We start from the raw sequence: 57,671 nt of genomic DNA on the forward strand, positions 1-57,671 counted from the left end.
CATTAACAAATGCTGAACAGCTTCACGGAAAAGAGCTTTCGTACAACAACATCAATGACGCTGATGCTGCACTTTCAATCGTAAAAGAGTTCGTTGACCCGGCTGTTGTTGCGGTTAAACATATGAATCCGTGTGGAGTGGGTACAGGTTCGACTGTGCTGGAAGCTTATACGCGTGCTTTCGAAGCGGACCCGGTTTCAATCTTTGGCGGAATTATCGCTTCAAATACAGAAGTTGATTTAGTGACGGCAGAGAAGTTGGCAGAAATTTTCCTGGAGATCATTATAGCTCCCTCATTTACAGACGAAGCTTTAGAAATTTTAACAAAGAAGAAGAATATCCGCTTGTTAAAGCTCGATTTTACTGAAGGTAAAGGAATTGCTAAAAAAGTAACGACTGTTTCTGGCGGGATGCTTGTTCAGGAAGAAGATGTTTATGGACTTGACGATGCGAACGTGACAATTCCTACAAAACGCCAGCCGACTGAACAGGAATGGAAAGACCTGAAATTAGCTTGGAAAGTTGTAAAACATGTTAAATCAAACGCGATCGTGCTTGCTAAGGATGAAATGACAGTTGGCGTCGGTGCGGGTCAGATGAACCGGGTTGGTGCAGCTAAGATTGCGATTGAACAAGCTGGAGATCGTGCACAAGGTTCCGCGCTTGGTTCAGATGCGTTCTTCCCGATGGATGACACAGTTGAAGCAGCAGCACGCGCTGGTGTAACGGCGATCATTCAGCCAGGAGGTTCTATCAAGGACGAGGATTCAATTAAAAAAGCTGACGAACACGGCATTACGATGGTGTTTACCGGGGTAAGACACTTTAAGCATTAAGTTGTTTTGTTGCTTATGGTTATTGTTTCATTCGCTTCATTGAATAGTTGATTGTAGTGCAAGGTGCGAGACTCCTACGGGATGAGTGGGACAGGTGAGTCCTCCTAACAGCGCAGAGCGCTAGGAGGCTCACCGCACACCCCGCGGAAAGCGAGCATCCTGGAACGGAAATCAACTTCCAAAAAGGAGGATTTGCTAATGAACGTTCTTGTCATCGGAAAAGGCGGACGTGAGCATGCGCTTGTTTGGAAGTTTGCTAACAGCCCAAGCGTGTCACGGGTGTATGCCGCACCAGGTAATCCTGGAATTGATAAAATTGCTGTAAATGTACCGATTAAGGAAAACGAGATTAATGAACTTGTATCTTTTGCAAAATCAAAAGAGATCGATTTGACGTTTGTCGGACCAGAAGTACCTCTTCTTAATGCTATTGTGGATCAGTTCCAAGAAGCGGGGCTTAGAATCTTCGGACCGTCTAAAGCAGCTGCACAGATTGAAGGAAGCAAGTCTTTCGCCAAAAACCTCATGCAAAAGTACGGAATCCCAACCGCCTCATCTGAAACGTTTACGAATTATGATCAAGCTCTCAGCTATGTCAGAGAGAAAGGTGCCCCTATCGTATTAAAAGCCGACGGTCTTGCAGCAGGCAAGGGAGTTATTGTTGCAGCGACACTTGAAGAAGCTGAAGAAGGCTTGTACGAACTTATGGTAGACAAACGGTTTGGCGAAGCAAGCGAAAAAGTCGTGGTAGAGGAATTTTTAGAAGGTGAAGAGTTTTCCTTAATGTCGTTCGTAAATGAGGAAATCGTACTTCCGATGGAAATTGCACAAGATCATAAACGTGCATATGACGGTGATGAAGGACCAAACACAGGAGGCATGGGAGCTTATTCGCCTGTTCCGCAAATCCCTGATACAGCGGTTCAAAAAGCAATTCAAGACATCGTGCTGCCGACTGTTTCCGCGATGAAACAGGAAGGTACACCATTTACAGGTATCCTTTATGCAGGGCTGATTTTAACACAAGAAGGGCCAAAAGTGATTGAGTTCAATGCGCGTTTTGGGGATCCGGAAACACAAGTGATTTTACCGAGGCTGGAAAATGATCTGGGAGAATTGCTGGTCACATTATTAGATGGCAATAAGCCTGAGCTTCAGTGGACTGAAGAGTCTGTTCTTGGTGTAGTCCTTGCATCAGCAGGGTATCCTGTTTCATCATCTGAACCACAGCTTATTAAAGGGCTTGAAGAAATTCATGAGGACACGAATGTGTTCCATGCTGGTACAAAAAGCTCCGGAGATGCATTGCAGACACATGGCGGCAGGGTGCTGCTGGCTGCCTCAAAAGGTAATTCGCTTGAAGACGCCCAAAGAAAAGTTTACGAAGAAATGAAAAAGATTACGTGCGAAGGATCTTTTTATCGCAAAGATATCGGATATAAAGCTATTTCACACGTCTCTTCTTAATAAAAACAAACGCGATGGCGATGATCCCGCCAATAAGCAAAATATAAAGAAAAGCAGTATCCATTAGGTATTCGTAGTTCATATTCAAAGGTAACCTCCTATTAGTTCTAATTAAGCGTTCTATTTAAGAGCTGACCAACATCGTATCATACGGCGTTTGGTCAGCTTTCTTTTATTGGATTTGGATGGGACCTTGTTGAATAGATTGCCTTTTAGAATCGAATGTGTCGGCATCATATGCCCCCTAGCATTTAAGAAGGATTAAATGGTGATCCTTCTTTTGCGATTGTTCCTAAATCCATATCGTTCATTTCTTTGCTTTTGTGCAGAAGGTCTGTCATAGGACAATAACGCACGATGCCTTCTGCCACCTTCATTGCAGCCATCATAATCATAAGAATATATGACTCTTTGTAAGGCTTTCTTGTTAATTTAGCCGTATAAACAGAGAGAAGAGTTAAGCCTGCAATAATACGGATCATGCTGTTAACTAAACCAATATTTTGTTTCATAGAGAGACTCCTTTCGATTTTTACCAATTTGTTTGATGAATATGGTATTCTTGAAAAAACGAAATTTTCAGAGAAGACAGGTGAATCCAACATGAACCAACACATAGCGTTTTGGAATAAATCACAAATGCGCAAACAAGTGGCCGTCATTCAAGGTGAAATGGCACCGTCTCTTGTCTTAAAAAACGCTGCTTACCTTAATACCGCCCTTAAAAAATGGACGAAGGCAAATATCTGGATTTTAGAAGACCGTATCATCTATGTCGGCGAAAAGCTGCCAGCTAAAGATACGGGTACCGAGTATGCTGATCTTGAAGGCCGATTTGTTGTGCCGGGATACATTGAACCACATTGTCATCCGTTTCAACTTTATAATCCCCAGACGCTCTCCCGATATGCATTGCAGCGCGGGACATCTGTATTTTTAGCCGATAACTTCATGCTTCTTTTTGAAATGAATATTTCGAAAGCGCTTTCTTTTATGGAAGACGTGAATGAAATGCCTGCTAATTTCTTTTGGTGGTGCCGTTATGACGCACAAACAGAGCTGGCAGAAGAGGAAAAATATTTTTCGGAAACTTCGATTAAAAAGCTGCTGGAAAGCCCGTATGTTTTGCAAGGCGGAGAACTGACGAGCTGGCCGAGGGTTCTGCAGGGCGATGACACACTTTTGCACTGGATGTTAAAGACGAAGAAAGCTGGCAAAAAGATTGAGGGACATCTGCCAGGAGCATCAGAGAAAACGTTAACGGCGATGACGCTGCTAGGTGTTGATTGCGATCATGAAGCGATGACAGGGACAGAAGTCATGGACCGCTTGAATGCAGGGCTTCAAGTGTCACTTCGATATTCCTCGATTCGTCCAGATCTTCCAAAGCTTTTGCGTCAGATGAAAGAAGAAGGAATCACAAACTTTGAACGGATTTTCTTTACGACTGATGGATCAACTCCTGCTTTTTATGAGGAAGGCGTTACCGATAAAATGCTCGAGATTGCACTAGAGGCAGGCATTGATCCAGTGGATGCCTACATGATGGTTTCGTATAACGTTGCGAGATATTACGGTATGGACCACCTTTTCGGAATGGTTGCACCAGGTCGTGTTGCACATTTAAATATTTTAGATGATATTCATAATCCTCTTCCTGTTTCGGTTTTGGCAAAAGGAAAATGGATGAAGCGGGATGGAATCGATATAAGTAAAGACGAAGATTTTGAGTTTGACTGGGAAGGCCACGGCATCTCACAAAGAAAGATTGATTGGGATCTGCATGATGATGATTTTCAGTTTTCTGGTCTTGTCGGTATAGAAATGTACAATAGTGTCATCACACGGCCATATAATGTATCGATCAATCCTTTTTCTGAAGAGATTAACGAAGAATCGGATGAGTGTTTCTTAATGCTGATCGATAAAGAAGGAAAGTGGCGGACCAACACGATCGTAAAAGGCTTTGCTAAAAATTTGTATGGTTTTGCAAGTTCGTACTCCAATACGGGAGACCTTCTCATAATCGGAAAAAGCAAAAAGGATATGTCTTTGGCGTTTGAACGATTAAAAGAAATAGGCGGGGGAATCGTACTTACCGAAAAAGGCAAAGTGATAGCTGAGATAAATCTTCCTTTAGCGGGAGGAATGTCGAATCTTGCTATAGAAGAACTAATGGAGGAAGAAAAAGCGCTAACGCGTGCGTTAAGAGACCGGGGCTATCAATATGAAGATCCGATTTATTCTCTTCTATTCTTTTCTTCAACACACTTGCCATATATCCGCATTACGCAAAGAGGCATTTACGATGTTAAAAAGAAAGGGTTACTCTTTCCTTCGATTATGCGTTAATATAGAAAAGGATTGGGCAAAATAATGATACAAAGGTAGTGAGCCCAATGAAAAAGTGGTACGTGATTTTGATGTCTATGATCCTGGTATTTACGCTGTCTGCATGTAAAGACGCAAAAGATAAGGTGTTAGAGGACGGCAAGGTGGATAAAGCCGAAGCTTCGGATTCTAAGAAAAAAGATAAGAAAAAAGAAGAGACATTCTCTTCTGTCTTTCCCCTTACCGGTATTGGGACGAACGACGAGATCGATCAGCGTGCTGTAGCGGTAATGGTGAACAACCACTGGAAGGCAAGACCTCAATCAGGACTTCATAAAGCCGATATTGTGTACGAAGTATTAGCTGAGGGAGAACTTACTCGTTTTCTGGCTATCTTCCAGAGCGAGATGCCAGAAACAGTCGGGCCAGTCCGCAGTGCGAGAGACTACTATATTGAACTTTCTCGTGGGTACAACGCACTTTATGTTGCGCATGGATACAGTCCTGAAGCAAAAGAGATGCTTTACAGCGGTACCGTAGATCATTTAAACGGCATGGACTACGATGGCAGCCTTTTTAACAGGGCTGATTTTAGAAAGGCGCCTCACAACTCTTACATCACCTCTGAAAATATTTTAAGAGGAATGGATAAAGTTGGAGCAGATCAGACAGACGATCTGGATATGCTTCGATTTCTGACAAAAACGAGTTCCGTAAACATTGAAGGCGAACCAGCGAAAGACGTTACGGTTGATTATGGCCGCGGAGAAACAGTAGGGTTTACGTACTCCGAGAAAAAGAAAACGTACGCTAGAAGCAGCAACAATGAACCGACAATAGATAGGGAAACTGAAACTCCAATCTCAGTGAGCAATGTATTTATCGTAGAGGCAGCTCACAGGGTTATCGATGATGCCGGCAGACGCCAGATCAATTTAACATCAGGCGGAGATGCGATTCTGATTCAAAATGGTGTTGCTCAGAATATCTCGTGGAGAAACGAGAATGGAAGAATCGTTCCGGACGGCGGAGCATTCATACCGGGTAAAACCTGGATCAACATCGTGCCTAGCGGTATGGAGAATTCAGTTAAGATGCAATAGAAAAAAGGAGTGCATGTTTCATGCAAATTGATAAACTACGTGGAAAAGCGCTGGATCAGCTTTTTGAATCCGTTCTTTCGCTTAAGGATATGGAAGAATGCTATCGTTTCTTTGACGACCTTTGTACGATGAACGAGATTCAGTCACTCGCACAAAGACTTGAAGTGGCACGCATGCTTCGTGAAGGCAAGACATATCACAAAATCGAGAACGAGACTGGTGCAAGCACTGCGACAATTTCTCGTGTAAAGCGCTGCCTGAACTTCGGGAACGACGCTTATGCAATGGTGCTCGACCGCGTCCATGAAGAGGAAGAAGCGAAATAAATAATGATGAGGAAAAACCTGCCGATTAGACTGGCCTAGTCAAATGAGACAATAATAAAACACCACCAGTTAGGCTGCCATACTACCAAATTCAATTGGGGTGTGGTAGCCTAATTTTTCTTGTATACGCTCTTCATTATAATACTTCATGTACTGATCTACTTTTTCCCTGATTTTATCTATCGGCATAGAATTAAACTTCACATATTGAAATTCTTCAGATTTTAGATTGGAATGGAAGGACTCAATAACCGCATTATCCCAACAATTTCCTCTTCTGGACATACTGCTGACCAATTTCCTATCCTTTATTAGTTGTTGATACCCATAGGATGTATACACACTTCCTTGATCTGAGTGGATTATAACCCCTTTGGGGTTCCCTCGTGATTCCAAAGCTGCTTTTAAGGTATCTGCCACAAGAGGAACTTGTTGATGGGTATAGAGCTTGTGAGCCACAATTTGATTATTAAATAAATCCATTATGGTCGATAGGTACAATGTAATAGAACCATATTGAACATATGTTATATCTGTTACCCACTTTTGATTAGGTCGAGCTGCTGAAAAATCTCGATTTAAAATGTTTGGTGCGACAATGATGGATTCCCCTTGAGATTTCCACTTGCGCTTTGGCTTTACACGGCACTGTAGATGATGCTTTTGCATAATACGTTGCACCGAATTTCGATTCAAACTAATTTGATATCGACGTTTAAGTAAATTCTTAATTTTACGATGTCCATACCGATAGTTAGTCTCTTCACAAAGTGAGATAATGACCTTCTCTGATTTAGACAAATCATTAGATGGAGTAGACACCCAACGATAGTATGTGGACCTTGGAACGTTTAGCGCGCTTAGAATAGCCGTAACCGTGTACTTTTTTCGTAATTTTTTTACCAAACGGAGAACTACTTCTTTTTCAACTCCTTTTCGATCTCCAAATACTTTTTTAAGATTTCATTCTCCTGTTTATAGTGATTGAATTGACGGTCCTTTTTTTCCTCTTCACTAGCTGAATCAGGTCCAAGACCGTAAGAGTATTGTTTGCCTATTGGCTGATTAAACCGGTGTACTTGATTTTCACGATACCATTTCACCCATGTTTTTATTTGCGAAACATTTTTAATGCCATACTTATTCATAATTTCTTCATTCGTAAATTGGCCACTCATTTTATCCTTAACAACAGCCCACTTTGTTTCTTTTGAATATACGTTTTTGCCCATGCAAAAACACCTCCGATTATCACTTAGAATAAGTGTATCATTTCGGAGGTGTTTTATTGTGTCTCATCTACCTAGGTTAGTCTAGAGTGCAGGTTTTTTTGTTTGGAAAACCTCATGCCGTGGTGTCGGAATTTGTTGCGGGTGTCGACTCGTGGTTATTATGAAATTAACGTGGGATTATTGCCGTTTTTCGTGGGATTTTTCAAATTAAGCCAGGAATAAATTTATTTAACGTGGGATTCCGAGAAGGAAAATAAAAAACGCCTCCGAAATATACATTTACATCACATAATTGTAATATATTAGGATGTTTGGATATTTATTTTCAGGAGGTAGAAGATGAAAGTATTGCGCTTAGGTCATGCCATGTATGTTTTAACGAGTAAAGAGGGTAAAAATTACTTGATTGATCCGTTTTTTTGACATGAATCCAGGCTGTCCCGCTCAATATCAGACAGAAGAATTCATGAAATCGATTGACGTGGTGTTTCTGACACATGGTCATTTTGATCATACGAGCGGTTTGCAAAAGCTTCTTAATTCCCACCCTGATTGTTTAGTAGTGGCACAATAATGAATTAGCCATGATCCTATTACAAAAGGGCGTAAAAAATGTATATCCGATTAACTTAGGCGGAAGCATACACCTAGAGGATGTTAAAGCTACTATGGTACAAGCAAAACATACATCCAGTTACGGTGAGACAGAGGGCACACCTATTTATGCTGGTGAAGCAGTAGGTTACATCTTTGACTTCCATAATGACCATACACTCTACCATTCAGGTGACACTGCAATCATGTCGGACATGAAACTTATTCAAGATGTCTATGAACCGACAATTGCGATCCTTTCATCTTCTGGTCACTTTACAATGGGGCCGAAAGAAGCAGCTTATGCGGTTAAGAACTTGCTGAATGTTCAATATGTCATTCCGAGTCATACCTTCCCGACAAAAAAACGGCTTCTTCGCCAGAGGTTTTAGAAGCATTGTTAAAAGCTTTTCCTATAATAGATACAATGATGGATAAAGACCATGATCTCGCTGCTGAACTAAAGAACTATCCGAAGACAGAAGTAGTTGTGATTGGATATGGAGAAGAAAAGGAATTTAATGTTCAAGATTCAAAGATAAAAATCTAAGCGGATTATGTAATAGAAATGAAAAAGGGCTATATCAAAAGGGGTTTAAACCCTTTAGATGATAGCCTTTTTTTATTAGTTAACACGTACCGGTCAGTATGATGAATAAAAAACAAAATACTAAACAAAATATCTTTAATGATAAAATGAAAGGAGGACACAACATGAAACTAAAGAAAATCGTACTTGGATCACTTTCGGCTGTACTTTCACTCAGTCTTCTATTCGGATGTTCAGATCCAAGCCAAGACGAGCAAGAACCAGATCCAAGTGAAGAACCTTCAGAACAGAACGATGAACTAGATCAAGATGATGATAAGAGTGAAATGCAGGAAGAAAAAAAGGATAAGTAATAAATAAAAAGCATTAACCAAAGAAATATGGTCGATGCTTTTTTGATTTTGCTTTTTCATAAGTAATAATTTTTTGAAATATCCTTTTTGATTTATTGAAACTCACTCTTCATCAAGCTCATCTGTACCTGATCTCGGCATTGTCCGCGGATCCATTCTGCTTGACGGACGATGCCTTCTGCCTGGAAGCCAAGACGGCGGGCGAGCTTGATGCTCTTTTCATTTTGAACAGCTGCCCTTAATTCCACACGGTTCAGCATGAGCGTATAGAATGCATACATTAGCATTCCTCTTACAGCCCGCTGAGCGATACCATGTCCTTCAAAACCTCCCCCAACCCAGTAACCGAGCATTCCCGACTGATTATGCCACTTTAAATCATACAGAGCCACTGAACCCGCAACCTGGCCCTGATACCAGATAAATAGAACAACGTCCGTCTGTTCTTTCATCTTTTTATTAACGGTTTTAATAAACTGCTTCATTTCTCCGTTTGATTGTGTATAATCCACCCAGCCGATCCATGGTCCGAGATGCTCGCGCGAATGCTCGAGCAGCATGAAAATAGATTCGGATTCTTTCAAGTCTGCTTGTTTCAGCATGATTTCGTCGTCAATTTGCCACATGAGCACAGGCAATCCTCCCCAAACTGAAGTATGAACTTCACAATCTTTCCACATGATGAATCATAGAGTGAGAACTTTATTTTTGATATAATGCAGAAGTACAGAAAACGGCCTGTTAAAAAAGCAGGCACGGGTTGTTTTATTTAAGCTGTTTTCGCAAACTTTGCTGTTTTGGAAGTGGTTGATTTCCGTTACAGGATGCTCGCTTTCCGCGGGGCGTGCGGTGAGCCACCTTGACGCTTTGCGCCGGTGGTGTCTCACCTGTCCCGCTGGTCCCGCAGGAGTCTCGCACCTTACACTCCAATCAACTTGTCAATGAAGAGAATGAACAAACAAATGTGCCAAAAGCAACAATCTTTTAGAGAAGAGCCTTAATTTATGAAAGGAAGAACACCATGTTTGATTATAGAGAATGGAATCATGTGTTTAAGCTTGACCCAGATAAAGAGATCAGCGACAGCGACCTTGAGATGATTTGCGAGAGTGGTACGGATGCAGTTATCGTCGGCGGATCTGAAGGGATAACGCTTGATAACACACTGGATCTTATGTCACGAATCCGCAGATTTGCGGTTCCTTGTGTACTTGAAGTTTCGAATATCGAATCCCTTACACCCGGATTTGATTTTTACTATATTCCAACCGTATTAAATGCGAAGGATGCGAACTTTATAACTGGATTGCATCACGAAGCTTTAAAAGAATACGGCGACATCATGAACTGGGAAGAGATCATTACGGAAGGCTATTGCATCTTAAATCCTGATTGTACGGCGGCTGAGCGTTCGAATGCCGACGCAGATCTAACGGCAGATGATGTTGTAGCATATGCCCGTATGGCGGAAAAAATGTTTAAGCTTCCTATCTTTTATTTGGAATATAGCGGGGCTTATGGCGATGTGAATGTCGTTAAACAGGTAAAGGGCGTGCTTGAGAATACGGTCTTTTATTATGGAGGCGGAATCACATCTGCCGCACAGGCAAGTGAAATGGCGGAATTTGCGGATACGGTTGTAGTTGGAAACATCGTATATGACGATTTGAAAGCTGCTATCGAAACCGTTAAAGCTGTTAAAGATAGAAGTTGAAAAATACGGCGAAATAAGCGAAAATAAAATGAGAATATGTGTTCGGGCGGTGGATGAATAATGAGTATGCATCAAATGATTGAAAAGCTGTTAACAGGGCTTAATCCTGAGCAAAAAGCAGCGGTAAAACATACAGACGGGCCATTGCTGTTAATGGCTGGAGCGGGGAGCGGAAAGACGCGTGTGCTGACACACCGCATCGCTTATTTAATGATGGAAAAAGAAGTGGCACCATGGAACATCCTGGCGATCACATTTACGAATAAAGCAGCAAGAGAAATGAAGGAAAGAGTTGCTAAGATTACGGGTCCTGTAGCGGAACAGATCTGGATATCGACATTCCACTCCATGTGCGTACGTATTTTGCGCCGTGACATCGACCGTATCGGAATAAACCGTAACTTTACGATTTTAGACGCGACAGATCAATTGTCTGTTGTAAAAGCGATCCTTAAAGACTTGAACTATGATCCGAAGAAATACGAACCACGCGGCATCTTAAGTTCGATTTCCTCTTTGAAAAATGAACTGAAGACTGCAGCTGACTTTGCGAAGATTGCGAATGGTCATTTTGAAGGTGTTGTTAAAGAGGTATATGAAAACTATGAAAAGCGCTTAAGAAAGAACCAGGCGCTTGATTTTGATGATCTGATCATGACGACGATCCAATTGTTTGCAAAAGTTCCTGAGGTGCTTGAGTTTTATCAGCGGAAGTTCCAATATATCCACGTGGATGAGTATCAGGATACGAACCGTGCTCAATACATGCTTGTCAAAATGCTTGCTGACCGTTTCCGCAACCTTTGTGTTGTCGGGGATTCTGATCAGTCAATCTATGGCTGGCGTGGAGCGGATATCGCAAACATCCTTTCTTTTGAAAAAGATTACAACGATGCAGAAGTTATTTTGCTCGAGCAAAACTATCGGTCTACCAAAAAGATTCTTCAAGCTGCGAACAAAGTCATCGAAAACAACATGAACCGTAAGCCGAAGAACCTTTGGACAGATAATACGGATGGAGCAAGCATCACCTATTATCAAGGTGACGACGAGCAGGGTGAAAGCTATTACGTGACAGGAAAAATCCGTGAAGCTGTTTCGTCAGGGAAACGTTCCTATAACGATATTGCGATTCTTTACAGAACAAATGCACAGTCCCGTGTAATAGAGGAAGTTTTGATAAAGTCTAACATTCCTTACAACATTGTCGGCGGCACAAAGTTCTATGACAGAAAAGAGATTAAGGACATCCTTGCTTATCTTCGTCTGATATCAAACCCTGACGATGATATTTCCCTGACTCGAATCGTGAACGTTCCGAAACGAGGAATTGGTGCGTCCTCATTAGATAAAGTCGCTCAGTATGCGGCTGCTAATGATTTGTCTATGTATCAGGCACTTTTAGAAGTAGAACAGATCGGACTTAGCGCTCGAGCAGCCAATAGCTTGAAAGAGTTCACAGACTTTATTACGAACTGGACACGCCAGCAGGAATTCCTATCTGTTACTGAACTTACAGAAGAAGTATTAAGTAAAACCGGCTACCGAGAAGCTTTGAAAGCTGAGAAAACAATCGAAGCACAAAGCCGTTTAGAGAACATCGATGAATTTATTTCCGTTACACAGGACTTTGAAAAAAGGCAGGATGACAAGTCGCTGATTGCTTTCCTTACTGATCTTGCTCTTGTTGCAGATATCGATAAGCTGGATGAAGATGCTGAGAAAGAAGATAAGCCAAAAGAAGCAGTTGTTCTTATGACGCTTCACTCAGCAAAAGGTCTGGAGTTCCCTGTCGTATTCTTAATGGGACTTGAAGAAGGTGTATTCCCGCACAGCCGTGCCCTTTTTGAAGAGAACGAGATGGAAGAAGAGCGCCGTCTGGCATACGTGGGAATTACACGTGCAGAAGAAGAGCTTTTCTTAACAAACGCAAGAATGCGTACACTTTACGGACGAACAACAACGAACCCGGAATCCCGGTTTATTGCTGAAATTCCTGCCGATCTAATTGAAGCAGAGGTTAAAGAAAAGCCGTCTGTTCCTTGGGGCGCTTCGGCTCATTCCGGTGGTGGATCGACTCCTTCTTTCATGAGTCCGAAAAAGAAAACCGTCACACCTGTCTATCAATCTTCTGGCGGGGAAAAACTGGATTGGAGAGTAGGCGACAAAGTCAAACACCGTAAATGGGAAACGGGAACGGTAGTAAGTATGCGCGGTGAAGGTGATTCACTGGAACTGGATATCGCATTCCCGCAGCCGGTTGGTGTAAAAAGACTGCTTGCTAAATTTGCCCCGATCGAAAAAGAGTAAGATAAGAAGGAGTGGAACAGGTTGAACGAAGAACACGCGAAGGAAAGAATCCTGGAGCTCCGGGAGCTTTTAGAAAAATACAATTACGAATATCATGTACTGGACAAACCGTCTGTACCTGATGCTGAATATGACCAGCTTATGAAAGAGCTGATCGAACTCGAGAATAATCATCCTGAACTCCATGACGATCATTCGCCTACATCACGTGTAGGCGGTGCCATTTTGGACTTTTTTGAAAAAGTTGAACACACTGTTCCGATGCTAAGCCTGGGAAATGCATTCAATGATCAGGACCTTCGTGATTTTGACCGCCGTGTACGCGATGGGGTCGGTGATAACGTGACATATGTTGCCGAGCTTAAAATCGATGGGCTTGCCGTTTCTCTTCTTTATGAGGATGGAAGGTTTGTAAGAGGTGCAACCCGTGGCGACGGTACAATTGGTGAGGACATTACGAACAATTTAAAGACAATTCGTTCCATTCCATTTAGGCTGAAAGATCCTGTTAGGCTCGAAGTGCGCGGAGAGGCGTTCATGCCAAAGAAATCATTCCAGAAGCTAAACGCTCACCGTGAAGAAGAAGGACAGGAGCTTTTTGCGAATCCAAGGAATGCCGCAGCAGGTTCATTGCGTCAGCTTGATCCGAAGATTGCAGCTAGCCGAAACCTTGATATTTTCGTTTATGGAGTAGGAAAACTTGAAGGTCACTCGGTAGATTCTCATGATGAGAGCTTAACTTATTTGAGTCACTTAGGTTTCAAAACGAATGCTGAGTGGAAAAAATGCGATAACATTGATGAAGTGATCGAGTACGTGAACGGCTGGCAGGAGAAGCGTCCTGATCTTCCGTACGAAATCGATGGCATCGTAATTAAAGTTAACTCGTTATATCAGCAAGAAGAATTAGGGTTCACTGCGAAAAATCCACGTTGGGCGATCGCGTACAAGTTTCCGGCTGAGGAAGTTGTTACAAAGCTTGAAGGAATCGAACTTAACGTCGGCCGTACAGGTGTGGTTACACCAACGGCATTGCTTCAGCCCGTTTTAGTAGCTGGAACGACAGTCAAACGCGCTTCATTACATAATGAAGATCTGATTCGCGAAAAAGACATTAAAATTGGTGACTATGTTGTTGTGAAAAAAGCGGGAGACATTATCCCTGAAGTAGTTAACGTTATAACAGAGCGCAGAACAGGAGACGAAACGGATTTCAATATGCCGACAGAATGCCCAGAGTGTGAAAGCAAGCTCGAGCGTTTGGACGGCGAAGTGGCACTTCGCTGCATAAATCCACAATGTCCGGCACAGATCCGTGAAGGTTTCATTCATTTTGTATCAAGAAACGCGATGAATATTGACGGGCTTGGGGAAAAAGTAGTCGCACAGCTTTTTAAAGAAAAACTCATTGATAATGTTGCAGATTTATATAAGCTTGAGCGTGAAAAACTGTTAGAATTAGAGCGTATGGGTGAAAAATCTGCAGACAATCTGCTTGCAGCGATCGAGAAATCAAAAGAAAACTCATTAGAGCGTCTTCTTTTCGGACTCGGAATCCGTCATGTAGGAGCAAAGGCGGCTAAGACGATTGCTCAGCGCTTTGAAACGATGGAAACATTGATGGCCGCAACGAAAGAAGAACTTTTAGAAGTAGAAGAAATCGGTGAAAAGATGGCTGATTCTATTCAATTATACTTCTCGAAGCCTGAAGTGAAAGAACTGATGGAAGAATTGCAGAGCCTTGGTGTGAACATGACATACAAAGGGCCAAAGCTCATTAAAGTTGAAGATCTGGACACGCCGTTTGCAGGGAAGACCGTTGTTCTTACTGGAAAGCTGTCCATTTTGACACGTAATGATGCAAAAGAAAAATTGGAGCGCCTAGGTGCAAAAGTGACCGGAAGCGTGAGTAAAAATACAGATATGCTGATCGCAGGGGAAGATGCAGGTTCTAAGCTTGATAAGGCAAAGAAGCTTGGCATTGATATCTGGGATGAACAGCAATTGGTTGATGAGCTCAACAAATAAAGATTGGCGAGAGCTAACCATCTATTAGAGGAGTGTCCGTAATGATTAAACGGGTTGGACTCCTTTTCTTAAGCCTTTTACTCGTTTTGACTGGCTGTCTGGGTGACGATGAGCTGGAAAAAGAAGAAAAGGTTGTACAGGAAAAGGGGAAGAAAGAAGAAAAAGCGATCATCACTGGGGAAATCAATACAGGGGAAAAGTATTACCGAAGCATTTTTCCATTTGAGCCAGGCGGAGCACGCGGTGTTATCCGTTATGGTGTAGATAACCGCCTGGATATTAACGAGTTCGAAATGGGCTTGATGCGAGTAGCTCAAGATACTTTTAATACAGATAAATACTTTTTCCAAGAAGGCCAGTTCTTAAACGAACCTACTGTTACAAATTGGCTGAGAAGAGAAGATGAAAAGTCGGGAAAGAGCAAAAGTGATTTGGATCAGACTGGTTTGAACCCGAAACTGGGTGCCAAAGTCGATGAAGGTGATCCGGACTACGTAAAAAAATTGCAAGAGGCCAATAAGAATAGTCCGAAATACCTTTCTTATGTTCTAGAGCATAACTATCTTGTTCAAAGCGGAGATGGCAAAGTAAAGCTTGGCGGCGTAGTAATCGGTCTATCTTTTAACTCCACATATTATTTTGACGTAAAGAAAGATAGCTTGATTTATCCAGGTGAAGTTAAGCTGGATCGCGGAAAAGTTCAAAAAGAAGCACAAAAGATAGGGGGGCAGGTCGCAAGCCGTTTGCGTCAAGATCCTAAACTTCAAGATGTTCCTATCGTAATTGCCCTTTATCAAGAAGAAGAACGTGATTCAGTAACGCCAGGGAACTTCATTTCTGCTGGAGTTGTGAAAAAAGGAAGCAACTCGATCAGTTCGTGGGAAGACATCGATGAGGATTATCTATTGTTCCCGTCAGACATAGCTTCCAAAAAGAAACGAAGTGATCATGAGAAGTTTACAGCTTTCAAAGCCAAAGTTCAGGAATACTTCCCGAATTTTATTGGTGTAATCGGAAAAGGGTTCTATAAAGATGGCAACTTAGAGCGAATGACGATCGAAATCCCTGTACAGTTCAGAGGGAAAGCTGAGATCATCTCCTTCACTCAGTTCGTCGCAACATCGGCTCTTGGGGACCTGCCGAATGTTCCGATTGAAGTATACATCGGTTCCGCAGTTGACCAGCCAGAAGCACTGATCATCAAAGACGATACAACACAAGAAGAACCATTTGTTCATATCTATCGAAAATAGTTCAATTAAGAGAAGAAGCTGACCCAAAAGGACTTCAAACTTACCCTTTTGGTGTCAGTTTTCTTTTTTTGTAATGAACTTTTGTATATCTGTAACCCATTTAAGGTGAATTATATGTAAAGACAACTTCACGGGGCGAAAATGGGTAGTCATCGGGTGAAACATAAAGGTGTTGGGGTGTAACTACACCCGGCAGGGGCGTAAAGAGTACTCGAACGGGCGAAAACCCAATGTCACTGGGCGAACGTGTAATAAATAAAAGAACACGTACCGTAAAACGTTAACAACTAACAACGAAAATAGGCGACTATTTACAAACCATCAGAAGTATATTTATTCGTGTTTTTACCAGAATTTCATAACTAAAAGTAACTTATATGGATTAATCATTCATCACAAAGAAAGAACATGCATAAACGCGGTCAATCCCTTGAAAAATAAAGAATTCTGACTATTTCTGTTTGTTTGAACAAAACGCTATGTTCATGTAGAATGAACGTTGGGAAAACCAATTTTGAAAACGCTTTATTAGGAGGGGAATTTATTATGACACGTGAATACCGTCATGAACCATTTATGGATTTTTCAGTTCCTGCAAACAAGGAAGCTTATGAAGCAGGCTTGAAGGTTATTAATTCCAAGCTTGGACAAGAGTTTCCACTTGTTATCGGCAGTGAGAAAATCACAACAGATGAAAAGATTGTTTCTATAAATCCAGCTAACAAAGAAGAAGTGATTGGATCTGTTTCAAAAGCGACTCAAGATCACGCTGAGCAAGCAATGCAAGCTGCACTAACTGCTTTCGAATCTTGGAAAAAGTGGGATCCTGAGCACCGTGCGAACATCTTGTTCCGTGCAGCAGCGATCATCCGCCGCCGTAAATATGAATTCTCCGCTATGCTTACAAAAGAAGCAGGTAAGCCATGGAAAGAAGCAGACGCTGATACAGCTGAAGCTATCGACTTTTTAGAATACTATGCACGCCAAGCGATCAAGCTTAAAGCTGGTCAGCCAGTTGTAAGCCGCGATGGTGAAATCAATAAATTTAACTACATTCCACTTGGAGTAGGTATCGTTATCTCTCCATTCAACTTCCCGTTTGCGATCATGGCGGGTACTGCAGCAGCTGCGTTCGTTTCTGGTAACACTGTATTGCTGAAGCCAGCGAACTCAACTCCAGTTATCGCAGCAATGTTCGTTCAAGTAATGGAAGAAGCAGGACTTCCTGCAGGCGTACTTAACTACGTTCCTGGAAGCGGAGCAGAAATCGGTGACTACCTAGTAGACCACCCGAAAACTCGTTTCGTATCATTCACAGGTTCTCGTGAAGTAGGCTGCCGTATCTATGAGCGCGCAGCAAAAGTACACCCTGGCCAAATCTGGCTTAAGCGTGTAATCGCTGAAATGGGCGGAAAAGACACAGTTGTTGTTGACCGTGACGCTGATCTTGAATTAGCAGCAAGCTCAATCGTTTACTCTGCATTCGGATTCTCTGGACAAAAATGTTCTGCTGGATCTCGTGCAGTAATCCACCAAGACGTTTACGATGAAGTTTTAGAAAAAGCAGTAGCTCTTACTAAAACATTAACGATGGGCAGCCCAGAAGAAGTTGGAACATACATGGGGCCGGTAATCGACCAAGCTTCATTCAACAAAATTATGAAGTACATCGAAATCGGAAAAGAAGAAGGCCGTCTGATGACTGGTGGAGAAGGCGACGATTCTAAAGGTTACTTCATCCAGCCAACGATCTTTGCTGATGTTGATGAAAAAGCTCGCTTGATGCAAGAAGAAATCTTCGGACCAGTTGTAGCGGTATGTAAAGCACGTGACTTCGATCACATGATGGAAATCGCAAACAATACAGAATACGGTTTGACAGGTGCACTTCTTTCTAACAACCGTGAGCACATCGAACGCGCGCGTGAAGAGTTCCACGTAGGAAACTTCTACATCAACCGCGGATGTACAGGTGCAATTGTTGGATACCAGCCGTTCGGCGGATTCAACATGTCTGGAACTGACTCAAAAGCAGGCGGACCAGACTACCTGATCCTTCACATGCAAGCAAAAACAACTTCAGAAACACTTTAATAGCAAACAAAAAGTCTTTTCTCATTAGAGAAAAGGCTCAGAACGTAGACAAACCCCATCTCAAATTGATTTGAGATGGGGTTTGTTCATTTTTTCTAGGTTTTCCAAAGGAATTCTAGCTTAACTTACACTGGACATGGACCTCGCCATGTCCAGTTTGCCAGTTTTTTAAGATTCATGGCAGCGAAAGTAAGCATCGCGTGCGCGGAAACTTTTTTAAGCCCTCTCAGCTTCGTCCAACGCATACCATGCTTTTCTTTTGCATCAGCGAAGACACGTTCAATCGTTTCTTTTCGCTGTGCATATATTTTTTTATTCTCCTCCGTATGACGAAGGTGATCGGCTTCCTCCAAGTACTCCTCCCAGATGTGCCGGTGGATCATCTTGATGTGCTGTTTACTCTGCGTACATTGAGAAAGCAAAGGACACTGTTTGCACTTCAAAGGATTGGAAGCGTATTGACGATAGCCCTCGCGGGTCGTCGTTCTATAGGGTAACGTTTCGCCTTGCGGACATATGTATTGATCGTAATGTTCATCGTAAACATATTCGTACTTCTTCATGTATCCATCTTTGGTTTTCGGTCGTGTGTAAGGCATTACTGGGCGAATTTCCTGGTCCATCAAAAACTTGGCAATCGGCGGTGTTTTATATCCTGCATCTACAGCTAAGGCGTTCGGTTTTCCTACGTTTTCTAACAACTGATTTACAAGTGGCTCGAGCATTCTACTGTCATGAACATTGGCTCCGGTGACGAGACTTCCAAGAATAAAACCTCTTGAATCACTGGCGGTGTGAAAAGAGTACGCAAACAGCTTTTCCCGTTCGTCCTTTACATAGTAGCCACTCTCCGGATCCGTAGTGCTCACTTTAACTTCTTTCGTATCTTCTTTTGTTTGAGGGGTTAGTGCTTTTTTCCGTGTGCCTCACGGTCGATATTGATTTCTTCTTCAAGTTTGTTTTGATAGCTGCGCGTTTCCACACGTACTATCTTCTTATCAAACTTCTTCTTATTGGCATTGGCTTTCACATGCGTGGAATCGATAAAAGCAATAGTGGGATCAACCAGACCATAATTCGTAGCTTCACGTAGAATCCGATAGAAGATCTGTTCGAAAAGATCACTATCATGGAAACGACGTGCGTAATTCTTCCCGAACGTTGAAAAATGAGGTATCTTCTCGCTGAAGTCATAGCCTAAAAACCAACGATAAGCGACATTCGTTTCAATCTCTTTTATCGTTTGGCGCATTGATCGAATACCAAATAAATATTGAAGGAGCACCATTTTGACTAAAACAACAGGGTCCACGCTCGGTCTGCCATTATCCAAAGAATATGTATGTTTTACGGCATCATAAATAAAGTCAAAATCCATGACTTGATCAATTTTTCGTACCAAATGATCCTGAGGTACAAGCTCGTCAAGAGCTGCTAGAGTAACTTGGTGACGTCCTTCAGTAGAATGCTTAGATAACATGTAAATTTCTCCCCTCAAACATTATCTAATTTAATTCTACAATAAAAAAAGCTTGTAGACATCTGACTTTGTCTACAAGCTGAGTCTTTTCTCATTAGAGAAAAGGCTTTTTATTTGCGGAGAATTTCATATATAAGCCTTTTTAAAAAATGATCTGTCTCCACCCAATCCTAAATAAAAATGGATTATCCACCCTGGTTCAGGAGAAGTTAATTGTATAACGATATGGAAGCAGGTGCAGTAGATGTCAAAGGATAAAGAGCAAAAGAAGAATCTGCCTGAAGTCGATTTGGATGAAACGATGCCGCATCAGATCAGTTCCCCAGACTTTAAAGAGACGGGTATGAAGATGCAGGCGCCATTCGTAAATGAACATGGTGTTGTGATCGGAGACAGCTTTTACGATTCAGAAAATTCCCCTCTTAACAATTGGAGTACTGACACAGACCCTGAAGTGATGGCAGGAGATGAGTGGGTGCATCCAACAAATGATATCGGATGGAACACGAACATGAACCGGGATCTCATTGAAAAGAAAGCACCGCCGAAAGAAGGCATGCTTCGCCATCCAACAAAAGATTCAAGCTACGGAAAAGATTGATGCATCCGGATAACTCCGGGTGTTTTTCTTTTGGTAACGATAAGGAGTATAGTAAGATATACGTATCAATAAGGAGGTTATTCAAATGGCATTCTTCGCTGCAATTTTACATATGGAAAAACCAGAATTAAACCAAGAGTACCGCCAGGCTCACCTGGATTACCTGCAAGGACTAGTTGAACAGGATAAAGTGCATCTTAAAGGGCCTTTCGTCGATGGTTCAGGGGGTATGGTTGTTTATAAAGCTGATTCTCTAGAGGAAGCACAAACATTAGCACAAGAAGATCCTTACGTGAAGGAAGGCGTACGCCGTTTAGAACTCCATGAGTGGGGTATCTAAGGATAAGACCGATTCAAAACATTTCGTTTTGAGTCGGTTTTTCATTTGTCGAGCTTTGTCAAAAGACCTATATTTTATAAAAAAGACTTAATGTACATCAATTTAGACTTAATTTTTTCAAATTAGACCTTATTGTACCCAAAAAAGACCTAATGCCTCCCTATTTAAACTTAATCACACGAATCTTCTCTTCTCAAGTTGCCTATACACCAAGCTTTTTGTTATCATCAGAATAATACTTTGGTATAAGAAGTCTTGGAGGTGTCAGGTTTGTCTCGAATTTCGAAAGATCAAGTGAAACACGTAGCGCATTTAGCCAGATTAGCCGTTACGGATGAAGAAGCCGAATTGCTGACTGAGCAGTTAGATAAAATTATCGGGTTTGCTGAAGAGTTAAATGAACTCGACACAGATAACGTGGAGCCTACTACACACGTACTGGAGCTGAAGAATATACTTCGTGAAGATGAGGTGCGAAATTCTGTTTCAGTTGATGAAGCAATGAAAAATGCACCAGCACAAAAGGATGGCCAGTTTAAAGTTCCGAACATTTTGGAGTAGGAGGAAAGACCACGTATGTCGATTTTAGATAAAAAAATCTCAGAACTGCATCAGTTATTACATACAAAAGAATTGAGTGTAACTGATATTGTGGATGCTACATTTGACCGCATTCATCAAGTTGACGATAAAGTAAGAGCATTTTTAACATTAAATGAAGAATACAGCCGCATTAAGGCAAAACAATTAGATGAGAAGTTAGTTTCCGGTGCTGACAGAGGACTGCTATTTGGCATGCCGATCGGGATTAAGGATAATATCGTCACAAAAGGAATCCGCACGACTTGTGCATCAAGAATTCTAGAGAGTTTCGAACCGATCTATGATGCGACAGTTGTTGAACGTTTAACTAATGCAGACACGATCACAATCGGTAAATTAAACATGGACGAGTTTGCGATGGGGTCATCAAATGAAAACTCAGGATTCCACCCGACGCATAACCCGTGGGATCTTTCCTGTGTACCAGGCGGATCATCAGGAGCGTCAGCTGCAGCCGTTTCTGCAGGGGAAGTCCTATTCTCGCTAGGCTCAGATACTGGCGGATCAATCAGACAGCCTGCTGCTTTCTGTGGTGTTGTAGGACTAAAACCTACATACGGTCTTGTATCACGCTACGGTCTGGTAGCATTTGCGTCATCTCTTGATCAGATTGGGCCAATTACTACAAGCGTTGAAGACAATGCATACTTGCTGCAGGCGATTGCCGGAAATGATCCAATGGATTCTACATCTGCAAAAGTAGATATCCCGGATTACCTGGCGTCACTCACAGGCGAAGTAAAAGGATTGAAAATTGGAGTTCCAAAAGAATACCTTGGAGAAGGCGTCCAGCCTGACGTTAAAGAGCGCGTAATGGAAGCTCTGAAGGTGCTTGAAGGATTAGGCGCAACGTGGGAAGAAGTATCTCTTCCGCATTCACGCTATGCACTCGCAACATACTACCTGCTGTCTTCATCTGAAGCATCAGCAAACCTGTCCCGTTTTGACGGGGTTCGTTACGGATTGCGTTCGGACAACAGCCACAACTTGATCGACATGTACAAGCAGTCCCGCAGTGAAGGGTTTGGTGAGGAAGTTAAACGCCGCATCATGCTTGGTACGTTTGCGTTAAGCTCAGGCTATTATGATGCTTATTATAAAAAAGCGCAAAAAGTCCGTACGCTGATTAAAGAAGACTTTACAAAAATCTTTGAAAAATATGATGTCATCATCGGGCCAACAACGCCATCTGCTTCATTTAAATGCGGAGCAATGACAAAAGATCCGTTAACGATGTACATGAATGATATTTTGACGATTCCTGTTAACTTGGCGGGAGTACCAGCAATCTCCGTTCCATGCGGATTCTCTGAAGGGCTGCCGATCGGACTTCAGATTATCGGAAAGCATTTTGACGAGAGCACGATCTATAAGGTTGCACATGCGTTTGAACAGGCAACAGAACATCATAAAGCGAAGCCGAAGCTGTAGGGGGTGCAGGAAATGAGCGAATTTGAAACGATTATTGGACTTGAAGTACACGTAGAATTAAAAACAAACTCAAAGATTTTCTGCGGCTGTTCTACAAACTTTGGTGCGCCGCCGAACACGAATGTATGTCCGATCTGTTTAGGACATCCAGGAGTACTGCCTGTAGTGAACCATCAAGCAGTAGATTTTGCGATGCGAGCTGCACTGGCACTGAATTGTGAAATCAACCGTGAAACGAAATTTGACCGCAAAAACTACTTTTATCCGGATAACCCGAAAGCCTATCAAGTTTCACAGTTTGATAAGCCGATCGGTGAACATGGCTGGATCGAAATCGAAGTTGGCGGAAACAAAAAGAAAATAGGAATTACACGCATTCATATGGAAGAGGATGCAGGAAAACTTACGCATACGGCAGATGGCTCACTTGTAGATCTTAACCGCCAAGGAACACCGCTTGTCGAGATCGTGTCTGAGCCCGATATCCGTACGCCAGAAGAAGCATATTCGTATCTTGAAAAATTAAAAGCGATCATTCAATACACAGGTGTCTCAGACTGTAAGATGGAAGAAGGTTCATTGCGCTGTGACGCTAACATTTCCATCCGCCCAGTCGGCCAAGAGGAGTTTGGAACAAAAGCAGAGTTGAAGAACTTAAACTCATTCGCTTTCGTTCAAAAAGGACTTGAACATGAAGAGAAGCGCCAGCGTGAAGTCGTATCAGGAGGAGGAGAAATCCTTCAAGAAACCCGCCGTTATGATGAAGCTTCAAAGACTACACTTCTTATGCGAGTAAAGGAAGGGTCTGATGACTACCGCTACTTCCCGGAACCTGATCTTGTTTCCATCTTTATTGATGACGAGTGGATGGACCGGGTGAAGTCAGAAATTCCAGAGCTTCCGGATGCGCGCCAAGAACGTTATGTTGGCGAATTCGGACTTCCTGAATATGATGCAAAAGTTCTTACGATGACAAAAGAGATGGCTGATTTCTTTGAAGGCACGATCACAGCTGGTGCCGATGCAAAACAAGCATCCAACTGGATCATGGGTGAAGTGAGCGCCTACTTGAACAACGAAGGAAGAGAACTGCATCAAACCGCTCTGACGGCAAAAGGTCTAGCTGGTATGATTAAACTTATTGGCAACGGAACGATTTCTAATAAAATCGCAAAGACCGTTTTCAAAGAGCTAATCGAAAACGGCGGCGATGCTGAAAAGATCGTAAAAGAAAAAGGTCTTGTGCAGATTTCTGACGAAAGTGCAATCCGTGAAATCGTAGTAAAGATTTTGGATGCCAACGAGCAATCTGTAGCTGACTATAAAGACGGAAAAGAAAAAGCGGTAGGTTTCTTAGTCGGGCAAGTCATGAAAGAAACAAAAGGAAAAGCGAATCCGCCGCTTGTAAACAAGCTGATTGTGGAAGAACTGAAAAAGAGATAAAACAAAAATCCTCCTATAACGGGAGGATTTTTTTACTTTAATACAAAAAGAGCATGAGCACACTTGTAACTATACCAACCCAAATGCAAAGGATAAAACAGTATCCCATGATGTCTTTTATCTTTAATCCAAGTACACCTAAAAGAGGGAGGGCCCAGAATGGTTGAATTAAATTTGTCCATGCATCTCCCCACCCTACAGCCATAGCAATTGTCGCCGGGTCTACGCCAAGTTTTAAACCTGCAGGAACTTGCAGAGGACCTTGAAGTGCCCATTGACCACCACCAGAAGGAGCGAGCAAGTTCACTAATCCAGCTGACCAATATGTGAAAATATCAAAGGTTTCTGTAGATGCTATGGATGCCATCCATTCAATAATACCTGCTCCTAAACCAGAACTACCGAGCACCGCAATTATCCCTGCATAAAAAGGGAACTGCAGTATAATTGGTGATATTGATTGGGTTGCTTCTTTAAACCCCTGTGCAAAATTGTTTAGTGAACCATGTAAAAGTAAACCAAGTGATAAAAAGAAAATATTAATTATATTTAAGTCCAGGCTGCTGCCATTAATAAATTCAAATACGCAATAGAAAGTGCCAATTGAACCAAGGATAATACCTAGAAAAGGGGTCCATTCAAGTTTTTCAGCAAGTGTTAAGTTTTGTCTAGAAGGTTTATCAATTGTTTGATTTGTAAATTGATTTGGATTTAAACTTACAATGTTATTCTTGGGAGCAATAAGTACGATAACAATAGGTAATGTGATTAGTAGTGATAGAAAAATAATGATGGTAGATGCACTGAATATTGTTTCAGAGGTAGGGATAACCCCCATAACATCAACAAGAAAATGATCTTCTGTAGCTATCGTTAATCCGATTGAACTCGAAAGACCAGCACTATATAGAGCGGTAGGAGCATAGGCAGCAGCTACTAGAAGAGGGAAATGAGCTTTAGGATTCTTCATTGCAACTTCTTTAGCCATAATAGCACCTACAACAACAGCTAAACCCCAATTTATATAATAAGCTAGTGCACTGATCAGGAACGTTAGGATATATGCCTTTTGTGGGGAATTTGCTAATTTAGCGATGGATTGTAAAGCTCTATTCATGAAAGGAACACTTGCCAGAGTCATACCCGTAACCATTAATAAAACCATCTGCATGGTAAAGGCTAAATAAGTCCAGAATCCATCTCCCCATGATTTAACAATCTCTTGAGGTTTGGTAGGATTCATGAAAAATGCTATAAGAAATACGAACAATGTAAGTAATACTGCAATAACAAAGGCGTCTGGTACATACTTATGAGACCAAGTAGATAAATAGTTAGCGCTTTTAGTAAGGAATGTTTCTCCTTGCCGAGACTTTTCTTTTTTAAAATTCAGTTCCGTGTTATTCATAATAAACAGTCTCCTTTCAAATTTATAATATATAATTCTTCTTTTTACAAAATTATCCTTTTGATTAAAAAAATCGCAGCGTTTTCGCTACGATTTAAATTTGATATTAACTGCGGCCGAAAGTTTATCCTATAACTCCAGATAACTCCGAAGCAAATAAGATATCTGCTTACATTTCGAATGGTCTTTGAGATTTGAAAGCAACCCCTTTACTATCACAGGACTGAGACTTGGTTCTAGAATGTGCTGTTTCAGCAGAACTAAGGATTCATTCTCAGTAGACTCATCGACTTCTTCTATTTTTTGTTCAATGATTTCGATGATCTGCTCTTTTGTAACTTTATCATCCAGCGTTTCGTTAAACGTTTGGTAAAGGGCTTCTGAAATAAAGGTGGTCTCAGAATGTTTGGCGAGCAAATAGGTTTTTTCTGCAAGTGACTGACTTAATAAATCCAGATCTAAAGGTACGTTAAAGAACAAAAATAGTTGTGAATAGGTATGCATGAAGCCTTTAACACAATAAATCAGATCATATTTTGTATGTCTGACTTCCTCACCATATAAACGTTCCAGCATCCCTAAAATGATCTTATCGATTAGTTTGTCATAATGATGCATTTTAGAAATGAGATCTTCGTTAACTGTTTGCGATTGCTCTTTTATAAAAATTTTGGCGAAATCAGAATGCTTTTGAAAGGAATGAAACGCTGCTTTATAAAATTCGTTTAATAGATTTTTATCATCAATATGATTCTTGACTACGTGGTCAATATCTGAGATGAATTCCAGCATAAAATGATCGATCAGCCCAATGATCAATTCGTCTTTTGACTTGAAAGATAAGTAAAAAGCACCTTTGGAAATACCGGCGTGTTCGGTTATCTGCTGTACAGAAGTGGCTTCAAAACCTTGTTTTGCAAAAAGTTCTAAAGCACTTTCCATAATTAATTGTTTTTTACTCATTTCATCTCTCCTAATATATTTCGTTGACAAATGACCAATCAGTCATTAGTATAAGTAATTGAGTTTGATAAGTCAATTAGGGGTTGGTGGACTAATGAAAAGTTTAGTTAATTTTGTCCTGATGAATAAATTAGCCGTATGGCTGCTTACCATTATTATAACAGTTTCAGGTATTTATTCAGGGACACGAATGAATATGGAAACGATTCCGGATGTATCGATTCCTTACTTAATGGTTATGGATGTTTATCCTGGAGCGACTCCAGAGAAAGTTATGGAAGATGTGTCCATGCCAATAGAAAAAGCAGTGGAAGGCCTTGAAGATATAAAAGCCGTTTATTCGAATTCATATTCTAATATGTCAAACATCCAAGTGGAATATGAATACGGTATAGACATGGATGAGGCAAAACGTGAATTGCAATCTGCACTGGATACGGTAAACCTGCCAGAAGCAGCACAAGAGCCGACAATTACAGCGATTAGCATGAACATGATGCCAGTTGCTGCACTTAGTGTCAGCAGTACGAAAGAAGATATCGTTGAATTAACTTCAACAGTAGAAGAGATTATTCTTCCAAAGATCGAAAAGATCGATGGTGTTGCATCAGCCAAAATTACAGGTCAGCATGTTGAAGAAGTAGACCTTACTTATAACAAAGCCAAAATGTCTGAGTTTGGTTTAACCGAAGAAAAAGTAAAAGAAATGATCCAGGCCAGCAACATTGCAGTCTCATTAGGACTTTATGAGTTTGAAGAGGGTGAAGAAGCAGTCGCAGTAGATGGTAAGTTCATGACAGCAGATGAACTGAAGAATATGATGATTCCTGTAACACCATCTGCGCAAAACCCAACCCCTTTTGTAAAGCTTAGTGAAATTGCTGAAATCAAAACGGTCGGGAAAGTAGAATCAGTCTCCCGTACAAATGGAGATGAAGCGATTGCGATCCAGATTGTCAAAGAACAGCAGGCAAACACAGTTGATGTTGTGGATAGTGTCAAAAAACTAATTAAAGAAGAAAAATCAAAAATCGATGGTCTTGTGATTGATGTATCTCTGGACCAAGGAAAACCAATTGAAGAATCAGTAACAACAATGATTGAAAAAGCAGTTTTCGGCGGATTGATCGCGGTAATGATTATCCTGTTATTCTTGCGTGATTTTAAATCAACGATTATTTCGATCATTTCTATTCCAGTTTCGATTTTCATGGCTTTATTGTTGCTTAACTGGATGGATATTACCTTAAATATCATGACGCTTGGTGCGATCACGGTAGCGATCGGCCGTGTAATTGATGATTCCATCGTTGTAGTGGAAAATATTTATCGACGTTTGCATTTAAAAGATGAAAAATTAAATGGGCGTGCATTAATTCGCGAAGCAACAATCGAAATGTTTAAGCCAATTCTGTCATCCACACTGGTAACCGTTGCAGTATTCGCACCGCTTATCTTTGTAGGGGGAATGGTTGGAGAGCTATTTGCGCCATTCGCATTAACGATGACATTTGCACTAGGAGCTTCACTGATTGTTGCCATTACAATCGTACCTGCATTATCTCACTTCTTATTCAAAAAGAAATTATATGGCGAGAAGACAGAAGGAAGCCATAAAGAGGCTGGTAAATTATCAAATTGGTACAAAGGAATCCTTAACAAATCTCTTAACCATAAAATTATCACTTCACTATTTGCCGTAATTTTATTAGCAGGAAGCTTGGCATTAACGCCGATAATAGGCTTCAGCTTCATGGGCAGTGAAGAAGACAAAGTAATGTATTTAACGTACACACCAGAAGCTGGCGAGCTTAAGGAAGAAACACTGGCTAACGTTGAAGAATTAGAAGAAGAAATGCTTAAGCGCGATTATATCGATATCGTTCAGATCTCTGTTACGGAAAACGCTGATCCGATGATGGCTATGGCGGGCAGCGGAGCAGGCGGTGCATTAATGTACCTGATCTTTGACCCGGAAATGGATAACTTCCCTGAAGTACGTGAAGATATAGAAGATTATGTAGCAGATATTGGCCAATCCGGTGAGTGGAAGAGCCAAAACTTCTCGGCATCGTCAGGTCCTGCAAATGAAGTCAGCTATACGTTTTACAGTGAAGATTTAAATAAGCTCAATAAAGCGGTAAAAATGGCTGAAGACGTTATGGAGAAGAATGACCATTTAGAAGACGTTTCATCAAGTGCTAAGGATGCGTTTGTAGAGCACACATTTAATGTTGATCAAAATGAACTGCTGAAATACGGACTGACAACGGGTCAAATCGTTATGATGCTTAATCCTGCGAAAACGGATGATGTATTAACGACGATTGAAAAAGACGGTGATACGCTAGATGTTATTGTTCAGCAGGAGCAAACGAAACAGCCTAAATCAGTTGATGATATTTTAGCAAGACAAGTACCTACAGCGCTTGGTACGACAATGCCATTATCTGAGCTTGTAACGGTTGAAGAAGGAACAACACTTAATACACTTGCCCGAAGCAAAGGGGAATACTACGCAACCGTTTCAGGTAAGGCAATAGGTGATGATATTTCAAAAGCAACATCAGAAGTCCAAAAAGATATCGATAAGCTGGATATGCCAAAAGGCGTAACCGTTGGAGTAGCTGGTGTACAGGCAGATATGACGGAAACATTTACACAGCTTGGAGCAGCAATGCTTGCGGCAATTGCGATCGTATACTTCATTCTTGTTGTAACTTTCCGTGAAGGTGTCGCGCCATTTGCGATTCTGTTCTCACTCCCATTTGCAGTAATTGGTTCATTTGTCGGATTATTAATTGCGGGTGAAACAATCTCTGTATCTGTCATGATGGGACTGTTAATGTTGATCGGTATCGTTGTTACGAACGCAATCGTTTTAGTAGACCGCATTATTCATATGGAACGTGAAGGTATGAGTATGCGTGAAGCGATTCTGGAGGCGGGAGCAACGCGTCTTCGTCCGATCCTTATGACAGCAATCGCAACAATCGGAGCTTTAATTCCGTTAGCAGTTGGCTCAGGCGGAGGCGGTCTAATCTCGAAAGGTCTTGGTATCACTGTAATTGGAGGATTAACAAGCTCAACGTTATTGACGCTGATTATCGTACCAATTGTGTATGAAGTATTGTCCAAGATCTTTAAGAAAAACCGTAAAGAAGTAGAAGAAAATTAAATGGTTAAGCCCTGCAAGGTGATGTGTGTGTCATCCTGCAGGGCTTTTTATAGGAAAAAAGGCTTTATAAGCTATAATTTTAATTTATAGGCTGTAATTTATGTTTCTAAGCCGTAACATTGCCTTTATATGCTTTTCGACATTGCGACAAAACCAACAAAAAGAAAAGACTGGTGATGAGCCAGTCCTCCGATTTTAAATATAACTTACTTGTTTTTTTGTACTTTCAATCTCAAAATCTTTTATATTGATCATATTGGCCGATACATAATGTTCGTTTCCGACATGCACCAGCTGTGGCGGATATAGCGGCTTTTCAGGAAGGATGATCGGCTCCCAATATGGATTACGCCGCTCTGGATCTGGGACAGGGATGGAAGATAACAGTGATTTTGTATATGGGTGTATCGGGTTGCGATACAGCTCTTCTTTTGGGGCTAATTCGATTAAATGTCCCAGATACATAACCGCTACACGGTCACTCATGTAATGAACGACGCTTAAGTCATGCGATATAAACAGACATGTTAGATTCATCTCGGCCTGAAGATCTTTTAATAGATTCAACACTTGAGCTTGAACGGAAACATCGAGCGCGGAAACGGGTTCATCTGCGATAACAAACTTCGGTTCTAGAATTAATGCACGTGCAATACCTATCCTTTGCCGCTGACCGCCCGAAAACTCGTGAATCTTTCTTTGATAAGAGTTTCGAGGGAGGCCGACCTTTTCAAGCATACCTAGTGCTTTATCCATCCGTTCTTTTTTCGTCCCTATTTTTTGAATATACAGCGGTTCTTCAAGAATTTCCCCAACAGTTAAACGCGGACTTAACGATTCATACGGATTTTGAAAAATCATTTGGATTTCTCTTCTATATGGTCTAAGTTTTCCGTCATTTAGCTTCGTTATTTCTTTTCCGTCAAACCAGATCTGTCCGTGTTCTGGCTTATATAAACGCATGATGGTACGTCCGAGAGTTGTTTTTCCTGACCCTGACTCCCCAACAACTCCAAGTGTTTCCCCCTTGTGAATATTTAGGGATACACCATCAACTGCTTTATGAACACCAGAGCTGTCTGTAAAATATTTTGATAGATTCTGCGCTCTTACAAGCAGGTTATCCAATTGCAATCACCTTCCTTTCGTCATCATAGAATCGTACATAATGCATCGGTTCTACTTCAACTAATGAAGAAGGAGCATGAAAAGCACTGCTTTCGTATGTGTACGTTTCTGGCGCGAATTTTCTGCCGTCATATCCGGTATCTTCAAACGTATAATCCTGAATGCTCTTTAAGCGCTCCTGTCCGTTTTCGGGATTAGGGATACTGCCGATCAAAGCTTTCGTATAAGGATGTACAGGATTTTTAAAGATCGTATAAACATCTGCCGACTCCACAATATGGCCGCCTAACATCACATAAACCCAGTCAGCATACTCCGCAACCACGCCAAAATCGTGTGTAATGAGAAGAACAGAGGCATCGAGATCAGATTTATAATGATCGATTAAATCGAGTACTTGCCTCTGAATCGTAACATCTAATGCAGTAGTAGGTTCGTCAGCGATCAGGAGCTTTGGTTTGCACGAGATTGCCATAGCAATTAAGATTCGCTGCTTCATCCCGCCTGAAAGCTGATCAGGATATTGATTATAGATATGCGCAGGATTTTTAAAACCCACCTGTTCCAACAATTGAAGTGCTTCTGCTTTAAGTTCTTCTTTTGGGATTAACTTATGGTATTTAAGTCCTTCTGTAATCTGTACGCCGACTTTCATGCCGGGATTAAGCGAGGCAATGGCGTCCTGAAAAATCATTGAGATTTCATTGCCTCTGATTTCACGCATCTCTTTTTCAGGCTTCTTAATAAGTTCTTTTCCATTAAAGGTGATAGAACCTTTCTCCACCTGGCCGTTTGAAGGGAGAAGCTGCAGGACAGAAAGAGAAGTAATACTTTTGCCTGAACCAGATTCTCCAATCAGAGCAACGGTTTGTCCTTTTTCAATTTGAAGACTTACATCATTAACTGCTGTAGTCTTTTGTTTATTTTTATTAAAAGAAACTCTTAAGTTTTTAATCTGTAAAATATGCTGATCCATCTTCTTGCACCTCCCTTTACGACTTGTTTGTTTCTAAACAGTTTTGGATTCCTTGGATAATTAAATTTAATGCAAAAATTAACACTGCAAAGAAACTCAGAGGAGTTAAAATAGCCCAAGGAGCAGCTTTTATTTTTGCGAAATTCATCCCAATAATACCGGCCCATTCACCTGCTAATGGAATTGCTACTGGCATTGGAGTGAAAATATCTCCCAAAACGACTATAGCTGAACCTCCAATGAAAATGGCAAGAACACCAAGGTGTGCCATGAGTATTAATGTCTGTACAACTTGCTGGGCAAACAAAAGTACTAATTTTGTAGAAAGTTCAGGCAGTACATGTTTGTAATACACATAAACTTTCTTTGAACCTAATGCAAATGAATTTGTGATGTAATCTTTATTTAAGATTGCTTTAATTTCACTTGAGAACGTTGAAATTAATGGCGGCACACCAACACCAATTAGTATAAGGCACTGGAGTACAATTAATTTTATAGTACTCATGGGTTCCATAGATTGTTTCACTATTAATGAATTCATAAAAATAAACGTCAATATAGCTGTTGGGATATAAAGGGTTGCTTGAACAATATCGTTTAAGAAGGAAAAGCTGGATTTAGGGTTGATCAGAGTAATGCCAACCGAAAACAGAATTCTGAACAAAGCGATCCCCAGTGCGATCAGAATCGTATATTTTGCCCCATCAATTACCTGATAAAAAATGTGTTTGCCAAACATATCCGACCCTAAAGGCGGAACTTGTGATGGAGAATAGGGAGGAGCATCTATTATTCTTCCATCATCATCATATAGAAAATCTTGCAGTTTTAGTGCTTCTGTTTTATTAACATCCAGCATGCTAGGCCAATAAAAACTAAAAACAAGTAAACATGTAATAAAAAGAAACCCTATTACAGCCTGCGGCTGCTTTAATAGTTTTATAATCATGCGGCTTCCTCCCCTTCTTGTTTATTTACCTTAATGGTATTGCTTTCCGCAATTTCAAACAAAAGAGAAAAAGGGATTGCTATCATAAGTGCTGTTACCATAAAGGCTACACCCTTCGTATTCAGCAAAACATTCATTATTCCATTCAAATTGAACACATATTCTACAATAAACAGATTAGAAAGCATAAATACAAAGATCGTTTTGTAATACTGGACAAGACTCGTAATGATGTTTCTGAAAACGTGTACGATCGTGATGTAAAATCGGCTGAGCCCCATCGCTCTGGCAACTGTTACATAAGGTTTATGCTGTTCATCTTTCATCAGCAGTAAAGCAATCTTAAACAACTGAATCGTAGGCAATACTGCGAGAGTAAGGATCGGCAGAAGATAGATCGGATTGTTGTAGACGTTCGAGATATTGGCTATTAGAACTCCCGTAGATTGATAGATGTAAATAACAGTAAACTGCAGGACAACTACAATAAATAAATCGGGCAGTGATTCCAAGAATGTTAATAATCCGTATACAATGCGCTGTAGAAATCTTGGCAGAAGCGTTGTAAAGAAAGTAAGAATTAGAGCAGCCGCTAAACCTGTAAGCAAAGCAGCAAAGAAAATAGTCATGGAATATTGGTACTTTTCAAAGACGTCAGGAAAAAGCGGATATTTCAAGTTTTTAATTGAGTACTCCCATACGTTTTGTTCTAGCTGAGTATTGGTACCGAATAAAAGAGCAGGCAATATGCCAATTATTAAGATTCCCAGTATAGTAGACCTAAGTCTTTTTAAATAACTCCTCAATGAAAAATTCATAATACACCTCAATTCTTAAAGAATGGTTTGAAATAATTGTAAACCAATTGGCATTTATTTGAAATGATTCTCCCTAAAAAAACATCTTTATTTAATTTGACGAGTAAGCCTCTTAAAATTCTTCAAAAAAAAAATACTGGATTTTCTCCAGTATTTTCAATAATTATGAAACCAGCTTGATTATAGGCAGCAAGACTAGCTGTGTCACCACATGCAGCATCATATGCGCAATCATCGCGTATTCCAGACCTTTTTTCCAAAAAAGATAGCCGAAGAAAATCGCGAGTACGCCATTTAATATAAATGAACGGGCTATGATTAAGGTATTAAGCTCTCCATATAAAACCTCAGTTGCTGGCAGATGTCCTGCTGAAAAGAGAAGGGCTGCCAGTATTATTCCGATCCAGTAAAAGGATAAAGGGATGGTTTCTCTGTATTTTTTAAATATGAAAGACAATAGCCAAACGATCAGTGCCATAAGGAAAAGCCGCATTAATACTTCTTCAACGATTCCTCCATACAATACTCCGGCAAGTGTTGCTTTCCACCATACGACACCTTCGCCATTTCCGAGCTTTGGCATGTGAGGCTGAAATAGGAATAGATCAGTTAGAATCATGAAAAAAGATCCGATTGCGCCGCCTATAAGAGCGAGTTTTAAAGCAGACCGGTCGATGACAGGTTTCTTTTTTTCAGCAATCCACGTTCTAAGCAAGGGAAGTGTCAGGTCTGTGCGTTCGGTAAGCTTTAAACCAATCCAGCTTAAAATAGTAGTCAATATTCCAATTTGAAGTGAAGCTATGATAATCATGACTGGCAGCGGAAATGGAAAGGCATCCATCATTTTGGCATACTCAACTGCTGTTAGTGTGTTTTTTAACGATTCCAACTGAAAAGGAACTACAAAAGCTCCTGCAAGTAAACCTAATAAACCAAGAAATAAAGCAATCTTTAAATGTTTCAATTGTTGCATCCTCCATGTTCACTATTCAATTTTTAAAATGTCTTTCTTTAACCACTGTATGCCTTCCTTGACGAAATCTTTCTTCGGGCGTGAATGAGGCGTATGTTCTAAAACCCAATAAATATTGTTTCGTTTTGCAATGAAACTCAAAATCTCTTTAACCGGAAAATAAACATCATCCTCCTCATGTGAAGGATGAATGGGGATCCAAATGTATTTCCCTTCAATGAATTCAATATTATGAAGATGAACAACTTTAATGTGCTCCTGCCATTTTTGGATTAACTCTGGTGGATTCACAGATAGCTCTGCAGCAGCCAGCAGGTAATCTCCAATATCAATGCAAAGCTTTAACCCATACTTCTTCCAAACGGAGACAGGAAAATTATGAAGATATTCGATGCCTTTTGTGGATTTCCACATCCCTAGTTTTGGTTCACAGACAATCGGCAGATTATATTTTGTTTGAAGGAGGGATAACCTCTGCAATCCTTCTTCTATTAATGTGTTAGGATCTTTTGATTCATCTTGAAAATAAGGAAAATGAACAAGTATGTATGCTGCTCCAGCTTGAGCCATCCGCATTACTTCATTCTCAAACTGAATCCAAGCCTTATCGGGTTCAAATTGCACGAATTCGATAAGATCGTATTTGCTGTCTTTGCGAAAAAGGGGTGAATGAAGGCTGAAGCTTTTATTAGAGCTTTTAATCTTGCCTAGAAAGTGTTGGTAGGCATCTTCATTCTCGAATTCTCCTATTTCTATATGACTCGTTTCATCTATAAAAAGTTCATGAAACAGGGAAGTATCAGACATGATCGTACTTCCAGATATCGCTATTTTGTGTGTCATGTGCAGCTCCTTTCAGTTTAAAAGCGTGAAAAAAGACAGGAATAAGATCCCGTCTTTTTAAATCCCACCTGCGCCGCCACCGCCAGAATGGTGATTTTGCTGTGAAGCGTTCCAGGCAGCAGCATTGTTGATTTTGTTTTGATCACTGACATGTTCTTCAAGTTCATATTTTGCATTGTATCTTTTATACCTCTGTTTCGTTCTCCAATGTACAATTGCAAAAAGCAAGAGAACTGCGGCGAGTGGTGATAAAATAAAAACCCAAAACATTTAAAAACACCTCCTAGAGATCGTGGTGCACTAGTTAATCTATGAAGTTAGTTTTTAGATATGCTTATAAAAAAGAAGATCATCAACAAAGCGCCCGTTTAAGTAAAATTCCCCGACAAGTCTTCCTTGTACCTGGTAGCCGCATTTTTTGTAAAAGCGGATGGCTTTCTCATTTGTTGATAAGACGCGTAAAGACAGCTTGGTTTTGCCGTTGTCCCGTGCCAGCTCTTCAACTGCCCGCATAAGCTCAAATCCAATGTTCTGTCCATGATAATCAGGGTGAACAGCCATCGCTAGATCTGCTACATGCAGGTTAGAAGGGACTGGAAACACATCTTTATAAAAAATGTAGCCGCAGACCTTTCCGTTGCATCGGGCGACAATTTGACTGCCGGCAGGAAACTGCTTGCCATAGTCCTCAGGTGATTCCCAGCGGATGTCTGGTGCAGGTGTTGTTTCTATGTTCCAAACGAGATGATCAATTTCAACAAGCCCGGGATAATCCGCAGGTGTTGATAAGGAAATTTCTAATGCAGCTTTCTCCATCTTACACACTCCTTACCTAGAAAATTCCATAAAGAGACATGAAACTCCTTTATTTTCACATGAAGAATTGCGATAGAATTGTTTGAAAATTGTAAGGGGTCTGACCCGGGACAGACCCCTTACAATTCAGACACAATTTCAACACATGCGAACGTACAAACAGCTTTGCTTTTTAGGACATGAATCACTATAATATAAGAGGAATCCTTAGAAGCAGTCCATGAACGGACTGTTTTTTGTGGTTATACAGCGAAAGATTTAAGTTAAAATTTTTAATAGAAGTCAAACAACGAAGGTGAAAGATATGAAACGTGCTAGACTAATATATAATCCAAGTTCAGGAAGAGAAACGGTAAAGAAACAGCTTCCTTATATTTTGGATAGACTTGAAAACGCAGGATATGAAACATCATGTCATGCGACTACACCTGAAGATGGCTGCGCTACACGTGCGGCACGCCTTGCTGGAGAACGAGGTTTTGACCTTGTTATAGCAGCAGGTGGAGATGGAACAATCTACGAAGTAGTAAACGGACTTGCAGGCCTTGAGAATCGGCCGATGCTTGGTATCATTCCTGCGGGGACAACGAACGATTTTGCACGTGCAGTAGGTGTACCGCGAACGATCGAAGGCGCTTGTGACGTTCTTTGCGGCGGTACCCACATGCCGGTTGATATCGGTAAAGTAAATGATAAATTCTTTATTAATATTGCAGGCGGCGGACGAATAACAGAACTTACTTATGAAGTGCCGAGCAAGCTCAAAACGATGATCGGTCAGCTGGCATACTTCCTAAAAGGAATAGAGATGCTTCCATCGATTCGTCCGACATATGTTGAGATTGAATTCGATGACAAGGAAAAGTACGAAGGCGAGATCATGCTGTTTTTAGTAGCCAATACAAACTCTGTTGGAGGGTTTGAAAAACTCGCTCCATCTTCTGAATTCCATGACGGCCTTTTCGATGTTGTCATCTTAAAGAAAACAAACCTTGCTGAGTTTGTCCGTATCGCATCCCTTGCGATCCGTGGTGAACACATTCATGATGATCATGTCATCTACAAAAAAGCGAAGCGTGTTAAAGTAACACCTCGCGAAAAGATGCAGATCAACCTCGACGGTGAGCTGGGCGGCATTCTACCAGGTGAATTCGAGAACCTGCATCACCACTTCGAGTTGTTGGTGCCAAAAGAAAGAATCAAACCATAATATAAGCAAACGAGACTGAACACCTAAGCAAATAGCGATTAGGTGTTCTTTTTCTTTTAGGGAGAGTCATTAAATATGAAAAACAACTCAAATATCCAAAAATATAAAAGACTTGCACCGTTCTACGATAAGTTTATGGGCAACCGTCTTTTTCGAAAAGCCCGTCAGCAAGCTTTTTCTGAAATTGAAGCTCGGCAAGGGGGCTCGCTTTTGTTAGTTGGAGTAGGGACAGGCGAGGACTTTCCATTTCTGCCAGCGGGTGCGTCTGTTACAGGAATCGATCTTTCGGAAGATATGTTAAAGATTGCTGAGGGTAAAAAGAACAGCCGGGACATCACACTGCTGCAAATGGATGCTGAAGACATGGGGTTCGGAAATGAAAAGTTCGATATTATCGTATTAAATTTAATTCTAAGTGTAGTAGAGCATCCTGAAAAAGTACTAGAGAAAAGCTTGAACTGTCTAAGCCCTGGCGGCACGTTATTGGTATTCGATAAATTTATAGAATCCAATCAGAAACCAAACGTAATAAGAAGGTTGCTGAACAAAATCACCTCAGCGATCGGAACAGATATTACCCGTGATTTTTACAAAATAAAGAGTGGCTTTCCGATTGAAATTACGAAAGAATACAAGACGATTAATGACCTTTATACTATTATCGTCGCACGTGAAAGCATATCAAACGATATATCAGTATAGTCCATTTACAGTAATGTGATTTATCCCCTTTGCATGATTGTCTCTTCCTTTATTATGTTAGAAAATTAAAACAATTCATAAAAAAGGAAGTGGAGGGGTTTGGTTATGAAAAAGTTTCTTGCGTTGTGCTTAACAGTTATGATGGCTGCATGTTTTTTCCTGCCACAGCAAAATGCGAAGGCGGCTGCTGGTATAGAAGTAGACACTGAATTGACGAAAGTCCTTAGTGATCTTACATCTAATACACTGGTAGAAGCGGTGGTTACGTATGAATCATTGCCGAGTTCATCAGATGTAACAGCACTGCAGAATCTTGGTTTAGAAACAAAAACGTTTAGCAAGCTGCCGATGGTTGCTGTTAAAGGAACGAAGCTTGAAATCACATCACTGCTTTCAAGCAGTTTAGATGCAGTATCGGTATACCATAACAAAGACCTGAACTTTTTAATGAAAGACAGCCGCAAATTAATAGGGGCTGAGCGAGTATGGAATGAGTTAGGATATACAGGCAAGGGTACAACTGTTGCCGTTATTGACAGCGGAATCGATGCTACACATCCTGATCTGCCGTTTGGCGAAGAAAAAGTTATTCAAAACGTAAAATTCTTAGCGGGAGATTTGTTCTCGAACGAACCGCTTTACCTTGAAAATGTTCAAAACACTGATACTTCTTCTGGTCATGGAACTCACGTTGCCGGAACAATCGCAGGACTTGGAACAGCAAGTGAAGGGTTATATACTGGCGTTGCACCAGATGCGAAGCTAGTAGGTCTTAGCACAGGTGAAGGAATCAACATCTTTTGGGCGTTAGAAGCGTTTAATTATGCGATTGAAAATCAAGAAGAGTACGGCATTGATGTCATTTCAAACAGCTGGGGTACAACAGGTGATTACTCAGCAAATGACCCGATCAATGTGGCAAGTAAAGAAGCACATGATGCTGGTATGGTTGTTACATTTGCAGCGGGTAATGAAGGACCGGACGACAACACGTTAAATCCATATTCTGCAGCTCCTTGGGTCATTTCAGTTGCTGCCGGAACAAAGGACAAGCAGCTTGCAGACTTCTCATCTCGAGGAGTTGAAGGAGATAACTTGCTTCACCCGGACATTACAGCACCAGGCGTGGATATCGTATCTGCAAAATCAAAAACTGGCGTTGTCATGAACGTACTTGGCTCAGTGACAGATGCAGAGTATATTGCGCCAGAGCACCTTGCAAACTACACAACAGCAAGCGGAACGAGCATGGCTACACCGCACATTTCGGGTGTTGCAGCATTAATGCTTGAAGCAAACCCGAACTTGCAGCCGGATCAAGTTCTTCAATTGCTGGAATCAACAGCTGATCCGATGGCAGGCTACAAGCTTCATGAAGTGGGAGCAGGATACGTGAATGCGTATGAAGCTGTAAAAGCAGCGGGTAATTAATGAACAGTGAACAGACCTGAACATTTAGGTCTGTTCTTTTTATCTTTTGCCATTTGGTGTCCATAAGCAGTTGTGCTACAATCAGAAAAGCATAATGGACAAAAAGGGACGATGAAAATGACAAAGGCTGATTTGCCTGTTCATAAAAATGAGAGTTATGAAGTTGATATAGTGGATTTAACCCATGAAGGCGCTGGAGTTGCGCGCGTTAATGGGTTTACTTTGTTTGTACCGAACACTTTGCCAGGAGAGCGTGCAAAGATAAAGGTTGTTGGCGTTAAAAGAGGATTCGGTTTCGGAAGATTAGAAGAACTTATAGAAGCGAGTCCTGAACGGGTTGAACCGCCATGCCCGATTTACAAATGGTGCGGAGGCTGTCAGCTGCAGCATTTATCATACGAAGGACAGTTAGAATATAAACGCAAGCAGGTAGAAGATGTTCTAACACGGATCGGAAAGCTTGAGGGAGTGCCCGTATTGCCAACACTCGGTATGGGAGACGAGCCTTGGCGCTACCGAAATAAAGCACAAGTACCAGTTGGAGAGCGAGGCGGCCGAATCATTACAGGTTTCTACCAAAAACGCAGCCACGAAATCGTAGAAATGGACAGCTGCATCATTACAGGCGATACGAACGATGACGCCGTTCAAGCTGTAAAAGAGATCGTAAACAAGTACAACATTACAGCCTATGATGAACAAAAACACAAAGGTATTCTCCGTCATATCATCGCACGTTACGGGAAGACCACTGGCGATTTGATGATTGTCTTAGTGACAAACGGTAAGGATCTGCCGCAGCGTAAAAAAATCATCGAAGATATAACAGCAGCACTACCAGAGATTAAATCAATCGTGCAAAACATAAACTCTAAGCGTACGAACGTAATTTTTGGTGACGAAACACGAGTATTATGGGGTGCTGAATACATCCATGATTACATCGGTGACATTAAATTCGCCATTTCCGCGAGATCTTTCTATCAGATCAACCCAGATCAAACGAAAGTACTTTACGACCAAGCTTTAAAATATGCTGAACTAAACGGGGACGAAACCGTTATTGATGCGTATTGCGGAATCGGCACAATCTCACTTTTCCTCGCGCAAAAAGCGAAAAAAGTGTACGGAGTAGAAATTGTCCCAGAAGCAATTGAAGATGCTAGACGAAACGCAGAGTTAAATAACATCACAAATGCAGAGTTCGCTGTAGGAAAGTCAGAAGATGTGATTCCTGAGTGGAAGAAACAAGGGATTACACCAGACGTAATTGTAGTCGATCCGCCGCGTAAAGGGTGCGACGAGGAACTATTAAAAACAATTATTGAGATGAAGCCTAAACGCGTTGTCTATGTAAGCTGTAATCCGGCAACATTGGCACGTGACCTCCGTGTTTTAGAAGATGGTGGATTTAATACGGTACAAGTCCAGCCGGTGGATATGTTTCCTCAGACAACACATGTTGAAGCAGTTGCGCTGCTTGGGCTTGAATAATCCGTTTTTGTTTCATTATTGTAAATTCGAATGCAGAGGATTGTTGTTATATGGATGCAAATAAAAAATGGCTCTCTATTCCTAAAGAAATAAGAAGCCAACTTATAAAAAATGTTTTTTGTACGAATTGTAGAGATGTCGTAGCTATTGAGAGTTTTACGATTGAGGACGATAAACTTGGAATTGTCTTAAATGGGAAGTGTCAGCAGTGCGGACATGAAGTGGCAAGATTTATTGAATCTGAATAGTGTTAGATATTTCTTTTGAGTTGGGAAAGATGTTCCTGTCCCTTTGAACCAAGTTACAGGTTTTACAAAGGGGAAATAAATGGTGTTTGTCTCACAGTACTTTTGTTCATTATCGTACTGGGGACAGGCACCTTTTTTATTGAGATAAGAAGCAGTATAGTTGAATATTTAATCATCTAAGGGAACACTAATTTGATTACTATTAGTTTTCCATAAATTATAAAATGTACAGTGATTGATAATAAGTTACTAAACATGATATAAGTGTAAAAGAATATTTTTTAAAGGGATTTTAAGGTTGTATCCATAGTGAGAGGATTTGAACTTGAAATGATAGATAATTTTTGGCGTGATTTACCGCGTCCATTTTTTGTACTTGCACCAATGGAAGATGTGACAGATGTAGTTTTTCGTCATGTCGTAAGTGAAGCCGGTCGGCCGGATGTATTTTTCACAGAGTTTACAAACTCGGATAGCTATTGTCATCCGGAGGGCATGAAAAGTGTTCGCGGCCGTTTGACGTTTACGGAAGATGAACAGCCGATAGTGGCACATATTTGGGGCGATAATCCCGAATATTTCCGCCAAATGAGCATTGGCATGAAAGAGATGGGATTTAAAGGCATTGATATAAATATGGGCTGCCCTGTACCTAATGTCGCTTCCAGAGGGAAAGGGAGCGGCCTTATTCTGCGTCCGGATGTTGCGGCAGAACTTATTCAAGCAGCAAAAGCGGGCGGACTTCCTGTCAGTGTAAAAACACGACTTGGCTTTAAAGAGGTAAATGAGTGGGAGGAGTGGCTAACGCATATTTTAAAACAGGATATTGCGAACCTTTCTATTCATTTACGTACAAGAGAGGAAATGAGCTTAGTAGATGCACATTGGGAGCTTATTCCGGAAATAAAAAAATTACGTGATCGAATCGCACCAGATACGCTGCTAACAATCAATGGAGACATCCCTGACCGTCAAGTCGGGCTGCAGCTTGCTGAGAAATACGGTATTGATGGTGTAATGATCGGACGGGGGATTTTTAAAAATCCTTTTGCTTTTGAAAAAGAGCCAAGAGAGCACAGCAGCCAAGAATATCTTGATCTTTTAAGACTGCAGCTCGACCTACAGGATAAATATGCAGAAGAAGTACCGCGTTCAATAACAGGGCTTCATCGTTTTTTCAAGATCTATGTCAAAGGATTCCCTGGAGCTGCTGAATTACGAAATCAATTGATGAACACGAAATCAACAGATGAAGTGCGTGCATTGCTTGATAACTTAGACTGATGACTTATAAAAGCATATAGAAAATACAGTGAAAAACAGTATGGAAACTCATGGGTTACATACTGTTTTTGATTATTTATTTTTCACATCTTTACTAGAGTTCGAGTCCTTTAAAAATGACTAAAAAGTTATAGGTTAGAGGAAGACGGAAGCCCTTGCAGAATAAAATATGCAATCAGAATATTGTAACGACAAGGAGGAGTTACGTTATGAAATTGCTGCTTACATCTGCAGGCGTTAATAACAAAAGCATACACGACGCGCTAGTTGATATGCTGGACAAACCGATCGCCGATTCCACCGCACTGTGCATCCCCACTGCGATGTACGGACATCCTTGGGTCGGACCAGGCGTGAAAACTTGGGAATTCATCAGCGGGAAAGAAGAGAATCCCATGGTTAATTTAGGATGGAAGTCTGTCGGCGTGCTGGAGCTCACTGCACTGCCAAGCATTGACAAAGATCGCTGGGTACCTTTGGTCCGGGAGACGGACGTCCTGCTGGTGGCGGGAGGCGACGCCCTCTACCTGTGCCACTGGATGCGGCAATCCGGGCTGGCAGACCTCTTGCCGTCGTTGCGTTCAGTCTATGTGGGAATGAGTGCTGGGAGCATGGTGATGGCACCTAACATCGGGGAATTCTTTGTTGGCTGGACTCCGCCCAACGGTGGTGATAAAACACTAAGCCTGGTCGATTTTGCAATGTTCCCCCATGTGGATCACGAGATGCTACCGTATAACACGATGGCTGCTGCAGAGAAATGGGCAGCTGGGATGCAGGGGCCGGCGTATGCAATTGATGATCAAACCGCCATCAAAGTGATTGATGGAGCGGTCGAAGTTGTATCCGAAGGGCATTGGAAACTGTTTGCGCAAAGTTAGTTCTAAAGTAATATAGCTCATAATTCACACTTACTAAAACTAAAGTCAGAATGAAGGTTCGAGATAAGTAGAAGGAGAAAGCAGGATAAAAACCTGCTAACTCCTTCTTTTTTATGGGTTAAGGGCTATTAAAAGGTTTTCTTTTATAAATTACTGAGCAGTGATTTTCCCTTATACTTTTTGGTAGATTCTACCTACACAATCCTAATTTAATTAGCTATAATTTATATTTTTGTAAAATTAAGATAATTCTTATTGTTCATTCGAAACTTTTTCTTCTCCTCTATAATGAAGACTATCCAATTAATAGGAGGTATTACATAGTGAAGAAAAAGCTTTTAGCACCTGTACTTTTGTCGTCAGCGCTGTTGGTAGGTTCTATTCCGGTAAACGTCCTTGCACAACCTATTAACTCCAGTGAAGTTAGTAGTGTACAAGCTTCTAAAGAGTGGAATGAAAAAGCGAGTGTTCCTTTTTTTGTGAAGGAGCGTTCAGCAGAGAAGTTCTCTTCTAGCAGTTCTTCCAATGCCTTAAATTATTTGAAGAAAAATCAAGATAAGATCGGGATCAACAATCCTGACAAAAATCTAAAAGTGAAAAGTGTACAAAAGGATGAACTGGGTATGACGCATGTCCGCTTTACTCAGGCAATCAATGGAATTCCTGTAGAAGGATCTGAAGTTATTGCACATTTTAATAAAAATAATGAAGTAGTATCTGTGAACGGCAGAACAAATCAGACTCTTGCCGTTGAGGCAGTGGATACAACTGCTTCTATCAGCAGTGAAGCAGCACTTCAAGCAGCATTATCGTCTGTTAACGCTCTAAATGAACTGACATATGACCCAACTTCTGAGCTTGTTGTCTACCCATTTGAAAAGAAAAATCATACCGCGTATAAAGTGAATGTTAACTTCATGGGTGAGGAGCCTGGAAACTGGTTTGTGTTTGTGGATGCAAAGTCAGGAAAAGTGATCGATAAGTTTAATGGCTTGATGCATGCGGATGAAAATAAAACGCAAACTGGCTCTGGAAAAGGTGTGCATGGTGAGCACAGGAAACTGCATATAACCCGCGTGAAGGAAGAAAATTCTGGAACGAGGTTTGCTTTAGCGGATTACTCACATGAAAATCTTGAAGGGATTTTCACGTATGATGCTACAGCTGATTGGGACTCCAGCAATGACGCACTATATACAGGGAATTCTGCGTCCTTCATAAGTGACTATGACCGAGCTGCCGTTGATGCTCATTATAATTCTGAGAAGGTTTATGAGTATTATCTAAACGAACATGGCCGTAATTCTCTAGATGGAGAAGGGATGGCTATTAATTCTTATGTACACATGGGTGTCGATTACAATAATGCATTCTGGAATGGACGTTATATGGCATATGGGGATGGCGACGGTGAGTTTTTCATCCCATTATCAGCCGGTCTTGACGTTGCAGCCCATGAAATGACTCATGGTGTGATCTCTCATACTGCTAACCTGGCATACCGGAATCAATCTGGAGCACTGAACGAATCATTCGCTGACGTTTTTGGTGCACTCGTTGACGACAGTGATTGGGAAATGGGCGAGGACATTATGGCGCCAGCTGCAAAAGCTGATGGTGTAACAAGACTGCGCAGTTTAAGTGATCCAAACAGCGTTGTCGTAAGTAACCCGCAAAGAGCAGCTTACGGCAGCGGAGTCTATCCAGCTCATATGGATGAATTTTATAACATGCCGCTTAATGTAGATAATGGCGGTGTGCATGTTAACTCTTCCATTACAAACCATGCAGCATACTTGATTGGCCAAGAGCTTGGAAGAGAAAAATTAGGGAAGATCTATTATCGTGCTTTATCTGTTTATTTAACTTCAAATTCCAATTTTAGCGACGCTCGCCAGGCTCTCGTTCAGTCAGCAAGCGACCTTTATGGGGAAGGAAGTGCGGAAGAGACTGCTGTTAACGCAGGATTTGATGCGGTGGGAATTTACTAGAAACATTTAAAACTAATAATTCTATTCTTACTGAAGCACCTCAGGAGAACTCCTTGAGGTGTTTTTAAAATATTCAAATAATTACAACTTTTATAAATAAATTGTAATCTATCAAAATACCCACTATAATACTATTTATTAGGAAGACAGTTGTATTTTTCAGGTGGAATATATTAGGCGTACATTCATTTATTGCGCCCTTGTAAAAGACTTTATTTTATTGCAGGTTTTTGAGAATAAACAGCTTTACAATTCTAACTTAGATTGGTGATGACATCTATGAAAAGTATACTGAAAAAGTGGAATCAGTTGAGTCTTGTTAAACAGATCATTATAGGTTTGATTGTTGGTATTATCCTAGCAGTAATGATTCCGCAAGCAGCAAAACCTGTTGTTATTTTTGGCTCTTTATTTGTAGGTGCATTGAAAGCTATTGCACCTGTGTTGGTATTATTCCTGGTTATGTCGGCTATCGCTCAACACAAGACAGGCCACCAAACGAACATGAAATCCATTATCTTTTTATACCTTTTAGGAACATTTTTGGCAGGATTAACAGCCGTTCTTGCAAGTTTTCTTTTTCCTGTAGGTTTAACACTTGGAAAGGGAGCAGAAGGTGTAACGCCTCCTGGAGGTGTTGTCGAGGTCCTCAAAACGTTGTTGATGAACGTTGTTGATAATCCTGTTAACGCCCTTGTTAATGCTAACTATATTGGTATTTTGGCGTGGGCAGTATTACTGGGTCTGGCATTAAGAAAGGCACAGGATACGACTAAAACAATGATCTCCAATGTTTCAGACGCTGTTTCTAAAATCGTTACTTGGGTGATTAAGTTCGCTCCGTTAGGAATCATGGGCTTAGTATTTGAATCCATTACGGCAAACGGTATAGATTCATTATTGAGTTATGGGAAGTTGCTAGCTGTATTGATCGGTTGCATGGTTTTCGTAGCGCTGATCGTGAATCCAGCCATCGTGTTCCTAACGATAAAACAAAACCCATATCCGCTTGTTTTTAAATGTTTAAAGGAAAGCGGGATCACAGCTTTCTTTACACGCAGCTCAGCTTCCAATATTCCGGTAAACATGAAGCTATGTGAGAAGCTTGGTTTGAATAAGGATAGTTATTCCGTGTCCATTCCATTAGGTGCAACCATCAATATGGCGGGTGCTGCAGTTACCATTTCAGTTTTAACGCTTGCCGCGGTTCATACAATAGGCATTGAAGTGGATCTTCCTACGGCAGTTCTCCTTAGCGTACTATCAGCTATTTGTGCTTGTGGTGCTTCAGGGGTCGCTGGCGGTTCACTATTGCTGATTCCTCTCGCCTGCAGCTTATTTGGAATTCCAGGTGATGTGGCTATGCAGGTAGTTGGAGTAGGATTTATCATTGGTGTCTTACAAGACTCTTTTGAAACGGCTCTGAACTCATCTACAGACGTTCTTTTTACTGCAGCAGCTGAATATAAAGAGTGGCGTAAAGAAGGAAAAGAAATAAATATACAAAAAGCAGCATAAGGCGAAATTTTCTTGTACTGCAAAATGAAAGGCACCCCAACAATTTTAGCGTTGGTGGTGCCTTTTAATATGCCTTATTCTCATTCATTAGGAGGAATATTAGGAAGTACATGGAATGAGTTAAGTGATGATTGTGGATTATTATTGAAAAAACAGGAGGTAACTTATGGGAAGATTAGTGCATTTCGAAATCCATGTGGATGACATGGAACGGGCTATGAAGTTTTATGGAGAGGTATTCGGCTGGTCGTTTCAAGACTGGAGTGAATACGCGGGATTGCCTTACTATGGGGCAGTAACAGGAGACGAGAGTACACCAGGGATAAATGGAGCGTTAATGAAGCGGCAAAGCGCACCGCCAGAACCCAATCAAGCTATAAATGGCTTTACTTGTACAATGGGCGTGGAAAATTACGACCAAACAGAGGCTAAAATTCTTGAGCATGGCGGCAAGGTCGCTATGCCTAAATATGCACTTCCAGGAATGGCGTGGCAAGGATATTACATAGATACAGAAGGTAATATTTTCGGAATCCATCAGCCTGATGAGAATGCAAAATAGAATAATTAAAGAAGGCAACTCCCAATCTTGGGGTGTTGCCTTTTTATATTTTTAAACAAAGTATCAGTCTGAATGATGTCCATTAGGATCTGAGGAATTTGATTGATGAGTAAAATCACAAGGCAGGATTGTTAATGGTCTCATCATGTCATGATCTTCGTGTTCTAAACGGTGACAGTGCCATACATAATCTCCGCAATAAGGCAGGAACTTCATTATGATTCGAACCGTTTGACCGCCTGCTAATTTTTGATCATTAAGTCTTTCATACTTTTAAATGAATATCTTTAATTAATGGGTCTTTAGTTGTCTTTATTAATTAGGGGGAATGTTATGAAAGCTGTAGTTTGTAACAAATATGGTTCACCTGATGTACTTCAATTTGAAGAAATAGAAAAGCCTATTCCAAAGGGCAATCAAGTACTAGTGAAGGTTCATGCATCATCCTTAAATTATGGCAATCTGGTCCTTTTAAAAGGAGAACCGTTCTTGGCCCGCTTTGCTTTCGGTCTCACAAAACCAAAATACCCAATACCCGGAGGTGACATAGCCGGGCGGGTGGAAGCTGTCGGAAAAGATGTAAAGCAGTTTCAGCCGGGTGATGAGGTGTTCGGTGATCTTTCAAGTTGTGGGTGGGGTGGTTATGCAGAATATGTATCTGCAGCCGAAAGTGCATTAGCAAAGAAACCAGCAAATCTAACTTTCGAAGAAGCCGCTGCAGTACCGATGGCGGCAGTTACTGCACTTCAAAGTCTGCGGGATAAAGGTAAGATCCAGACCGGGCAAAAAGTTTTGATTTATGGTGCCTCTGGCGGTGTGGGGACATTCGCTGTTCAAATTGCAAAATTTTTTGGAGCAGAGGTAACGGCTTTATGCAGTTCGAGAAATTTAGGCATTGCGCGATCAAATGGTGCAGACAATACAATAGATTATACGAAAGAGGAATTTCCTAAAAAAATTGACCATTATGATCTTATTCTTGGTGTTAATGGATCTCAGCCAATTTCAGTTTATAAAAGAGCTTTAAAACCTAATGGAATTTTTGTGAATGTAGGAGGTTCAGGCTCTCAATTGTCCCAAGCCATGTTTCTAGGTCCGTGGATTTCAATGACTGGGAGTAAGAAGATAAGTACCTTTTTACAAAGGCAAAACCAAAAGGATCTAATTTTTGTGAAAGAACTTCTTGAGACCGGCAAAGTAAAACCTGTTATTGATAAATGTTACAAATTGAGTGAAGTATCCGAGGCTTTTAGGTACTTTGAAGAAGGACACGCTCAAGGAAAAGTAGTTATCACGATATGAAGAATGAATGGTGATTTCTCTTATAATCGAAACAGTTTTAAGAAGGAGCTCACAGTATAGAGTTCCTTTTTTTCATTGTGTTAAATCAGAAGCAATCTCATTCAAATGGTATAATTTTATACAATAAGGTTATTTTGTTAGATTCTTTAATAATCTGGCTAAACTATTTTTAGAAATAAAATGGGGGTGTTGGCATTGAAAAGGTTTTTCTTCATTCTGGTTTCGGTTTTATTACTTCCTGGATGCTTCAATGATGACAAAAATACATCCGAAAACAGCGAGAAGGATGCAGTAGAAGTTTTTGCAAGACAAACTGAGGTGATCGCAACAGATTTAGAAATACCTTGGAATATTACGAAACAGGATAACACCTTTTATTTAAGCCAACGGCCAGGCTATATTGTTAAAGTTGATGGTGATAGCGGAAGAAAAACGGTTCAGAATTTGGAAGTTACAAAGAAAATTCTGCACAGTGGAGAGGGAGGATTGCTAGGTTTCATTCTAGCTCCTGACTTTAATACTTCTCAAGAAGCAATCGCATACCATACCTATAGAGAGGATGGTGCTGTTTTTAACCGCATTATCGCACTGAAATTGACCGGTAATACATGGACTGAAAAATGGATTATACTCGAGGGAATCCCTGGAGGAAGAATCCATAACGGCGGACGAATTCAAATTGGCCCAGATGGGAAATTGTATGCTACCGCGGGTGAAGCAGGAAATCCGGATAATGCACAAAACCTTCAAACGTTAGCTGGGAAGATCTTACGCATGGAATTGGATGGATCGATTCCGGACGATAACCCATTTAATAATTCTTATGTGTATTCATATGGCCATCGCAATCCGCAAGGCCTAGCTTGGGACCAGAACGGAAATCTTTATAGCTCTGAGCATGGACAGTCTGCACATGATGAAATTAATTTAGTCGAGCCTGGAAAAAACTACGGTTGGCCGGTTATTGAAGGTGATGAACAAGAATCTGGCATGGTTCCTCCGATTTTTCATTCAGGGAATGTCACGTGGGCTCCTTCAGGAATGACCATTACAGATAACAAAATTTATGTATCGAATTTACGGGGCGAACAAATTTTAGTGTTTGATTTGACTGAAAAGACCGTCGATACTTTTTTTGAAGGCGCTGGGAGAATGCGAGATGTGCTGATTGAAGATAACGCATTATATACGATTACGAATAACCGGGACGGAAGAGGAAATCCACGAGAAGATGATGATAAATTAATCAAACTTCCTTTAGGGGAGTAGTCAGGTAACCTGTGATCGTTTTTATTTGTTGAAACAAAAACACCCATACATCATAAGATATAAAGAATTTTTAAAAGTGGGTGAAGGTGTTGAATTCTTATATATTTAGACAGGATTGGACCGCTGTTTTACAACTTTTAAATCAAAGCCTTTATGCTGAGGAAATGGTTTGTTCCATGAGTACACAACTATTTGTCATTCCCGCAACAGCAGACCTAAAAGGAAATGCAGAAATGCATAACAGTCTTGTTCCAGCTTCTTATCATCGAGTTACAGCTGTAGGAAGTGCAATACGTTTGCAAAATGGTGAAACTCATGAATCAATCATTCGTATTTTGGTTTCATGTGTAAACAATGGACTTAAAAGAGATCAAGAAGTAACAAAATGGCTGCCTATAATGAGAGACGATGCCCCTGAAGAATATAAACCGTTTCTTCAAAACATAATCAGCTGGCAGCAGCAAGCTGAACAAAGTTTAACCTCAGCTAAACAGCTTTTAAAACAAATGGGGTATGAATCTCAATAAGTTTAGGAATTTGCTATTTAGGAAGGTCAACATTTTGTGTTGGCTTTTTATTATTTCTCTATTAAGCTTAGATTGTTCCAAAGGAAGAAGGAGATGGATGATGAATAATTTGAAGAGTATTTTTACAAAAAATGATTTTAAGCTAACAAAGGAAACAAGCAAGGCGATTGAATTTGAAAATATACATACTAAGGATGTCATTTATCTGCTGCCAAATAAGGAGATTAGTATAGTTTTACATCCTCAAATAGTGGAAGAGAATAAAGGATTACAACATAAAAGTCACGGAATTTATAATAGTACAGCACTAAGCCTGTTTCCTAAAAGAGTTAATACAGGTCAGACACCTATAACATATGGGTATTCATATAAATTAAAGTCAGAAAGTGAACTAGATCAATTTCTAACCGCTGTTAATCTTATTATTTTTCATACATAACTTCTTGTTGTTTCATAAATTTTACATAGTAACAATTCTCCATACTGCCCATAGGATATGTATAAAGTCTAGTTAGGCAAGGAGCTTTTCTATGTATAACTATTCTAGAGTAGATCCAAGTATTGTTTCTTTTGCCAGAGGAGATGTCACGGGAGACAAGATTCCTGACAATGTGTACTTAACGGGAACCAAAACGCCTGATAGTCCATTTATTCAAAATATTACGCTTGTCGTACAGGACGGAAGAACAGGCGAAACCAGAAGTGTACAATTAAATGAAAATGCTGGTTATAATCCCACATTATTTTTAGGAGATTTTACCGGGAACGGTGTGGACGATATTTTAATACGCATTGACTCCGGGGGAAGCGGTGCATTCACATATAATTACGTTTATTCTTTCGTGAATAATAACCCGCAGCTGCTATTCGATTTTAATGTATATAACGAGCAATTCCAATATGATGTTAATTACCAAGACAACTATAAAGTGAAAGTGGTCAGTAAGATTAATAATCTAACGTATTTAATAGATATTTCTTTAAGAGATCCAGAGTACTTGAGTGAAATTTATGATGCGAACGGAAAGTTGAAAAGTCCCATTGAGGGCTTTGTTAATCCATTAAGCGGGTTATATCCAGTAGATTTTGATTCTAATGGAGTCTATGAGCTATTAGCCTATCAAAAGATCGCAGGCAGATATAATGCAGATGCTTTAGGGTATGTTTTGAATACTTTAGTGTGGAACAACGCTCGCTTTGTTTTGCAAAACCAATATGTAGCTATTTCTGGTTAGTATTAACCAAGATGATATGTGAACCTAGTGCTCCCTGTTATAGGGGGCATTCATTTTTAATATTAATAATAAAATAGGTACAGTATAATTTGAATTAATTGGTAAATATCGATTTTAAGGGAGTTAATGTATGATTATTGATTGCCATTTTCATGTGGATGAAACGATGCTGTCACTAGAAAAAATGATAGATGGGATGGATGCAATTGGTGTTGATAAAACTGTATTGATTCCCCCTATGAACGAAACTATGTTTGAAGTAGATAGCATTTATCAGCATAACCTACAGCGTTTATTCCGTTTCTTAATATTAAATGCACCAAAGTTAGGGTTTAAGATTTATGAAAGTCTAGTTAATGATAATTGTTTAAAGCTTTATGGAAATTCATATAAAATTTTTCCTAAGCCTAACAATGATATAGTAGCTTCTGCGATTAATAGATTCCCAGACAGATTTCTTGGTTGGGCAGCAGTAAATCCAATGCTCCCTGAATCAATAGAAGAAGTTGAAAGCTTTCTAAATAAACAAAATTTTATTGGAGTAAAAGCACATCCTTTCATGCATGGGTATAGTATAAATGCACTTGATCAAGTTGCAGCAATTTGTGAGGCATTAGAAAAGCCTATGATCATCCATCTGTCATCAGAAAAAGATTCCTATAAATATCTGCCAGAGAAATATTCAAAGCTCAATTAATATATGCACATGCTGGCCTGCCTTTTTGGAAGGAGTTATGGAGATACGCTAAGCACCAACCGAATGTATATGTGGATACTTCAAGTGATTATTTAAATCAATCTATAGTAAAGATGGCAGTTGGTTATTTAGGATATCGCAAAGTACTTTATGGATGCGATGGTCCATATGGAATGAAAGAATATAATAAGTATGATTACTCGGAAAAAAAATCTTGGGTAGATTCACTTGAAATTCCAGATGATCAAAAGGAATATATACTTGGGAAAAACTTTTTAGAATTAGTTAAAGAACTTTAGATAGGTTAGACTTATCTATAAGAAGATTAATTTCAATAAAATTAAAGGTGTTTTTTAATATGCTAAAAATCATTGTTATTGGAGCGGGAATTCTAGGTGCATCAACCGCCTACCACCTAGTAAAAGCAGGAGCAGACGTTACCTTAGTGGATCGGCAAGATAAAGGACAAGCTACAGATGCTGCAGCTGGGATTGTGTGTCCTTGGCTGTCACAGCGCCGGAACAAAGCCTGGTATCAGCTAGTAAAAGGCGGTGCCCGTTATTATCCGGAATTGATTGCCCAATTGGAAGCTGACGGTGAAACGGAAACGGGATATAAACGGGTAGGTGCGATAAGTCTTCATTCAGACCCCGAAAAGCTGAAGAAGATGGCGGAAAGAGCAATAAAACGGAGAGAAGAAGCTCCTGAAATTGGTGAGGTCACTATCCTGTCCCCTGCTGAAACAAAACGATTATTTCCTCCTATTTCTGATGAGTACGGATCTGTTGTTGTGAGCGGTGGAGCACGTGTGAATGGGAGGGCACTGCGAAATGCTTTAGTCAGTGCTTCCGTAAAGAACGGAGCTAGTCTATTAAACGGTGACGCATCAATTGTTCATGAAAACAACAGAGCGCTCGGGATAAAACTAGAGGGAAAAACTCTGATGACAGACAAGGTAATCGTTACGGCAGGAGCATGGTCACAAGAATTACTGGAGCCACTAGGTGTTAACTTCAAAGTAACACCGCAAAAGGCTCAAATTGTTCATCTGAAATTGCCTCAAACGGATACAGGCTCTTGGCCAGTTGTGATGCCTCCAACTAATCAATATATACTCACATTCGAAGATGGCAGAGTAATTGTCGGTGCAACACATGAGGATGAAGCGGGGTTTGATAACCGAATCACGGCAGGTGGAGTCAATGAAATTTTAAACAAGTCATTAGCTGTTGCGCCTGGTTTAGCAGACAGTACAATAATCGAAACCCGAGTTGGGTTCCGACCGTTTACTCCTGGATTCTTGCCGGTGATCGGTGCTTTACCTCAATATGAAAACATTCTCCTAGCTAATGGTTTAGGAGCATCAGGGCTTACAAGCGGTCCGTACCTTGGTGCGGAGCTTGCAAAACTAGCGCTAAACCAAGAAACAGAGATTGATATCAATAACTATGATGTAGCAGGAGCTCTTGAATATTTTTAATAGAAGATGAAAAGACAACTGTAGGGTTGTCTTTTTTCGTTAAAGTAAGGGGTATGCTAAGTGCGAAACTTGTCGTGAAATGTCGACTCGTGGTTATTTTCAAAATAACGTGGGATTATAGTGCTCTAACATGGGAAAAAATCAATTAACGTGTGATTATACCCATCTATCGTGCGATTTTTATCATAATATACCGGCGTGGGTATTCTGTGTCATACCGATCATACCCTTAAAATTCCTATATCCTACACTAATGTCTTCTGGCTGAAGTAATCTAAATACTCATTAACTTGAATGACATCATAAATCTTCTTTTCTAAACAGAATTTGATAACCAAATCAGCGGTTTCGCTATCGGAAAGTGAATAGCCGCCTGAATCGAGCAGTTGTTCGAAATTCTCCTCACTTAACTCAAGGGCTAAACCGAGTGCTATGATTGTATTCTTTCTCGGACGGTATTCTGAGAGAGATCGTATTTTTGAAAAAAGCTTACGGTCTATTCCAGCTTTTTTATACACATATGAATATTTAAGCTTTTTTTGATCGATAAAACGAAAAAGCATTTCTTGAAGAGATGGTTTGCGATTATCTTCTACAAAAGCACCTATTTCGATATGAATACTATCAAGTATAAGTTCTTGTTCTATACATTCGGAGTACTTCATTGAACTCGATTCAAAAATTAAATGTTGTTCAATATACTCCTGTAATTCCTTTAATACCTTTTGATCCAGCATAAGATCAGCCTCCAAAATGTCGCTTTACAGGCGACCAAATTATGGATAAGTGCAGCTATTATTATAGCATGACAAACAAATTTGGAGGATGATTAAGATGAATAAGAATTTAACGGAGATTATTTTTTTGCTGGATAGAAGCGGGTCAATGTCAGGTTTAGAAAATGATACAATCGGTGGTTTTAATGCTTTTGTTGAGAGGCAATGCCAGCTGGAGGGAGACACGCTGCTCACCACAGTTCTTTTTGATGACCAATATGAAGTGTTGTGGAATGGAAAAGATGCGACAAAAGTGAAATTAACATCTAAGGAGTATTACGTAAGAGGGACTACAGCATTATTGGATGCAGTAGGTAAAACCATTTTAGATGTTGGACACCGATTATCAAAAACACCAGAGGAGCAAAGACCAGGTAGCGTCATTTTTGTAATCACAACAGATGGAATGGAGAATGTGAGCCGTGAGTTCACCTATGAAAAGGTAAAAGAACTCATCAAGCATCAGCAAGAAAGATACAGCTGGGAATTTATTTTTATGGGAGCAAACATTAACGCAGTTGAAGAAGCTGATAGCTTGGGGATTAGTAAAGACAATGCTTTCGACTTTGAGGCATCAGAGGTTGGTGTTGAGAAGATGTACAATGTGATGTGTGAGGCAGTAACTTTTAAAAGACAAGGGTAGTAGACAAAATAAAAGAAGACTGATCCTTTCATTCTGGATCAGTCTTTTTTTCTTAATCTTAGTTATTCTCTGGATCTGTATCATCATTATAAGTTCCTGGTGCCTGTTTCGTATTAAATGTCCAAGCAACAGCATTTGTTTAACCTTCTCATATATAAGATCAAGAATCAGTATGACCTGTATTATGATTATTTAGAAGGAACAGGTCTTCCATTCTTTTTATCAAACAATCAATTTACGATGATCGATAAGTTTGGGAAACAATTATATCAACAATTTATGGATTCAAAAAAATATGAAAAAGCTGCTCAAGTTTCGAGTTTATTTAGAGTTTTTTTACTGACAAAGAGTTTTTTAATTCTTTGTCTTTTTTTGTGTCAAAAAATAAAATTTGTATAATATGGTAATATATAGTACATTACAAGAGTAATGTACTAATGTGGTGTGTCGGAGGTGATTTGCGCTTGATTTTAAATTCTGACAGTATGAAACCGATTTATGTTCAGATCTCAGAATGGCTGGAAACAGAAATTCTTAATGAAACTATTAAATGTGATGAAAAAATTTATTCACAGTACCAATTAGCAGAAATGTTTAATATCAATCCAGCGACGGCTGCAAAGGGAATTAACATATTAGCTGATGAAAATGTCCTTTATAAAAAGCGGGGGTTAGGAATGTTTGTTGCAACGGATGCAAGAGAAATCCTTCTAGGAAAAAGAAAGAATACTAAGCTGAGTGCGATGGTCACAGATTTAGCGAAAGAAGCCATCCAGCTAAATGTTGATGAAGAAGAACTTGTGAAAATGATTCGAAGCATGCATCAAAAGATGAAAGGAGATCCGAAATGAAGGTAGTTGAATGCAAAGAACTTACAAAGCAGTATGGCAAGGCGAATGCAATAAATAACTTGTCATTTGAGTTAACCGAAAATAAAATAACTGGCCTGATCGGAAGAAACGGAGCAGGCAAGACCACGCTATTAAAAATGATTGCGGGCTATCTTCATCATACATCTGGTGACATCCAAGTATTTTCGGAGAATCCCTTTAACAATCTTAAGGTGTCGGCTAACTCTATATTTATCGATAATGGGATGAGTTTCTCCCCTTCACTAACCCTGGAAGAACTTCTTGAAACATCAGGGAGATTTTATCCTAACTGGGATCATAGACTTGCTAAGCGTTTATTTGACTACTTTTCGTTCAATCCATTGCAAAGCCATGTAAACCTTTCAAAGGGGATGAAAAGTACGTTCAATATGATAATCGGTCTGGCTGCCCGCTGTCCACTTACAATATTTGATGAGCCGACAAGCGGTATGGATGCTGGAACGAGAAAAGATTTTTACAGAGCACTATTAAAGGATTATATCGCACATCCGAGGACTATTATTCTATCAAGCCACCTTCTGGGTGAAGTTGAAGATATTTTAGAAGAAATCCTCCTGATCAAACATGGAGAAAAACTGCTTCATATGCCTGTTGAAAATCTGAAGGAATATGCGATTGGAATCAGCGGAAAAGCTGCTGCAGTTAGTGAATGGATTGAAAACAAAGAGCCGATCTTTACACAAAGTATCGGTGTGGATGGGTCATATGCGGTTATTAAGAATGATTGCTCGCTGCAAGATCTTGAGATTGCAAGAGAGATAGGTTTAGAGCTTTTGTCTGTTTCTGCAGAAGACGTCTGTACGTATTTGACGTGTAAAACAAAGGGTGGGATTGATCATGTCTTTAGCTGAAGTAACTACTTGGAATATTACAAAGAAACAATATCGATATAAATTAAAGTCTTATTTTGGTGTATTTTCTTCTTTAGTAGCTATTCAGTTACTGGCCATATTATTTTCGCTGAATGGAACTGGAATGAGCGGGGGGTCATCAGGTACTTTTTCATACGATGTAAATTATTATACAGGCGATATCATTCAAGTTTTAGTAATGATCTGGGCTTTTATTACGGCCATCATTATTACGACGAAAGCTTATCGTTATGATGACTACTCTTTTGTAACAAACCGTCTCATTAGCCATTACTCAAATATTTTATTTCTTATTTCAGCCAGTATTCTTGCTGGAATCATGGTGTTTTTTTCAGGTCATCTATTTCGTCTAATCACCATATTTCTTAAGAACGCCGATTCAATTATGGTCAGTGAATTAACGTTATTAGACACCCTAAAAGTAATAACCGCTTCAATACTTTACATCTTTCTTTGTGCAAGTATCGGCTATTTTGTCGGAATTCTAATTCAGCTTAATCGATTATTCAGCT

General features: G+C 40.4%; 57 protein-coding genes and 2 pseudogenes (2 of these 59 only partly in view). 42 read left to right on the forward strand and 17 right to left on the reverse strand.

The genetic code is table 11. The features are described from left to right. Together purH and purD are read left to right on the forward strand one after the other, a co-directional pair. Window positions 1–836 carry the 3' portion of a bifunctional phosphoribosylaminoimidazolecarboxamide formyltransferase/IMP cyclohydrolase gene (gene purH, locus ABE41_RS01375; RefSeq protein ID WP_066285757.1) on the forward strand. Its footprint begins 703 nt before the window's first position, so 836 of the gene's 1,539 nt are visible here — the last part of the coding sequence; its start codon lies beyond the left edge, outside the window; the stop codon is at window positions 834–836. A gap of 198 nt (window positions 837–1,034) precedes the next feature. Further along, on the forward strand, window positions 1,035–2,303 hold the full coding sequence (gene purD, locus ABE41_RS01380; protein WP_066285759.1) for a phosphoribosylamine--glycine ligase: 1,269 nt from the start codon (window positions 1,035–1,037) through the stop codon (window positions 2,301–2,303). Here purD and ABE41_RS21490 read toward each other — a convergent pair. Beyond that, window positions 2,281–2,385 carry an EYxxD motif small membrane protein gene (locus tag ABE41_RS21490; protein WP_367642153.1) on the reverse strand — a complete coding sequence of 35 codons (105 nt, stop codon included), beginning with the start codon at window positions 2,383–2,385 and terminating at the stop codon, window positions 2,281–2,283. The genes purD and ABE41_RS21490 overlap by 23 nt on opposite strands. A 169-nt stretch (window positions 2,386–2,554) precedes the next feature. Then, window positions 2,555–2,815, reverse strand: coding sequence for a YgaP family membrane protein (locus tag ABE41_RS01385; RefSeq protein WP_066285761.1), 261 nt, complete (start codon window positions 2,813–2,815; stop codon window positions 2,555–2,557). Between the two features lie 91 nt (window positions 2,816–2,906). On the opposite strand from ABE41_RS01385, the gene ABE41_RS01390 reads away from it, so the two are divergent. The 3 genes from ABE41_RS01390 to ABE41_RS01400 are packed head-to-tail and all read left to right on the forward strand — an operon-like array spanning window position 2,907 to window position 6,063. Beyond that, a complete protein-coding gene (locus ABE41_RS01390; RefSeq protein ID WP_066294492.1) occupies window positions 2,907–4,655 on the forward strand; it encodes an adenine deaminase C-terminal domain-containing protein in 1,749 nt (582 codons plus the stop codon). Window positions 4,656–4,702: 47 nt separating this feature from the next. Beyond that, window positions 4,703–5,737, forward strand: coding sequence for a DUF3048 domain-containing protein (locus ABE41_RS01395; RefSeq protein WP_156774197.1), 1,035 nt, complete (start codon window positions 4,703–4,705; stop codon window positions 5,735–5,737). Between the two features lie 20 nt (window positions 5,738–5,757). Continuing rightward, window positions 5,758–6,063, forward strand: coding sequence for a YerC/YecD family TrpR-related protein (locus tag ABE41_RS01400; RefSeq protein ID WP_066285765.1), 306 nt, complete (start codon window positions 5,758–5,760; stop codon window positions 6,061–6,063). Window positions 6,064–6,132: 69 nt separating this feature from the next. On the opposite strand, the gene ABE41_RS01405 is transcribed toward ABE41_RS01400, so the two are convergent. Then, window positions 6,133–7,295, reverse strand: a protein-coding gene (locus tag ABE41_RS01405) for an IS3 family transposase (protein ID WP_156774198.1) whose coding sequence is annotated in 2 segments (ribosomal slippage) — window positions 6,133–7,019 and window positions 7,019–7,295 — 1,164 coding nt in all. Because the reading frame shifts where the segments join, the coding sequence is not laid out codon by codon here. Window positions 7,296–7,701: 406 nt separating this feature from the next. Here ABE41_RS01405 and ABE41_RS20440 point away from each other — a divergent pair. The 4 genes from ABE41_RS20440 (at window position 7,702) to ABE41_RS01420 (ending at window position 8,792) form a co-directional block, all read left to right on the forward strand. Beyond that, complete coding sequence (locus ABE41_RS20440; protein ID WP_156774199.1) at window positions 7,702–7,869, forward strand: MBL fold metallo-hydrolase; 168 nt, start codon at window positions 7,702–7,704, stop codon at window positions 7,867–7,869. Between the two features lie 10 nt (window positions 7,870–7,879). Then, a complete protein-coding gene (locus ABE41_RS01415; RefSeq protein WP_083207607.1) occupies window positions 7,880–8,281 on the forward strand; it encodes an MBL fold metallo-hydrolase in 402 nt (133 codons plus the stop codon). Window positions 8,282–8,286: 5 nt separating this feature from the next. Next, window positions 8,287–8,439 carry a hypothetical protein gene (locus tag ABE41_RS20855; protein WP_156774200.1) on the forward strand — a complete coding sequence of 51 codons (153 nt, stop codon included), beginning with the start codon at window positions 8,287–8,289 and terminating at the stop codon, window positions 8,437–8,439. Window positions 8,440–8,603: 164 nt separating this feature from the next. After that, entirely contained in the window at window positions 8,604–8,792 is a 189-nt protein-coding gene (locus ABE41_RS01420; RefSeq protein ID WP_066285774.1) for a hypothetical protein, read from the forward strand. Between the two features lie 92 nt (window positions 8,793–8,884). Here the strand turns inward: ABE41_RS01420 and ABE41_RS01425 are convergent, their stop codons facing one another. Then, a complete protein-coding gene (locus ABE41_RS01425) occupies window positions 8,885–9,418 on the reverse strand; it encodes a GNAT family N-acetyltransferase (protein ID WP_066294494.1) in 534 nt (177 codons plus the stop codon). Between the two features lie 395 nt (window positions 9,419–9,813). Between ABE41_RS01425 and ABE41_RS01430 the strand changes: the two genes are divergently transcribed. From ABE41_RS01430 to pruA, 5 genes are all read left to right on the forward strand, one after another. After that, complete coding sequence (locus tag ABE41_RS01430) at window positions 9,814–10,506, forward strand: heptaprenylglyceryl phosphate synthase (protein WP_066285776.1); 693 nt, start codon at window positions 9,814–9,816, stop codon at window positions 10,504–10,506. 66 nt (window positions 10,507–10,572) lie between these two features. After that, window positions 10,573–12,816 (forward strand): DNA helicase PcrA, encoded by a 2,244-nt coding sequence (gene pcrA, locus ABE41_RS01435; RefSeq protein WP_066294497.1) that lies wholly within the window; start codon window positions 10,573–10,575, stop codon window positions 12,814–12,816. 21 nt (window positions 12,817–12,837) lie between these two features. Continuing rightward, window positions 12,838–14,844 carry an NAD-dependent DNA ligase LigA gene (ligA, locus tag ABE41_RS01440; RefSeq protein WP_066285777.1) on the forward strand — a complete coding sequence of 669 codons (2,007 nt, stop codon included), beginning with the start codon at window positions 12,838–12,840 and terminating at the stop codon, window positions 14,842–14,844. A gap of 41 nt (window positions 14,845–14,885) precedes the next feature. Beyond that, window positions 14,886–16,097 (forward strand): CamS family sex pheromone protein, encoded by a 1,212-nt coding sequence (locus ABE41_RS01445; RefSeq protein ID WP_083207608.1) that lies wholly within the window; start codon window positions 14,886–14,888, stop codon window positions 16,095–16,097. Between the two features lie 546 nt (window positions 16,098–16,643). After that, window positions 16,644–18,191: an L-glutamate gamma-semialdehyde dehydrogenase gene (pruA, locus tag ABE41_RS01450; protein ID WP_066285778.1), complete on the forward strand. Its 1,548-nt coding sequence runs from the start codon at window positions 16,644–16,646 to the stop codon at window positions 18,189–18,191. A 125-nt stretch (window positions 18,192–18,316) separates the two neighbouring features. On the opposite strand, the pseudogene ABE41_RS01455 reads toward pruA, so the two are convergent. Beyond that, window positions 18,317–19,671: pseudogene (locus tag ABE41_RS01455) on the reverse strand (IS1182 family transposase). A gap of 244 nt (window positions 19,672–19,915) precedes the next feature. Between ABE41_RS01455 and ABE41_RS01460 the strand changes: the two are divergent. The 5 genes from ABE41_RS01460 to gatB all read left to right on the forward strand — a co-directional run bounded on the left by ABE41_RS01460 (window position 19,916) and on the right by gatB (window position 24,089). Continuing rightward, window positions 19,916–20,272, forward strand: coding sequence for a DUF3905 domain-containing protein (locus ABE41_RS01460; protein WP_066285780.1), 357 nt, complete (start codon window positions 19,916–19,918; stop codon window positions 20,270–20,272). An 85-nt stretch (window positions 20,273–20,357) separates the two neighbouring features. After that, window positions 20,358–20,612, forward strand: coding sequence for a YciI family protein (locus ABE41_RS01465; protein WP_066285781.1), 255 nt, complete (start codon window positions 20,358–20,360; stop codon window positions 20,610–20,612). Window positions 20,613–20,882: 270 nt separating this feature from the next. Continuing rightward, window positions 20,883–21,173: an Asp-tRNA(Asn)/Glu-tRNA(Gln) amidotransferase subunit GatC gene (gatC, locus tag ABE41_RS01470; RefSeq protein ID WP_066285784.1), complete on the forward strand. Its 291-nt coding sequence runs from the start codon at window positions 20,883–20,885 to the stop codon at window positions 21,171–21,173. Window positions 21,174–21,188: 15 nt separating this feature from the next. Further along, window positions 21,189–22,646, forward strand: coding sequence for an Asp-tRNA(Asn)/Glu-tRNA(Gln) amidotransferase subunit GatA (gatA, locus tag ABE41_RS01475; protein ID WP_066285786.1), 1,458 nt, complete (start codon window positions 21,189–21,191; stop codon window positions 22,644–22,646). Between the two features lie 12 nt (window positions 22,647–22,658). Beyond that, window positions 22,659–24,089 (forward strand): Asp-tRNA(Asn)/Glu-tRNA(Gln) amidotransferase subunit GatB, encoded by a 1,431-nt coding sequence (gatB, locus tag ABE41_RS01480; protein ID WP_066285788.1) that lies wholly within the window; start codon window positions 22,659–22,661, stop codon window positions 24,087–24,089. A 37-nt stretch (window positions 24,090–24,126) separates the two neighbouring features. Here gatB and ABE41_RS01485 read toward each other — a convergent pair whose 3' ends face one another. Together ABE41_RS01485 and ABE41_RS01490 are read right to left on the reverse strand one after the other, a co-directional pair. Continuing rightward, entirely contained in the window at window positions 24,127–25,497 is a 1,371-nt protein-coding gene (locus ABE41_RS01485) for a short-chain fatty acid transporter (RefSeq protein ID WP_066285789.1), read from the reverse strand. 129 nt (window positions 25,498–25,626) lie between these two features. Beyond that, complete coding sequence (locus ABE41_RS01490; protein WP_066285791.1) at window positions 25,627–26,460, reverse strand: TetR/AcrR family transcriptional regulator; 834 nt, start codon at window positions 26,458–26,460, stop codon at window positions 25,627–25,629. A 94-nt stretch (window positions 26,461–26,554) separates the two neighbouring features. On the opposite strand from ABE41_RS01490, the gene ABE41_RS01495 reads away from it, so the two are divergent. Continuing rightward, complete coding sequence (locus ABE41_RS01495) at window positions 26,555–29,638, forward strand: efflux RND transporter permease subunit (protein ID WP_066285793.1); 3,084 nt, start codon at window positions 26,555–26,557, stop codon at window positions 29,636–29,638. 195 nt (window positions 29,639–29,833) lie between these two features. On the opposite strand, the gene ABE41_RS01500 is transcribed toward ABE41_RS01495, so the two are convergent. From ABE41_RS01500 to ABE41_RS01535, 8 genes are all read right to left on the reverse strand, one after another. Continuing rightward, window positions 29,834–30,766, reverse strand: coding sequence for an ABC transporter ATP-binding protein (locus tag ABE41_RS01500; protein ID WP_066285795.1), 933 nt, complete (start codon window positions 30,764–30,766; stop codon window positions 29,834–29,836). Further along, window positions 30,759–31,742, reverse strand: a complete 984-nt coding sequence (locus ABE41_RS01505) for an ABC transporter ATP-binding protein (RefSeq protein WP_066285798.1) — start codon at window positions 31,740–31,742, stop codon at window positions 30,759–30,761. The genes ABE41_RS01500 and ABE41_RS01505 overlap by 8 nt, the downstream gene beginning before the upstream one ends. A gap of 16 nt (window positions 31,743–31,758) precedes the next feature. Next, window positions 31,759–32,694 (reverse strand): hypothetical protein, encoded by a 936-nt coding sequence (locus ABE41_RS01510; RefSeq protein ID WP_066285799.1) that lies wholly within the window; start codon window positions 32,692–32,694, stop codon window positions 31,759–31,761. Further along, entirely contained in the window at window positions 32,691–33,512 is an 822-nt protein-coding gene (locus ABE41_RS01515) for an ABC transporter permease subunit (RefSeq protein ID WP_066285800.1), read from the reverse strand. Before ABE41_RS01515 ends, ABE41_RS01510 begins: the two co-directional genes overlap by 4 nt. Window positions 33,513–33,675: 163 nt before the next feature. Next, a complete protein-coding gene (locus tag ABE41_RS01520) occupies window positions 33,676–34,476 on the reverse strand; it encodes a CPBP family intramembrane glutamic endopeptidase (RefSeq protein WP_172827317.1) in 801 nt (266 codons plus the stop codon). 21 nt (window positions 34,477–34,497) lie between these two features. Then, window positions 34,498–35,328, reverse strand: a complete 831-nt coding sequence (locus ABE41_RS01525; RefSeq protein WP_066285803.1) for a TIM barrel protein — start codon at window positions 35,326–35,328, stop codon at window positions 34,498–34,500. A gap of 57 nt (window positions 35,329–35,385) precedes the next feature. Continuing rightward, entirely contained in the window at window positions 35,386–35,598 is a 213-nt protein-coding gene (locus ABE41_RS01530) for a hypothetical protein (RefSeq protein WP_066285805.1), read from the reverse strand. A gap of 54 nt (window positions 35,599–35,652) precedes the next feature. Continuing rightward, a complete protein-coding gene (locus tag ABE41_RS01535; protein ID WP_066285808.1) occupies window positions 35,653–36,144 on the reverse strand; it encodes a GNAT family N-acetyltransferase in 492 nt (163 codons plus the stop codon). Between the two features lie 304 nt (window positions 36,145–36,448). On the opposite strand from ABE41_RS01535, the gene ABE41_RS01540 reads away from it, so the two are divergent. The 10 genes from ABE41_RS01540 to ABE41_RS01585 all read left to right on the forward strand — a co-directional run bounded on the left by ABE41_RS01540 (window position 36,449) and on the right by ABE41_RS01585 (window position 47,465). Continuing rightward, complete coding sequence (locus ABE41_RS01540) at window positions 36,449–37,354, forward strand: diacylglycerol kinase (protein ID WP_066285809.1); 906 nt, start codon at window positions 36,449–36,451, stop codon at window positions 37,352–37,354. Window positions 37,355–37,429: 75 nt separating this feature from the next. Next, window positions 37,430–38,056, forward strand: a complete 627-nt coding sequence (locus ABE41_RS01545) for a class I SAM-dependent methyltransferase (protein ID WP_066285811.1) — start codon at window positions 37,430–37,432, stop codon at window positions 38,054–38,056. A 105-nt stretch (window positions 38,057–38,161) separates the two neighbouring features. Beyond that, window positions 38,162–39,487, forward strand: coding sequence for a S8 family serine peptidase (locus ABE41_RS01550; protein WP_066285815.1), 1,326 nt, complete (start codon window positions 38,162–38,164; stop codon window positions 39,485–39,487). A gap of 117 nt (window positions 39,488–39,604) precedes the next feature. Continuing rightward, window positions 39,605–40,981, forward strand: coding sequence for a 23S rRNA (uracil(1939)-C(5))-methyltransferase RlmD (gene rlmD / locus ABE41_RS01555; protein ID WP_437435459.1), 1,377 nt, complete (start codon window positions 39,605–39,607; stop codon window positions 40,979–40,981). 50 nt (window positions 40,982–41,031) lie between these two features. Beyond that, the gene (locus ABE41_RS01560; RefSeq protein ID WP_066285817.1) at window positions 41,032–41,229 is read left to right on the forward strand and encodes a hypothetical protein; all 198 of its coding nucleotides are present in this window, start codon (window positions 41,032–41,034) and stop codon (window positions 41,227–41,229) included. Window positions 41,230–41,559: 330 nt separating this feature from the next. Then, window positions 41,560–42,513, forward strand: coding sequence for a tRNA dihydrouridine synthase (locus ABE41_RS01565; protein WP_066294503.1), 954 nt, complete (start codon window positions 41,560–41,562; stop codon window positions 42,511–42,513). A gap of 209 nt (window positions 42,514–42,722) precedes the next feature. Then, window positions 42,723–43,394 carry a Type 1 glutamine amidotransferase-like domain-containing protein gene (locus tag ABE41_RS01570; RefSeq protein WP_066285819.1) on the forward strand — a complete coding sequence of 224 codons (672 nt, stop codon included), beginning with the start codon at window positions 42,723–42,725 and terminating at the stop codon, window positions 43,392–43,394. A gap of 323 nt (window positions 43,395–43,717) precedes the next feature. Continuing rightward, window positions 43,718–45,385, forward strand: a complete 1,668-nt coding sequence (locus ABE41_RS01575) for a M4 family metallopeptidase (RefSeq protein WP_066285822.1) — start codon at window positions 43,718–43,720, stop codon at window positions 45,383–45,385. A 279-nt stretch (window positions 45,386–45,664) separates the two neighbouring features. Further along, window positions 45,665–46,903: a serine/threonine transporter SstT gene (gene sstT, locus ABE41_RS01580; protein WP_066285824.1), complete on the forward strand. Its 1,239-nt coding sequence runs from the start codon at window positions 45,665–45,667 to the stop codon at window positions 46,901–46,903. 166 nt (window positions 46,904–47,069) lie between these two features. Next, the gene (locus ABE41_RS01585; RefSeq protein ID WP_066285829.1) at window positions 47,070–47,465 is read left to right on the forward strand and encodes a VOC family protein; all 396 of its coding nucleotides are present in this window, start codon (window positions 47,070–47,072) and stop codon (window positions 47,463–47,465) included. A 63-nt stretch (window positions 47,466–47,528) separates the two neighbouring features. Here the strand turns inward: ABE41_RS01585 and ABE41_RS20445 are convergent. After that, window positions 47,529–47,711 (reverse strand): annotated as a pseudogene (locus ABE41_RS20445) (multicopper oxidase domain-containing protein); the annotation flags it as partial. 87 nt (window positions 47,712–47,798) lie between these two features. Between ABE41_RS20445 and ABE41_RS01590 the strand changes: the two are divergent. From ABE41_RS01590 to ABE41_RS01625, 8 genes are all read left to right on the forward strand, one after another. Continuing rightward, window positions 47,799–48,767 carry an NAD(P)-dependent alcohol dehydrogenase gene (locus ABE41_RS01590; protein ID WP_066285830.1) on the forward strand — a complete coding sequence of 323 codons (969 nt, stop codon included), beginning with the start codon at window positions 47,799–47,801 and terminating at the stop codon, window positions 48,765–48,767. A 186-nt stretch (window positions 48,768–48,953) separates the two neighbouring features. Next, on the forward strand, window positions 48,954–50,036 hold the full coding sequence (locus ABE41_RS01595; protein ID WP_253805415.1) for a PQQ-dependent sugar dehydrogenase: 1,083 nt from the start codon (window positions 48,954–48,956) through the stop codon (window positions 50,034–50,036). 176 nt (window positions 50,037–50,212) lie between these two features. Then, complete coding sequence (locus ABE41_RS01600) at window positions 50,213–50,563, forward strand: hypothetical protein (RefSeq protein WP_253805416.1); 351 nt, start codon at window positions 50,213–50,215, stop codon at window positions 50,561–50,563. Window positions 50,564–50,663: 100 nt separating this feature from the next. Then, complete coding sequence (locus ABE41_RS01605) at window positions 50,664–51,002, forward strand: hypothetical protein (RefSeq protein WP_066285833.1); 339 nt, start codon at window positions 50,664–50,666, stop codon at window positions 51,000–51,002. 91 nt (window positions 51,003–51,093) lie between these two features. Next, entirely contained in the window at window positions 51,094–51,798 is a 705-nt protein-coding gene (locus ABE41_RS01610; protein ID WP_066285835.1) for a spore coat protein, read from the forward strand. Between the two features lie 130 nt (window positions 51,799–51,928). Then, window positions 51,929–52,495 (forward strand): amidohydrolase family protein, encoded by a 567-nt coding sequence (locus ABE41_RS01615; protein ID WP_066285838.1) that lies wholly within the window; start codon window positions 51,929–51,931, stop codon window positions 52,493–52,495. Window positions 52,496–52,512: 17 nt separating this feature from the next. Next, window positions 52,513–52,794 (forward strand): amidohydrolase family protein, encoded by a 282-nt coding sequence (locus ABE41_RS01620; protein WP_253805474.1) that lies wholly within the window; start codon window positions 52,513–52,515, stop codon window positions 52,792–52,794. A gap of 59 nt (window positions 52,795–52,853) precedes the next feature. Beyond that, complete coding sequence (locus ABE41_RS01625) at window positions 52,854–53,975, forward strand: NAD(P)/FAD-dependent oxidoreductase (RefSeq protein ID WP_066285842.1); 1,122 nt, start codon at window positions 52,854–52,856, stop codon at window positions 53,973–53,975. A 245-nt stretch (window positions 53,976–54,220) separates the two neighbouring features. Here the strand turns inward: ABE41_RS01625 and ABE41_RS01630 are convergent, their stop codons facing one another. Beyond that, a complete protein-coding gene (locus tag ABE41_RS01630) occupies window positions 54,221–54,712 on the reverse strand; it encodes a hypothetical protein (RefSeq protein ID WP_066285844.1) in 492 nt (163 codons plus the stop codon). A gap of 97 nt (window positions 54,713–54,809) precedes the next feature. On the opposite strand from ABE41_RS01630, the gene ABE41_RS01635 reads away from it, so the two are divergent. The 4 genes from ABE41_RS01635 to ABE41_RS01655 all read left to right on the forward strand — a co-directional run. Then, window positions 54,810–55,394 (forward strand): vWA domain-containing protein, encoded by a 585-nt coding sequence (locus ABE41_RS01635; protein ID WP_066285846.1) that lies wholly within the window; start codon window positions 54,810–54,812, stop codon window positions 55,392–55,394. A gap of 464 nt (window positions 55,395–55,858) precedes the next feature. Continuing rightward, window positions 55,859–56,245 (forward strand): GntR family transcriptional regulator, encoded by a 387-nt coding sequence (locus ABE41_RS01645; RefSeq protein ID WP_172827318.1) that lies wholly within the window; start codon window positions 55,859–55,861, stop codon window positions 56,243–56,245. Further along, window positions 56,242–57,138, forward strand: a complete 897-nt coding sequence (locus tag ABE41_RS01650) for an ABC transporter ATP-binding protein (protein ID WP_066285851.1) — start codon at window positions 56,242–56,244, stop codon at window positions 57,136–57,138. Before ABE41_RS01645 ends, ABE41_RS01650 begins: the two co-directional genes overlap by 4 nt. After that, on the forward strand, window positions 57,125–57,671 hold the 5' portion of the coding sequence (locus ABE41_RS01655; RefSeq protein WP_066285853.1) for a hypothetical protein. 197 nt of this gene lie beyond the right edge of the window; only the first 547 of its 744 coding nucleotides appear in the window; it begins with the start codon at window positions 57,125–57,127; its stop codon lies beyond the right edge, outside the window. The genes ABE41_RS01650 and ABE41_RS01655 overlap by 14 nt, the downstream gene beginning before the upstream one ends.

This window comes from Fictibacillus arsenicus, assembly GCF_001642935.1.
Classification (GTDB): Bacteria; Bacillota; Bacilli; order Bacillales; family Fictibacillaceae; genus Fictibacillus; species Fictibacillus arsenicus_B.

Excerpts from the sequence above, each read along its gene's own strand:
- purD (WP_066285759.1), top strand. The coding sequence starts at position 1,035 with ATGAACGTTCTTGTCATCGGAAAAGGCGGACGTGAGCATGCGCTTGTT.
- pruA (WP_066285778.1), top strand. The coding sequence starts at position 16,644 with ATGACACGTGAATACCGTCATGAACCATTTATGGATTTTTCAGTTCCT.
- ABE41_RS01540 (WP_066285809.1), top strand. The coding sequence starts at position 36,449 with ATGAAACGTGCTAGACTAATATATAATCCAAGTTCAGGAAGAGAAACG.
- ABE41_RS01650 (WP_066285851.1), top strand. The coding sequence starts at position 56,242 with ATGAAGGTAGTTGAATGCAAAGAACTTACAAAGCAGTATGGCAAGGCG.
- ABE41_RS01495 (WP_066285793.1), top strand. The coding sequence starts at position 26,555 with ATGAAAAGTTTAGTTAATTTTGTCCTGATGAATAAATTAGCCGTATGG.
- sstT (WP_066285824.1), top strand. The coding sequence starts at position 45,665 with ATGAAAAGTATACTGAAAAAGTGGAATCAGTTGAGTCTTGTTAAACAG.
- ABE41_RS01570 (WP_066285819.1), top strand. The coding sequence starts at position 42,723 with ATGAAATTGCTGCTTACATCTGCAGGCGTTAATAACAAAAGCATACAC.
- ABE41_RS01490 (WP_066285791.1), bottom strand. The coding sequence starts at position 26,460 with ATGAGTAAAAAACAATTAATTATGGAAAGTGCTTTAGAACTTTTTGCA.
- gatA (WP_066285786.1), top strand. The coding sequence starts at position 21,189 with ATGTCGATTTTAGATAAAAAAATCTCAGAACTGCATCAGTTATTACAT.
- ABE41_RS01610 (WP_066285835.1), top strand. The coding sequence starts at position 51,094 with ATGTATAACTATTCTAGAGTAGATCCAAGTATTGTTTCTTTTGCCAGA.
- ABE41_RS01445 (WP_083207608.1), top strand. The coding sequence starts at position 14,886 with ATGATTAAACGGGTTGGACTCCTTTTCTTAAGCCTTTTACTCGTTTTG.
- gatB (WP_066285788.1), top strand. The coding sequence starts at position 22,659 with ATGAGCGAATTTGAAACGATTATTGGACTTGAAGTACACGTAGAATTA.
- ABE41_RS01485 (WP_066285789.1), bottom strand. The coding sequence starts at position 25,497 with ATGAATAACACGGAACTGAATTTTAAAAAAGAAAAGTCTCGGCAAGGA.
- ABE41_RS01400 (WP_066285765.1), top strand. The coding sequence starts at position 5,758 with ATGCAAATTGATAAACTACGTGGAAAAGCGCTGGATCAGCTTTTTGAA.
- ABE41_RS01535 (WP_066285808.1), bottom strand. The coding sequence starts at position 36,144 with ATGGAGAAAGCTGCATTAGAAATTTCCTTATCAACACCTGCGGATTAT.
- ABE41_RS01615 (WP_066285838.1), top strand. The coding sequence starts at position 51,929 with ATGATTATTGATTGCCATTTTCATGTGGATGAAACGATGCTGTCACTA.
- pcrA (WP_066294497.1), top strand. The coding sequence starts at position 10,573 with ATGCATCAAATGATTGAAAAGCTGTTAACAGGGCTTAATCCTGAGCAA.
- ABE41_RS01505 (WP_066285798.1), bottom strand. The coding sequence starts at position 31,742 with ATGGATCAGCATATTTTACAGATTAAAAACTTAAGAGTTTCTTTTAAT.
- ABE41_RS01530 (WP_066285805.1), bottom strand. The coding sequence starts at position 35,598 with ATGTTTTGGGTTTTTATTTTATCACCACTCGCCGCAGTTCTCTTGCTT.
- ABE41_RS01565 (WP_066294503.1), top strand. The coding sequence starts at position 41,560 with ATGATAGATAATTTTTGGCGTGATTTACCGCGTCCATTTTTTGTACTT.
- ABE41_RS01630 (WP_066285844.1), bottom strand. The coding sequence starts at position 54,712 with ATGCTGGATCAAAAGGTATTAAAGGAATTACAGGAGTATATTGAACAA.
- ABE41_RS01425 (WP_066294494.1), bottom strand. The coding sequence starts at position 9,418 with ATGTGGCAAATTGACGACGAAATCATGCTGAAACAAGCAGACTTGAAA.
- ABE41_RS01515 (WP_066285800.1), bottom strand. The coding sequence starts at position 33,512 with ATGAATTTTTCATTGAGGAGTTATTTAAAAAGACTTAGGTCTACTATA.
- ABE41_RS01420 (WP_066285774.1), top strand. The coding sequence starts at position 8,604 with ATGAAACTAAAGAAAATCGTACTTGGATCACTTTCGGCTGTACTTTCA.
- ABE41_RS01510 (WP_066285799.1), bottom strand. The coding sequence starts at position 32,694 with ATGATTATAAAACTATTAAAGCAGCCGCAGGCTGTAATAGGGTTTCTT.
- ABE41_RS01525 (WP_066285803.1), bottom strand. The coding sequence starts at position 35,328 with ATGACACACAAAATAGCGATATCTGGAAGTACGATCATGTCTGATACT.
- ABE41_RS01385 (WP_066285761.1), bottom strand. The coding sequence starts at position 2,815 with ATGAAACAAAATATTGGTTTAGTTAACAGCATGATCCGTATTATTGCA.
- ABE41_RS01430 (WP_066285776.1), top strand. The coding sequence starts at position 9,814 with ATGTTTGATTATAGAGAATGGAATCATGTGTTTAAGCTTGACCCAGAT.
- ABE41_RS01465 (WP_066285781.1), top strand. The coding sequence starts at position 20,358 with ATGGCATTCTTCGCTGCAATTTTACATATGGAAAAACCAGAATTAAAC.
- ABE41_RS01605 (WP_066285833.1), top strand. The coding sequence starts at position 50,664 with ATGAATAATTTGAAGAGTATTTTTACAAAAAATGATTTTAAGCTAACA.
- ABE41_RS01390 (WP_066294492.1), top strand. The coding sequence starts at position 2,907 with ATGAACCAACACATAGCGTTTTGGAATAAATCACAAATGCGCAAACAA.
- ABE41_RS01625 (WP_066285842.1), top strand. The coding sequence starts at position 52,854 with ATGCTAAAAATCATTGTTATTGGAGCGGGAATTCTAGGTGCATCAACC.
- ABE41_RS01545 (WP_066285811.1), top strand. The coding sequence starts at position 37,430 with ATGAAAAACAACTCAAATATCCAAAAATATAAAAGACTTGCACCGTTC.
- ABE41_RS01550 (WP_066285815.1), top strand. The coding sequence starts at position 38,162 with ATGAAAAAGTTTCTTGCGTTGTGCTTAACAGTTATGATGGCTGCATGT.
- ABE41_RS01460 (WP_066285780.1), top strand. The coding sequence starts at position 19,916 with ATGTCAAAGGATAAAGAGCAAAAGAAGAATCTGCCTGAAGTCGATTTG.
- ABE41_RS01585 (WP_066285829.1), top strand. The coding sequence starts at position 47,070 with ATGGGAAGATTAGTGCATTTCGAAATCCATGTGGATGACATGGAACGG.
- ABE41_RS01395 (WP_156774197.1), top strand. The coding sequence starts at position 4,703 with ATGAAAAAGTGGTACGTGATTTTGATGTCTATGATCCTGGTATTTACG.
- rlmD (WP_437435459.1), top strand. The coding sequence starts at position 39,605 with ATGACAAAGGCTGATTTGCCTGTTCATAAAAATGAGAGTTATGAAGTT.
- ABE41_RS01600 (WP_253805416.1), top strand. The coding sequence starts at position 50,213 with ATGAGTACACAACTATTTGTCATTCCCGCAACAGCAGACCTAAAAGGA.
- ABE41_RS01590 (WP_066285830.1), top strand. The coding sequence starts at position 47,799 with ATGAAAGCTGTAGTTTGTAACAAATATGGTTCACCTGATGTACTTCAA.
- ABE41_RS01635 (WP_066285846.1), top strand. The coding sequence starts at position 54,810 with ATGAATAAGAATTTAACGGAGATTATTTTTTTGCTGGATAGAAGCGGG.
- ABE41_RS01560 (WP_066285817.1), top strand. The coding sequence starts at position 41,032 with ATGGATGCAAATAAAAAATGGCTCTCTATTCCTAAAGAAATAAGAAGC.
- ABE41_RS21490 (WP_367642153.1), bottom strand. The coding sequence starts at position 2,385 with ATGAACTACGAATACCTAATGGATACTGCTTTTCTTTATATTTTGCTT.
- ABE41_RS01415 (WP_083207607.1), top strand. The coding sequence starts at position 7,880 with ATGATCCTATTACAAAAGGGCGTAAAAAATGTATATCCGATTAACTTA.